At 56.6% G+C, this 41,799-nt stretch carries 35 protein-coding genes and 2 pseudogenes; 19 read left to right on the top strand and 18 right to left on the bottom strand.

Annotation, left to right across the window (positions count from 1 at the left end; all coding sequences use genetic code 11):
• Window positions 1-99 precede the first annotated feature (99 nt).
• Window positions 100-1,242: an MFS transporter gene (locus tag WBR57_RS00930; protein ID WP_424081270.1), complete on the top strand. Its 1,143-nt coding sequence runs from the start codon at window positions 100-102 to the stop codon at window positions 1,240-1,242.
• Between the two features lie 123 nt (window positions 1,243-1,365).
• Here the strand turns inward: WBR57_RS00930 and WBR57_RS00925 are convergent, their stop codons facing one another.
• Entirely contained in the window at window positions 1,366-2,934 is a 1,569-nt protein-coding gene (locus tag WBR57_RS00925; RefSeq protein WP_424081268.1) for a phospholipase D family protein, read from the bottom strand.
• 62 nt (window positions 2,935-2,996) lie between these two features.
• Entirely contained in the window at window positions 2,997-4,421 is a 1,425-nt protein-coding gene (locus WBR57_RS00920) for a PLP-dependent aminotransferase family protein (RefSeq protein ID WP_424081266.1), read from the bottom strand.
• A gap of 166 nt (window positions 4,422-4,587) precedes the next feature.
• On the opposite strand from WBR57_RS00920, the gene WBR57_RS00915 reads away from it, so the two are divergent.
• The gene (locus WBR57_RS00915) at window positions 4,588-4,812 is read left to right on the top strand and encodes a DUF1127 domain-containing protein (RefSeq protein ID WP_424081263.1); all 225 of its coding nucleotides are present in this window, start codon (window positions 4,588-4,590) and stop codon (window positions 4,810-4,812) included.
• On the opposite strand, the gene WBR57_RS00910 is transcribed toward WBR57_RS00915, so the two are convergent.
• Window positions 4,813-6,105: an NAD(P)/FAD-dependent oxidoreductase gene (locus WBR57_RS00910; RefSeq protein ID WP_424081261.1), complete on the bottom strand. Its 1,293-nt coding sequence runs from the start codon at window positions 6,103-6,105 to the stop codon at window positions 4,813-4,815.
• Between the two features lie 115 nt (window positions 6,106-6,220).
• Here WBR57_RS00910 and WBR57_RS00905 point away from each other — a divergent pair, with 115 nt between their 5' ends.
• Window positions 6,221-6,574: a YkgJ family cysteine cluster protein gene (locus WBR57_RS00905; RefSeq protein WP_424081259.1), complete on the top strand. Its 354-nt coding sequence runs from the start codon at window positions 6,221-6,223 to the stop codon at window positions 6,572-6,574.
• A 127-nt stretch (window positions 6,575-6,701) separates the two neighbouring features.
• Here the strand turns inward: WBR57_RS00905 and WBR57_RS00900 are convergent, their stop codons facing one another.
• Window positions 6,702-7,190, bottom strand: a complete 489-nt coding sequence (locus WBR57_RS00900) for an Lrp/AsnC ligand binding domain-containing protein (RefSeq protein ID WP_003206849.1) — start codon at window positions 7,188-7,190, stop codon at window positions 6,702-6,704.
• A 157-nt stretch (window positions 7,191-7,347) separates the two neighbouring features.
• Between WBR57_RS00900 and dadA the strand changes: the two genes are divergently transcribed.
• The 6 genes from dadA to WBR57_RS00870 all read left to right on the top strand — a co-directional run bounded on the left by dadA (window position 7,348) and on the right by WBR57_RS00870 (window position 13,447).
• Window positions 7,348-8,649 carry a D-amino acid dehydrogenase gene (gene dadA, locus WBR57_RS00895; RefSeq protein WP_424081257.1) on the top strand — a complete coding sequence of 434 codons (1,302 nt, stop codon included), beginning with the start codon at window positions 7,348-7,350 and terminating at the stop codon, window positions 8,647-8,649.
• Complete coding sequence (locus WBR57_RS00890) at window positions 8,621-8,974, top strand: RidA family protein (protein ID WP_424081254.1); 354 nt, start codon at window positions 8,621-8,623, stop codon at window positions 8,972-8,974. The genes dadA and WBR57_RS00890 overlap by 29 nt, the downstream gene beginning before the upstream one ends.
• A gap of 80 nt (window positions 8,975-9,054) precedes the next feature.
• Window positions 9,055-10,128, top strand: a complete 1,074-nt coding sequence (gene alr, locus WBR57_RS00885; RefSeq protein WP_424081252.1) for an alanine racemase — start codon at window positions 9,055-9,057, stop codon at window positions 10,126-10,128.
• 116 nt (window positions 10,129-10,244) lie between these two features.
• On the top strand, window positions 10,245-10,793 hold the full coding sequence (locus WBR57_RS00880; RefSeq protein WP_424081251.1) for a cupin domain-containing protein: 549 nt from the start codon (window positions 10,245-10,247) through the stop codon (window positions 10,791-10,793).
• 181 nt (window positions 10,794-10,974) lie between these two features.
• Complete coding sequence (locus tag WBR57_RS00875) at window positions 10,975-11,388, top strand: c-type cytochrome (protein ID WP_424081272.1); 414 nt, start codon at window positions 10,975-10,977, stop codon at window positions 11,386-11,388.
• Window positions 11,389-11,524: 136 nt separating this feature from the next.
• Window positions 11,525-13,447, top strand: a complete 1,923-nt coding sequence (locus tag WBR57_RS00870; protein ID WP_424081249.1) for an acetyl-CoA hydrolase/transferase C-terminal domain-containing protein — start codon at window positions 11,525-11,527, stop codon at window positions 13,445-13,447.
• An 86-nt stretch (window positions 13,448-13,533) separates the two neighbouring features.
• On the opposite strand, the gene WBR57_RS00865 is transcribed toward WBR57_RS00870, so the two are convergent.
• Complete coding sequence (locus tag WBR57_RS00865; RefSeq protein WP_003195447.1) at window positions 13,534-14,106, bottom strand: xanthine phosphoribosyltransferase; 573 nt, start codon at window positions 14,104-14,106, stop codon at window positions 13,534-13,536.
• A gap of 58 nt (window positions 14,107-14,164) precedes the next feature.
• On the bottom strand, window positions 14,165-16,174 hold the full coding sequence (rep, locus tag WBR57_RS00860; protein WP_424081246.1) for a DNA helicase Rep: 2,010 nt from the start codon (window positions 16,172-16,174) through the stop codon (window positions 14,165-14,167).
• A 269-nt stretch (window positions 16,175-16,443) separates the two neighbouring features.
• Between rep and WBR57_RS00855 the strand changes: the two genes are divergently transcribed.
• The gene (locus WBR57_RS00855; RefSeq protein ID WP_424081244.1) at window positions 16,444-18,108 is read left to right on the top strand and encodes a putative bifunctional diguanylate cyclase/phosphodiesterase; all 1,665 of its coding nucleotides are present in this window, start codon (window positions 16,444-16,446) and stop codon (window positions 18,106-18,108) included.
• A gap of 34 nt (window positions 18,109-18,142) precedes the next feature.
• Here the strand turns inward: WBR57_RS00855 and WBR57_RS00850 are convergent, their stop codons facing one another.
• Window positions 18,143-19,546, bottom strand: a complete 1,404-nt coding sequence (locus WBR57_RS00850) for a NorM family multidrug efflux MATE transporter (RefSeq protein ID WP_424081242.1) — start codon at window positions 19,544-19,546, stop codon at window positions 18,143-18,145.
• 153 nt (window positions 19,547-19,699) lie between these two features.
• On the opposite strand from WBR57_RS00850, the gene WBR57_RS00845 reads away from it, so the two are divergent.
• Together WBR57_RS00845 and WBR57_RS00840 are read left to right on the top strand one after the other, a co-directional pair.
• Window positions 19,700-20,620: a LysR substrate-binding domain-containing protein gene (locus WBR57_RS00845; protein ID WP_424081240.1), complete on the top strand. Its 921-nt coding sequence runs from the start codon at window positions 19,700-19,702 to the stop codon at window positions 20,618-20,620.
• A 178-nt stretch (window positions 20,621-20,798) separates the two neighbouring features.
• Window positions 20,799-22,775: a Cache 3/Cache 2 fusion domain-containing protein gene (locus tag WBR57_RS00840; protein WP_424081238.1), complete on the top strand. Its 1,977-nt coding sequence runs from the start codon at window positions 20,799-20,801 to the stop codon at window positions 22,773-22,775.
• 3 nt (window positions 22,776-22,778) lie between these two features.
• On the opposite strand, the pseudogene WBR57_RS00835 reads toward WBR57_RS00840, so the two are convergent.
• Window positions 22,779-23,642, bottom strand: a pseudogene (locus WBR57_RS00835) (YifB family Mg chelatase-like AAA ATPase); the annotation flags it as partial.
• 35 nt (window positions 23,643-23,677) lie between these two features.
• Here WBR57_RS00835 and WBR57_RS00830 point away from each other — a divergent pair.
• Entirely contained in the window at window positions 23,678-25,393 is a 1,716-nt protein-coding gene (locus WBR57_RS00830) for a recombinase family protein (RefSeq protein WP_424081236.1), read from the top strand.
• A 236-nt stretch (window positions 25,394-25,629) separates the two neighbouring features.
• On the opposite strand, the gene WBR57_RS00825 is transcribed toward WBR57_RS00830, so the two are convergent.
• Window positions 25,630-25,854 carry a hypothetical protein gene (locus WBR57_RS00825; RefSeq protein WP_163001018.1) on the bottom strand — a complete coding sequence of 75 codons (225 nt, stop codon included), beginning with the start codon at window positions 25,852-25,854 and terminating at the stop codon, window positions 25,630-25,632.
• Window positions 25,855-26,192: 338 nt separating this feature from the next.
• Here WBR57_RS00825 and WBR57_RS00820 point away from each other — a divergent pair, with 338 nt between their 5' ends.
• Window positions 26,193-26,597 (top strand): hypothetical protein, encoded by a 405-nt coding sequence (locus WBR57_RS00820; protein WP_424081233.1) that lies wholly within the window; start codon window positions 26,193-26,195, stop codon window positions 26,595-26,597.
• A gap of 554 nt (window positions 26,598-27,151) precedes the next feature.
• Here WBR57_RS00820 and WBR57_RS00815 read toward each other — a convergent pair.
• Together WBR57_RS00815 and WBR57_RS00810 are read right to left on the bottom strand one after the other, a co-directional pair.
• Entirely contained in the window at window positions 27,152-27,580 is a 429-nt protein-coding gene (locus WBR57_RS00815) for a hypothetical protein (protein ID WP_424081232.1), read from the bottom strand.
• 16 nt (window positions 27,581-27,596) lie between these two features.
• The gene (locus WBR57_RS00810; protein WP_424081231.1) at window positions 27,597-28,631 is read right to left on the bottom strand and encodes a hypothetical protein; all 1,035 of its coding nucleotides are present in this window, start codon (window positions 28,629-28,631) and stop codon (window positions 27,597-27,599) included.
• Between the two features lie 222 nt (window positions 28,632-28,853).
• Between WBR57_RS00810 and WBR57_RS00805 the strand changes: the two genes are divergently transcribed.
• From WBR57_RS00805 to trfA, 3 genes are all read left to right on the top strand, one after another.
• Window positions 28,854-29,228 carry a hypothetical protein gene (locus WBR57_RS00805; protein ID WP_122459092.1) on the top strand — a complete coding sequence of 125 codons (375 nt, stop codon included), beginning with the start codon at window positions 28,854-28,856 and terminating at the stop codon, window positions 29,226-29,228.
• Window positions 29,221-30,816 (top strand): hypothetical protein, encoded by a 1,596-nt coding sequence (locus WBR57_RS00800; protein ID WP_424081228.1) that lies wholly within the window; start codon window positions 29,221-29,223, stop codon window positions 30,814-30,816. The genes WBR57_RS00805 and WBR57_RS00800 overlap by 8 nt, the downstream gene beginning before the upstream one ends.
• A 326-nt stretch (window positions 30,817-31,142) precedes the next feature.
• The gene (gene trfA, locus WBR57_RS00795) at window positions 31,143-31,994 is read left to right on the top strand and encodes a plasmid replication initiator TrfA (protein ID WP_163001019.1); all 852 of its coding nucleotides are present in this window, start codon (window positions 31,143-31,145) and stop codon (window positions 31,992-31,994) included.
• 639 nt (window positions 31,995-32,633) lie between these two features.
• Here trfA and WBR57_RS00790 read toward each other — a convergent pair.
• The 4 genes from WBR57_RS00790 to WBR57_RS00775 form a co-directional block, all read right to left on the bottom strand.
• The gene (locus WBR57_RS00790) at window positions 32,634-33,695 is read right to left on the bottom strand and encodes a phosphoribosyltransferase (protein ID WP_240994100.1); all 1,062 of its coding nucleotides are present in this window, start codon (window positions 33,693-33,695) and stop codon (window positions 32,634-32,636) included.
• A 90-nt stretch (window positions 33,696-33,785) separates the two neighbouring features.
• Entirely contained in the window at window positions 33,786-34,910 is a 1,125-nt protein-coding gene (locus WBR57_RS00785) for a DNA-processing protein DprA (RefSeq protein WP_240036016.1), read from the bottom strand.
• A 277-nt stretch (window positions 34,911-35,187) separates the two neighbouring features.
• Window positions 35,188-35,952 (bottom strand): hypothetical protein, encoded by a 765-nt coding sequence (locus tag WBR57_RS00780; RefSeq protein ID WP_424081225.1) that lies wholly within the window; start codon window positions 35,950-35,952, stop codon window positions 35,188-35,190.
• Window positions 35,949-36,572, bottom strand: a complete 624-nt coding sequence (locus tag WBR57_RS00775; protein ID WP_163032497.1) for a hypothetical protein — start codon at window positions 36,570-36,572, stop codon at window positions 35,949-35,951. Before WBR57_RS00775 ends, WBR57_RS00780 begins: the two co-directional genes overlap by 4 nt.
• Before the next feature lie 946 nt (window positions 36,573-37,518).
• On the opposite strand from WBR57_RS00775, the gene WBR57_RS00770 reads away from it, so the two are divergent.
• Window positions 37,519-38,235 carry a hypothetical protein gene (locus tag WBR57_RS00770; RefSeq protein ID WP_424081223.1) on the top strand — a complete coding sequence of 239 codons (717 nt, stop codon included), beginning with the start codon at window positions 37,519-37,521 and terminating at the stop codon, window positions 38,233-38,235.
• A gap of 428 nt (window positions 38,236-38,663) precedes the next feature.
• Here the strand turns inward: WBR57_RS00770 and WBR57_RS00765 are convergent, their stop codons facing one another.
• Window positions 38,664-39,971, bottom strand: coding sequence for a type II toxin-antitoxin system HipA family toxin (locus WBR57_RS00765; RefSeq protein WP_424081221.1), 1,308 nt, complete (start codon window positions 39,969-39,971; stop codon window positions 38,664-38,666).
• Window positions 39,968-40,264, bottom strand: a complete 297-nt coding sequence (locus WBR57_RS00760; protein ID WP_122459107.1) for a helix-turn-helix domain-containing protein — start codon at window positions 40,262-40,264, stop codon at window positions 39,968-39,970. The genes WBR57_RS00765 and WBR57_RS00760 overlap by 4 nt, the downstream gene beginning before the upstream one ends.
• 259 nt (window positions 40,265-40,523) lie before the next feature.
• On the opposite strand from WBR57_RS00760, the gene WBR57_RS00755 reads away from it, so the two are divergent.
• Window positions 40,524-40,862: a hypothetical protein gene (locus WBR57_RS00755; RefSeq protein WP_122459109.1), complete on the top strand. Its 339-nt coding sequence runs from the start codon at window positions 40,524-40,526 to the stop codon at window positions 40,860-40,862.
• Window positions 40,863-40,981: 119 nt separating this feature from the next.
• On the opposite strand, the pseudogene WBR57_RS00750 reads toward WBR57_RS00755, so the two are convergent.
• Window positions 40,982-41,629: pseudogene (locus tag WBR57_RS00750) on the bottom strand (magnesium chelatase domain-containing protein); the annotation flags it as partial.
• Window positions 41,630-41,799: the final 170 nt, after the last annotated feature.

Raw genomic sequence — 41,799 nt, 5'->3', positions numbered from 1 at the left:
GTGTCAGGCGCTAACAGTGCTCACTGATCCACCGCAATCGGGGGCAAGCCCCCTCCCACACTGTTTTGTGTGTTCAAAGTTATCCACAGGAGCGTGGACATGCGTTGGGCGACTTATTTCGCCGTCCTGGCCTCGGTACTCAGCGTCGGCCTGGCGCTGGGCGTCAGCATGCCGCTGGTGTCCCTGCGCCTGGAAAGCTGGGGCTATGGCAGTTTCGCGATTGGCGTGATGGCAGCGATGCCGGCCTTCGGCGTACTGCTGGGGGCGAAGGTGTCCAGCCGCTTGGCCTCCTGGCTCGGCACCGCCAACCTGATGCGCCTGTGCCTGTGGGCCGGTGCGGTGTCCATCGGCTTGCTGGCGATCTTGCCCAGCTACCCGGTGTGGCTGGTGCTGCGCCTGATGATCGGAGTGATCCTGACCATCGTGTTTATCCTCGGCGAAAGCTGGATCAACCAACTCGTGGTGGAGCAATGGCGTGGCCGGCTGGTGGCGTTGTATGGCTGCAGCTATGCCCTGAGCCAACTCTCGGGGCCGTTGCTGCTGGGCCTGATCGGCACTGGTCACGACTACGGATTCTGGGTGGGCGTAGGTCTTTTGATGGTCGCGCCGCTGCTGTTGCTGGGCCGTTCCGGCGCGCCGACGGCCGAGTCGTTCAGCGTGACCTTCAGCGACCTGTGGCGTTTCTGCCGGAGCTTGCCGGCGATTGCGTGGGCGGTGGCGCTGTTCGCCGCGTTCGAAGCGATGATTCTGACGCTGCTGCCGGTGTATTGCCTGCAACAGGGGTTCACTGCCGAAATCGCCCTGGCGATGGTCAGCACGGTGGTGGTGGGTGATGCATTGCTGCAATTGCCGATCGGCGCGTTGGCCGACTACCTGCCAAGGCGCACGCTGTTCCTGAGCTGTGCGGTGCTGCTACTGGCCTCGAGCCTGGCGATTCCGCCGTTGCTGCACACGCCGCTGATCTGGCCGGTGTGGGTGCTGTTTGGCGCCAGCGCCGGTGGCTTGTTTACGTTGTCGCTGATCCTGATCGGCGAGCGCTACCGCGACGATGCGCTGGTGCGCGCCAATGCGCACATTGCGCAGCTGTGGGGCATCGGTTGCCTGATCGGCCCGCTGGTGGCCGGCGCGGGCAGCCAATGGATCAGCGGGCATGCTCTGCCGATGCTGATGGCAGCCGGCGCCCTGGGCCTGGTGGCGCTGTTGCTGCGCCAGGGGGCATTCGGCGCTGCACAGCCTGCCTGAATTGGAATGCAAACAACTGTGGGAGCTGGCTTTCCTGCGATAGCGGTGTGTCAGCTGCCAACACATTACCTGACACACCGCCATCGCGGGCAAGCCCGGCTCCCACAGGGATCTTCTGTGTGCTTACAGCATGCGTTCCAGGCCGACTGAGGTGGCAAACCAGGCATTGAACCGCCGCCACCAGCTGCCCGGCTCGCGGGTCAGGGTGTGCAGGTGGCCGTTATCCTCGGTCACCCACACCACCTGGCCGTCCTGCATTTTCGCTTCATAGCTCAAGGCTGGCGCCATGCCTTGCAGCGCCAGGTTGCGCACGTGTTCCGCCAGTTCAGGGCTGTCGACCAGCACGCCGACTTCGGTGTTCCATAGCACCGAACGCGGGTCGAAGTTGAATGAGCCGATAAACGACTTGGTCCGGTCAAAGATCATCGCCTTGCTGTGCAGGCTGGAGTCCGAGCCGCGGAAGCTGCCGCGCCGAAACAGGTGCGGCCCGCTGCCTGCGCTCGGGTCGCCCGGCTGGCGGCGCAATTCATAGAGTTTCACCCCGTGCTCCAGCAGCGCCTTGCGATAGGGCGCGTAGCCGCCGTGCACCGCCGGTACGTCGGTGGCTTCCAGGGAGTTGGTCAGCAGGCTCACCGACACGCCGGCGTCGGCGCGGCCGGTCAGGTACACCAGCCCAGGCTGACCCGGTACAAAGTACGCCGAGATCATCATCAGTTCATGGTTGACGCCTTCCAGCTCCGGCGCCAGTTGCGTGGTGAGCAGCAGGTGCGGGTCTGGGTCGGCCTTGGCCAGCACCTTGCTCGGCGCGTCCCACAGCGCCTGGTTCCAGGCCCAGATCAGCTCGCGGCGCCAAATGTCCATGCGTGGCTGGGTCTGGTAGGTACGCAAGCGGTTGTACAGCGCGTGGTTCTGCTGGCGCGATTCGGCCAGCGATGCTTCGAGGCATACGCGCGCGGCAGCCAGGTCGCCTTTGGAGGGCGTATTGGAGACGAAGTCGTCAATCGGTTTGCTCAGTGCGCTGTTCCAGTACTGATCAAAACTGTGCCCGAGCTGCTCAGCCACCGGGCCGACGCTGAGCATGTCGATATCGGTGAAGTTCAGGTTGGGCTCGGCATCGAAATACTCATCGCCCAGGTTGCGCCCGCCGACGATGGCCACGCTGTTATCCGCCAGCCACAGCTTGTTGTGCATGCGCCGGTGTTGCAGCGACAGGTTGAACAGCCGGCCCATGGCCCGCGTAACGCCGGTGCTGCGCCCCAGGTGCAGCGGGTTGAACAGGCGAATTTCAATTTTTGGGTGGGCGGCGAGGGTGGCGATGATCTGGTCGAGGCCGTCGCTGGTGGTGTCGTCCAGCAGGATGCGCACGCGCACGCCGCGGTCGGCGGCCTTGAGCAGTTCGTCCACGAGCATGCGAGTGCTGATGCCGTCGTGCACGATGTAGTACTGCAGATCGAGGCTGGTCTGGGCGTTGCGGATCAGCTCGGCGCGCGCCATGAAGGCTTCGCTGCTGTTAGGCAGCAGGCGGAAGCCGGAGCGGCCTTGATACGGCGCGGCCTGGGCCTGGATCGAGCGGCCGAATGAGGATTGTGCGGCGGGCAGGGCGTCACTGGGGATGCGCGGTGTAGTCACCGTGGCGCAGCCGCCCAGCGCCAGGGTGCCCAACAGGAAAAACGGTAAAAGCCGTCGAATCATCAAGGGCGCTGCATCCTGGTCAGGGCGGGTGTGGGCATATGACGGCGAATTTACGCGAAAGGTCAGTCGGCAGATTCGGCGAGCATTTTGATCGCGGCTGCGCCGACTTTGCTCACCGCTTCTTCAATCTGCGCGGTTGGCTTGGCAGCGTAGTTCATGCGCAGGCAATTGCGGTATTTGCCCGATGCAGAAAAGATGCTGCCTACGGCAATCTGTACGCCTTGTTCCACCAACACCCGGTTGAGCTTGAGCGTGTCGAAACCCTCCGGCAGCTCGACCCACAGCATGAAGCTGCCTTGCGGCCGGCTGGCGCGGGTGCCGGCCGGGAAATAGCGGCTGACCCAGTCGAGCATCAAGTCGCGATTGCGTTGGTATTGGGTGCGCATCCGCCGCAAATGCGGCTCGAAATGGCCGCCCTTGAGGAATTCGGCAATCGCGATCTGCGGTTGGGTGGCGGTCGAGCCGGTGCTGATGTACTTCATGTGCAGCACCCGCTCCAGGTACCGCCCCGGCGCGACCCAGCCAATCCGCAGGCCTGGGGCCAGGGTTTTCGAGAACGAGCTGCACAGCAGCACGCGGCCGTCTTCGTCGAAGGATTTGATTGTGCGTGGGCGCGGGTAGCTGTAGGCCAGTTCGCCGTACACATCGTCTTCGATGATTGCCACGTCAAAGCGTTGGGCCAGGGTCAGCAGCGCCTTTTTGCGTGCCTCGGGCATGATGTAGCCCAACGGGTTATTGCAGTTGGGGGTCAGCTGAATGACCTTGATCGGCCACTGCTCCAGCGCCAGTTCCAGGGCTTCCAGGCTGATGCCGGTGAGCGGGTCGGTGGGGATTTCCAGGGCTTTCATGCCCAGGCCCTTGAGGGTCTGCATGGCACCATGGAAGCTCGGCGAGTCCACCGCGACGATGTCCCCCGGTTCGCAAATCGCATGGATGCTGGCGGACAGCGCTTCATGGCAACCGGTGGTGATCACCACGTCTTCGGCGGTCAGCTGGCAGCCGGAATCCAATGACAGCCGTGCGATTTGCTCACGCAACTCCATACAGCCAAGGATGTTGTCGTAATACAGGCCGGGCAGGTCCTGGCGCCGACTGACGCGGGCGAGGCTGCGCAGCAGCGGCTTCATGGTCGGCGACAATACATCCGGCATGCCACGGCCCATCTGTATGACATCTTTGCGCGGCACGGCGCGAATGAGCTCGAGTACCTGGTCCCACTGGGAAATTTCCACCGGGCGCTGGGCCGGGCGTCCAATCTCGGGCAGGGCCGGCAACTCACGGCCCACCGGCACAAAGTACCCGGATTTAGGCTTCGGCATCGCCAGGCCGTTGTCTTCCAGCAAACGATAAGCCTGTTGCACGGTACTCAGGCTGACCCCATGTTCCACGCTCAAGGCGCGCACGGAGGGCAAGCGGTCGCCGGGGCGGTAGAAGCCCTGTTCGATGCGCGTGCCCAATAATTCGGCGAGGTTGACGTAAAGCGTCATGGCGGTCGCTCCCGGGAGACCAGTACAGATAGAGGGAAAATACAGGATTCAGCCGCGCATAGGCAGCGTCTGTATGGATTTAATAAAGATAGGTTGAATCTGTAATGGTTTTGCCCGCGCGTTCATTCTTGTCACTCATGGCAACAAGCAAATGAGGGGCAGGAAAATGAACGGCATGAGCGATGTGCGGCTGATGTTACACGGCCAGGAATTGCAGGCAGGGCAGGAGCGGGCGACGGCGCCGCGCGATATCAGCCGCTGGAGCCTGTTCTGGCACCGTCGCCACACGCGCAAGGCCTTGCTGTACTTGACCCGCGAGCAATTGCGCGATGTCGGATTGACCCAGGAGCAGGCGCGCCAGGAAGGTTTGAAACCGTTCTGGCGCGATTGATCAGAGCAGCTCTTTGAGGCGGTGCCAGAGCATCCCCAACGCCAGCAGCGGCGAGCGCAGGTGCTTGCCGCCGGGGAAGGTGAGGTGCGGCACCTGGGCAAACAGATCGAAACGTCCCTGCTGCTGGCCACTGATCGCCTCGGCGAGCAGCTTGCCCGCCAGGTGCGTGGCGTTGAGGCCATGGCCCGCGTAGGCCTGGGCGTAATACACGTTAGGTTGGTCGGGCAACCGGCCGATCTGCGGCAGGCGGTTGGCACCGATGCCGATCATGCCGCCCCATTGGTAATCGATCTTCACGTCGGCCAGTTGTGGGAACACCTTGAGCATCTTCGGGCGCATGTAGGCGCCGATGTCCTTGGGGTCGCGGCCTGAATAGTGGCAGGCACCACCGAACAGCAGGCGGCGGTCAGCCGAGAGGCGGAAATAGTCCACGGTCACGCGCTGATCACACACCGCCATGTTCTGCGGCAGCAGGTTGGCGGCCTGTGCTTGGCTCAAGGGCTCGGTGGCGATGATGTAGCTGCCGGCGGGCAGCACTTTGCCGCTCAGGTGTGGATTGAGGTCGTTCAGATAGGCGTTGCAGGCCAACACCAGGGTCTTGGCGCGCACCTTGCCCTGGGCGGTATGCACCTGGACTTCGGGGCCGTAGTCGATGTGCGTCACTTCGGACTGCTCGAACAGCTTCACCCCCAACTGCTGCGCCGCCGCCGCCTCGCCGAGGGCCAGGTTCAGCGGGTGCAGATGGCCCGAGCCCATGTCGATCATGCCGCCTACGTAACGATCGGAGCCGATCACGCTGCCCATTTCGCTGGCTTGCAGCAGACGCACTTCGTGGCGATAGCCCAGGCTGCGCAGTGCTTCGGCATCTTCGGCCAGGCCTTGCAGGTCGCGGGGTTTGTTGGCGAGGTCGCAGTAGCCCCAGGTCAGGTCGCAGGGGATCTGGTAGCGCTCGACGCGCTCACGCACGATTTCCACGGCTTCCAGGCCCATCAGCTTCATCTGGCGCACACCGTCGGTGCCGATCACATTGGCGAACTGCTCCAGGCCATGGCCAACCCCACGAATCAGCTGACCGCCGTTGCGCCCGCTGGCACCCCAGCCGATCTTGCGGGCTTCCAGCAACACCACGCTGAAACCGCGTTCAGCCAGCTCCAGAGCGGTGTTGAGCCCGGAATAACCACCGCCGACCACGCACACGTCGGCAACGATTTCACCTTGCAGCGTCGGGTGATCAAGGTGCGGCAGGCTACTGGCGGCATAGTAGGAATCTGCGTGCCGGGCGCTGGCAGTCATGGGGAGCATCCCTGTGTGGAAAATTTGACGCAGGATACAGCGGTCGGACGACGCTGTCTGCGCAGGGCGTTTTGCGTCAGAATCCACGCCTATTCGCCGTTAGGTTTGGGTTTCGATGAGTTGCAACAGTCAGAAAATCAGCGCGCTGCGCCGGCAGATTCCTTCGTTCGAGTGCGTCCCGGGTTGCCACGACTGCTGTGGGCCGGTGACCACTTCGCCCGAGGAAATGTCCCGCCTGCCGCGTAAGACGGCTGCCGAGCAGGACGCGGCGATGGATGAGCTGAATTGCGTGCACCTGGGCCCCAACGGTTGCACCGTGTATGACGAGCGCCCGTTGATTTGCAGGCTGTTCGGCACCACCAGGACCTTGCCGTGCCCCAACGGGCGGGGGCCGGTGGAGTTGATTCACCCCAGAGTGGAAAAGCAGATTCACGAGTACATGGCGAGCACCCGGCAGGTACTGGTCTAGCGAAGGTACTTGATCTAAATGTGGGAGCGGGCTTGCTCGCGAATGCGGTGTGTCAACTAGCGAATTTTTTCACTGATCCACCGCATTCGGGAGCAAGCCCCCTCCCACATTGGGCCGAGTTTGTCAGTCAGTCCGGGATCGGCAGGTTCAGGCTCTCCTTCACCTCTTCCATCACGATATAGCTCTTGGATTCGCGCACATGGGGCAACTTGAGCAGGATGTCGCCGAGCAACTTGCGGTACGAGGCCATCTCGGAGATCCGCGCTTTCACCAGGTAGTCGAAATCCCCTGACACCAAGTGGCACTCCAGCACATGGGGCAGTTTCAGCACCGCGCGGCGGAACTCTTCAAAGGTGTCGCCGGACTTGTAATCCAGGCTGATCTCGACAAATACCAGCAAACTTCCCTTCAAATGCTGCGGATTGAGCCGCGCGTTATAGCCCATGATGATCCCCTCGCGCTCCAGTCGGCGGACCCGTTCAGTACATGGCGTGGTCGACAACCCGACCTTCTCCCCCAGCTCCGTGAACGAAATACGCCCGTCGGCTTGCAGGATGCGCAGGATATTGCGGTCGATCTTGTCCAGCTCCCGCTTGGTCTGGGTGTTGGTACGCATAGGGGATACGCCTCTGTAAAAAGAGTTTTTGCCGAGAATTGTCGCCAAATATAGGCATTTATATAGTGAAATGCACTGGCGATTGCTTTTTATACTGCGTCCATCATTGCTCGAATAAACACACGTCAGCGGCTAAGCCCGTGATGAGGATATAAAAATGCGCGTTCTGGTCTTGGGTAGCGGTGTCATTGGGGTCACCAGTGCCTACTATTTGGCGCGGGCCGGCTTTGAAGTGGTGGTGGTCGACCGCCAGCCAGCTGCTGCCATGGAAACCAGTTTCGCCAACGCCGGCCAAGTGTCCCCAGGCTACGCGTCGCCATGGGCTGCGCCGGGCGTGCCGCTCAAGGCCATCAAATGGCTGCTGCAGCGCCACGCGCCGCTGGCAATCAAGGCCACCGCCGATATCGACCAATACCTGTGGATGGCGCAGATGCTGCGCAACTGCACCGCCAGCCGTTACGCGGTGAACAAGGAGCGCATGGTGCGTCTGTCCGAGTACAGCCGCGATTGCCTGGATGAACTGCGCGCCGAGACCGGCATTGCCTACGAAGGCCGCAGCCTCGGTACTACCCAACTGTTCCGCACCCAGGCCCAACTGGATGGCGCCGCCAAAGACATCGCCGTGCTGAAAGAATCCGGCGTGCCGTTCGAGCTGCTCGACCGCGCCGGCATCGCCCGCGTCGAGCCGGCCCTGGCCAGCGTCACCGATATCCTCGCCGGTGCCCTGCGTCTGCCGAATGACCAGACTGGCGACTGCCAGATGTTCACCACGCGCCTGGCCGACATGTGCAAGCAGCTCGGTGTGGAGTTCCGTTTCGAACAGGACATCCAGCGCCTCGACTACGCCGGCGACCGTATCAATGGCGTGTGGATCGACGGCAAGCTGGAAACCGCCGATCGCTATGTGCTGGCCCTCGGCAGCTACTCGCCGAAGCTGCTCAAGCCGCTGGGGATCAAGGCGCCGGTTTACCCGCTCAAGGGGTACTCGTTGACCGTGCCGATCACCAACCCGGCGATGGCCCCGACTTCGACCATCCTGGACGAGACCTACAAAGTCGCGATCACCCGTTTCGACAACCGCATCCGCGTCGGCGGCATGGCTGAAATAGCCGGTTTTGACCTGTCGTTGAACCCGCGTCGGCGTGAAACCCTGGAGATGATCGTCAACGACCTTTATCCTCAGGGCGGCGATTTGGCCGAAGCCAGTTTCTGGACCGGCCTGCGCCCGACCACACCCGACGGCACGCCGATTGTCGGTGCCACGCCGTTCAAGAACCTGTTCCTGAATACCGGCCACGGCACGCTCGGCTGGACCATGGCGTGCGGCTCGGGCCGTTTGCTGGCTGACCTGATGGCCCGCAAAACCCCGCAGATCAGCGCCGAAGGCCTCGATATTTACCGCTACGGCAACCACCAGGAGTCCGCACACCATGTCAATCCAGCGCCAGCTCACCAATGAGCGCATGAGCCAGATCGTTGTCCACAGCGGTACTGTGTATCTGGCCGGGCAAGTCGGCGACGACCTGAACGCCGGCATTGAGCAGCAGACCCGTGAGACCCTTGCCACTATCGAGCGTTTGCTCGACCTGGCCGGCACCGACAAAACCAGGCTGCTGTCGGTGACGATCTACCTGAAAGACATCGACGCCGATTTCGCCGGCATGAACGCGGTGTGGGACAAGTGGTTGCCTAAAGGCGTCGCTCCGGCCCGCGCCACGGTTGAAGCCAAGCTGTGCGAACCGGAAATCCTGGTAGAGCTGTCCGTCGTGGCCGCGCTGCCTTAAACATCGCTCCCTCTGCCGGTGCCGACGCTGTCGGTCGGTGCCGGTTTTTTCTTCACTCTGCCGCCTAGAAGCCTGCCGCCATGCGTCCTGCCCGTGCCCTGATCGACCTCCAAGCCCTGCGCCACAATTACCAACTGGCCCGTGACGTCACGGGGGCCAAGGCCCTCGCCGTGATCAAGGCCGATGCCTATGGGCATGGCGCCGTGCGCGTGGCCCAGGCGCTGGAGGCTGAGGCCGACGGGTTTGCCGTGGCGTGCATCGAGGAAGCATTGGAGCTGCGCGCCGCCGGCATCCGCGCGCCGGTGTTGCTGCTGGAAGGGTTCTTCGAAGCCGACGAGCTGGCGCTGATCATCGAGCATGATTTCTGGTGCGTGGTGCATTCGCTGTGGCAACTGGAAGCCATCGAGCAGGCCAGCCTGAGCACACCGCTGACGATCTGGCTCAAGCTCGATTCGGGCATGCACCGCGTGGGCCTGCATCCCAAGGATTACCACGAGGCGTACCAGCGCCTGTTGGCCAGCGGCAAAGTCGCCAAGATCGTGTTGATGAGCCACTTCGCCCGCGCCGACGAACTCGATTGCGTGCGCAGCAATGAACAAGTGGCGGTGTTTGATGCGGCGCGCCAGGGCTTGTCGGCCGAGGTCAGCCTGCGCAATTCGCCGTCGGTGATGGGCTGGCCAAATGTGTCCAGCGACTGGGTGCGCCCCGGCATCATGCTCTACGGCGCCACGCCGTTTGGTGAAGACCAGGCCATCGCCGCGCGTCTGCAGCCGGTGATGACCCTCGAATCGAAAGTCATCTGCGTACGTGAACTGCCGGCCGGCGAACCGGTAGGGTATGGCGCCAAGTTCATCACCCCCAAGCCGATGCGCATCGGCGTGGTCGCCATGGGCTATGCCGACGGCTACCCGCGCCATGCGCCGACCGGCACGCCGGTATGGGTGGCCGGGCAACGCAGCCAGTTGCTGGGGCGGGTGTCGATGGACATGCTGTGCATCGACCTCACGGATGTGCCGCAAGCCGGCCTCGGTTCCACAGTGGAGCTGTGGGGCAAAAACATTCTGGCGAGTGACATTGCGACCGCCGCTGAAACCATTCCCTACCAGATCTTTTGCAACCTGCGCCGCGTGCCGAGGCTCTATTCCGGGGCTTGAGGCCCAGGCACGAACGTCACTGCCCGGGATTTAGGCCCAAGTGTTGTAAATACTGAACGCTGTCGCCATGATAACGCTCAATTACAACAAAGCCTGAATCCTAGGAGGCTCCTGCATTGGACGTCGGCGAACGACTGCAATCCATCCGTAAACTGAAGGGTCTTTCCCAGCGCGAGCTCGCCAAGCGCGCGGGTGTCACCAACAGCACCATTTCGATGATCGAAAAAAACAGCGTCAGCCCCTCGATCAGCTCCTTGCGCAAGGTGCTGGGCGGCATCCCCATGTCGATGGTCGAGTTCTTTTCCGAGGAGATCCTCCAGGAAATACCGACGCAGATCGTCTATAAAGCCAATGAGCTGATCGACATCTCTGACGGCGCCGTCACCATGAAACTCGTAGGCCGCGCGCACCCCAGCCGGGCGATTGCGTTTCTCAATGAGATCTACCCACCGGGCGCCGACACGGGTGACGAAATGCTCACCCATGAAGGCGAGGAAACCGGGATTGTGGTGGAAGGCCGCTTGGAATTAGTGGTCGGGCTTGAAACTTTTGTGCTCGAAGCCGGCGATAGCTACTACTTTGAAAGCACCAAGCCGCATCGTTTTCGCAACCCGTTCGACGTGCCGGCGCGACTAATCAGCGCAGCCACACCCGCTAACTTTTAACAGAAGAGGCGTCCTGCCAGCGTTGCAGAGACACCCGCAGCAGTAACCGTGAGGCCTAATCTCCCTTTATTTAATAGGGTTGTTTCGGCCGGCCGGGCTAACCGTTATACTTTCGCCGCCTGCGAAACCGTGGCCGCAGGCGTGAATAGCCACCATTGAGGGTGAACGCGTGAACCTAATTATGAAAATGCTGGCTGCACCAGCAACCGTACTGGCCCTATGGGCTGTCAGCGCTCAAGCTGCGACCAACGATGATATTGCCAAGCGCCTGGAGCCTGTCGGCCAAGTCTGCGTCCAGGGCCAGGAATGCAAAGGGATGGACGTTGCGGTGACCGCGGGCGGCGGTGGCGGGGCGAAGACGCCGGACGAAATCATCGCCAAGCACTGCAACGCGTGCCACGGTTCTGGCTTGCTGGGCGCGCCGAAAATCGGTGACACGGCCGCCTGGAAAGAGCGTGCCGACCACCAGGGCGGCCTCGACGGCATCTTGGCCAAGGCCATCACCGGTATCAACGCCATGCCGCCAAAAGGCACTTGTGCGGATTGCTCGGATGACGACCTGAAAGGTGCGATCAAGAAGATGTCTGGCCTGTAACTCGCCGACCTTCGCCAAAAATGCCGCTTACGAGCGGCTTTTTTGTGCCTGCGATTTGGCTTCACTGCTATTCAATGCAGCAAAGACCCGGCAAGCTCGGTCCAACCCCTAATCATGGAATGTTCAGGAGGGTCGGATGGTGCAGTTGTGTTCAATCGAGCAAGCAGTTGACGACGTACTGGCGCGGTTGCCGGCGCATATCCACATGGGCATGCCCCTGGGCCTGGGCAAGCCGAACCTGTTTGCCAACGCGCTGTACCGGCGGATCGCCAAGTTGCCGGAGCGGTCGCTGACGATCTACACCGCGCTGAGCCTGGGCCGGCCCCCATTGGGTGATGGGCTGCAGAAACGCTTTCTCGAACCCTTTATCGAGCGCGTGTTTGGCGACTATCCCGAGCTGGATTTCCTCGCCGACCTGCACAAGGACAGCCTGCCAAAAAATATCCATGTGCAGCAATTCTTCATGCAGCCCGGCAGCCTGCTGCACAGCGCCCAGGCCCAGCAGGATTACGTCAGCAGCAACTACAGCCATGCCGCCCGCGATATCAACGCCGCCGGCCTCAACCTGGTTGCGCAACTGGTGGCCAGCAGCGCGGAACACCCGGATCGCCTGAGCTTGAGCTGCAACCCGGATATCACCCTCGACCTGCTGCCGATGATCGCCAAACGCCGCGCCGCCGGGGAAACCATCCTGGTGGTCGGCCAGGTGCACAGCGATTTGCCCTACATGCCCGGCGATGCCGAGCTGGGCATGGATGAATTCGACTACCTGCTCGACGCAAAGGACAACACCACGTTGTTCTCCACGCCGAACATGCCGGTGGGTTTCCAGGACCACTTTATCGGTTTGCACGCCAGCACCCTGGTACGCGATGGCGGTACTTTGCAGATCGGCATCGGCTCGATGGGTGATGCGCTGACCGCCGCACTGTTGGCGCGCCAGGCCGATAACGAGTCGTATCGCTTGCTGCTGACGGATCTGGATGTGTACCAGTGGGCGCCGTTGATCAGCCATGAAGGCGGGGTCGATCCCTTCGCGCGTGGCCTCTACGGCTGCAGCGAAATGTTCGTTAACGGCTTGCTGGTACTGGCGGACGCCGGGATTATCCGCCGCAAGGTCTACCCGGATGTGGCGACCCAGGAGCAGGCCAACGCCGGCACCCTGGACGACGCAGCGCAGCCCGATGGCGTTTCGATCCACGGCGGTTTCTTTCTCGGGCCGCGCAGTTTTTACCAGCGCCTGCAGGAGATGACTCACGCCAAACGCCTCGAATTCAACATGACCCGCATCAGCTATATCAACGAGCTGTATGGCCAGGAGGAACTCAAACGTTTGCAGCGCCTGGATGCGCGGTTTATCAACAGCGCGATCATGGTGACGTTGCTCGGCGCCGGTGTCGCCGACCAGTTGGAAGGCGGCGGCGTGCTCAGCGGCGTCGGCGGGCAGTACAACTTCGTGGCCCAGGGGCATGCGCTGGAAGGCGCGCGCTCGATCCTGATCCTGCGCAGCTGGCGCGAGTCGGCGGGGGAGGTCAGTTCCAATATCGTCTGGGAATACGGCCACTGCACGATTCCGCGGCACCTGCGGGATATCGTCATTACCGAATACGGGATTGCCGACTTGCGCGGTCAGACGGATGCCAAGGTGATCGAGGCTTTGCTCAACATCACTGACTCCAGGTTCCAGCACGACTTGATCGAGCAGGCGCAAAAAGCCGGCAAGTTGCCCAAGGACTTCAAGCTGGACCCGCGTTTCAGCGACAACACGCCGGAGCGGCTCAAGGGCATCCAGGCACGCCATCGTCGGCTGTTCCCGGAGTATCCGTTGGGCAGTGACTTTAGCGATGAAGAGCGGGATTTGTTGCGCGCGTTGAACTGGCTCAAGAGCAAATTCAAGCTGACGGAGATTCTGGAGTTGGGCAAGGCGGCACTCGACGCACCGGAGCCGGAGGCGTTTCCCGAGCATTTGAAGCGGATGCGCCTGGATCAGCCGGAGGGGCTGAAAGAAGATCTGTACCAGCGCCTGTTGCTCGCCGGCCTACAGGCCACCGCGCACTGAAAACCCACACAAAACCAAATGTAGGAGGGGGCAAGCCCCCTCCCACATTTTGATCTGTATTAATCGGGTATTTGCAGTTGTGCAAATCACTCGATGAACGTAACCACACCACCCGCCAGCGACTTCACGCGCGCCAGCGACTCAACCCGGTAACCCTGCGCATCCAGCTCGGCACGGCCACCCTGGAATGACTTCTCGATCACAATGCCCAAGCCGGCAACGGTTGCGCCCGCCTGCTTGATGATCGAAATCAGCGCCTGGGACGCTTTGCCATTGGCCAGGAAGTCATCGATCACCAGCACGCGGTCGCTGCTGGTCAGGTGGCGCGGGGAGATCGCCACGGTGCTTTCGGTTTTCTTGGTGAACGAATACACCGTGGCCGACAGCAGGTTTTCCGTGAGGGTCAGGGATTGCTGCTTGCGGGCGAAGATCACTGGTACGCCGAGGTTCAGGCCGGTCATGATCGCCGGCGCGATGCCCGAAGCTTCGATGGTGACGATCTTGGTGATGCCCGAATCCTTGAACAGCGCGGCGAATTCGTCGCCGATCAGTTTCATCAGCGCGGGGTCAATCTGGTGGTTCAGGAAGGCGTCGACCTTGAGTACCTGATCGGAAAGCACGATGCCTTCTTCGCGAATTTTCTTGTGCAGTGCTTCCACGGAAAGCTTCCTCTAATGGCGGGTTGTGCGCCGAAAGTAGATTAAAAAGTAGTCGATTCTAGCGCTTTAACATCGCGCGTATATCCGCCAGGGCGGTGTTGCCGCGAACGGCCTTCACCTCGGTCGGGGTGTCGTCATTGCCTTCCCAGGCCAGGTCGTCCGGCGGCAGTTCATCCAGGAACCGGCTGGGGGCACAATCGATGATCTCGCCGTACTGCTTGCGCTTGGCGGCAAAGGTGAAGGCCAGGGTCTGACGCGCGCGGGTAATGCCCACGTAGGCCAGGCGCCGTTCTTCCTCGATGGTGTCGGCTTCGATGCTGGAGCGGTGCGGGAGGATTTCCTCTTCCATGCCCATGATGAACACGTAGGGAAATTCCAGGCCCTTGGACGCATGCAAGGTCATCATCTGCACGCCTTCGGCGCCGTCTTCTTCTTCCTGCTGGCGCTCGAGCATGTCGCGCAGCACCAGCTTGCCGATGGCGTCTTCGACGGTCATTTCGCCGTCTTCATCTTTTTCCAGGGTGTTCTTCAGCGCTTCGATCAGGAACCAGACGTTGCCCATGCGGTAGTCCGCGGCCTTGTCGCTGGAACTGTTGGTGCGCAGCCAGTTCTCGTAGTCGATGTCCATGACCATGCTGCGCAGGGCGCTGATCGGGTCTTCACCGGCGCATTGCTCGCGCACCTTGTCCATGAAGCGCTTGAAGCGCGCCAGGCGGTCGGTGAAGCGCGTGTCCAGGTGTTCGCCCAAGCCGATTTCGTCGGTGGCGGCGTACATCGAGATCTTGCGTTCGGTGGCGTAGTTGCCGAGCTTTTCCAGGGTTGTCGAACCGATTTCCCGGCGTGGGACGTTGATTACCCGCAGGAAGGCGTTGTCGTCGTCCGGGTTCACGATCAGCCGGAAGTAGGCCATCAGGTCTTTCACTTCCTGGCGTCCGAAAAAGCTGTTGCCGCCCGACAGGCGATACGGAATCTGGTGGTGCTGCAGCTTCAGCTCGATCAGTTTGGCCTGGTAGTTGCCGCGGTACAGGATCGCGAAGTCGCTGTAGGGCCGGTCGGTGCGCAGGTGCAAGGTCAGCAGTTCGACGGCCACGCGCTCGGCTTCGGCGTCTTCATTGCGGCAGCGGATCACGCGGATCTCGTCGCCATGGCCCATCTCACTCCACAGCTGTTTTTCAAACTCGTGGGGGTTGTTCGAGATCAGCACGTTGGCGCAGCGCAGGATGCGGCTGGTGGAGCGGTAGTTCTGCTCCAGCATCACCACTTTCAGTGACGGGTAATCGTCCTTGAGCAGCATCAGGTTTTCCGGGCGCGCGCCACGCCAGGCGTAGATCGACTGGTCATCGTCGCCGACCACGGTGAACTGGTTGCGCGTGCCGATCAGCAGCTTCACCAGCAGGTATTGGCTGGCATTGGTGTCCTGGTATTCGTCCACCAGCAGGTAGCGCACCTTGTTCTGCCACTTTTCGAGGATGTCTTTGTGTTCCTGGAAGAGTTTGACCGGCAGCAGGATCAGGTCGTCGAAGTCCACCGCGTTGAACGCCTTGAGCGTGCGCTGGTAGTGGGTGTAGACGATGGCGGCGGTCTGTTCCTTGGGGTTGCGCGCGGCTTCCAGGGCTTCGGCGGGCAGGATCAGGTCGTTTTTCCACGAGCCGATCATGTTCTTGATCTCGTCGACGCCGTCGTCGCCCGCGTATTCCTTTTGCATGATGTCGGTCATCAGGGCTTTGACGTCGGTCTCGTCGAAGATCGAGAAGCCCGGCTTGTAGCCCAGCCGCACATGCTCCTTGCGGATGATGTTCAGCCCCAGGTTGTGGAAGGTACACACGGTGAGGCCACGGCCTTCGCCACCCTTGAGCAGGGTGCCGACACGCTCTTTCATTTCCCGCGCCGCCTTGTTGGTAAAGGTCATGGCGACGATGTACTGGGCACGGATGCCGCAGTTCTGGATCAAGTGCGCGATCTTGCGGGTGATCACGCTGGTCTTGCCGGAGCCTGCGCCGGCGAGCACCAATAGAGGGCCGCCGACGTAGTTCACGGCTTCTTGCTGCCGGGGATTGAGTCGGGACATACAGAGTTCAGGGAGTCATTGTTCAAAAGGGCGGGCATTTTAACAGGCTGGCAGGATTCTGCTCTCTCAGAACGACAGTGTGACGTACCGCTCGATCTAAATTTGCCGGTTTTGCTACTTTGCCGCAGGATGTCCCGGCCTTTTTGTGGTTAAGGCAGTGACTAATGTTTACAGTCAGCGTATTTGATAACCCCTATCATTGGTGATTGTCAGGCCGCGCGTCATAATGCCCGCCGCCAACGAAATTTTGCAGAGTCTAGGGAGCTAGCTTGTCTACGCCTGTCGAACCCTTGCGTTTGCTGCTGCTGGCCGATGAGCCAGCCTGGGCAGCGTTGATGCGCGAGTGCCTGGCGCCGATGGGCGATGGGGCTGTGCTGATCAGCGCACCAAACTGGGACTCCGTGAGTCGTCTGTTCGATGACGACCACAGCGCCGTGCTATTGACCACGCCCAGCTTGCAGCCCGGTCCTGGCCGTTGCAGCCTGCCGTGTGTGTTGCTGCTGGAGCAGGAGCCGCTGGTTTCCCCCCTTGGCGTCAGCGATTGGCTGGTTCGCTCTGTACTCGACGCCGAAACACTGCGCCGCTGCCTGCGCCATGTGCGTGAGCGCGGTGTGCTGGAAAACACCCTGAACCGCCTGGCCGAGCAGGACCCGCTCACCGGTATCGCCAACCGTCAGGGTTTCCAGACCTTGCTGGCGGCGCGGCTGGCCGAGAATGAAGGTCGCGGCCTGGCCCTCGGCCATCTGGACCTCGACAACTTTCGCCATGCCAACGACGCCCTCGGCCACCAGGCCGGCGATCGGTTGATCCTGCAAGTGGTCTCGCGGCTCAAGAGCCAGCTCGAGGCCGGCGACCAGCTGGCACGCCTGGGCAGCGACGAGTTCGCCCTGCTGATCGACACCCGCCGTGCGCCTCAGCGCGCCGAGTGGATGGCCGAGCGCATCACCGAAGTCATGGCTGAACCCTATTGGGTCGATGGCGAAAGCCTGCTGATCGGTTGCAGCCTGGGGGTGGCGCATGCCCGCGCCCGCGCCGGGGCCGACCCGCTGATGTGGCACGCGCACATCGCCATGCAGCAAGCCAAAAGCACCCAGGGCTGCACTTTCCATATCTTCAACGAACGCATCAACCGCAACGCGCGCAGCCTGGCCGACCTGGAAAGCGAGCTGCGCCGCGCCTTGCGCCGGGATGAACTGGAGCTGCACTACCAGCCCCGCCTGGACCTGGGCGACGGGCATATCGTCGGCCTGGAAGCCCTGGTGCGCTGGCGTCATGGCGAGCGTGGGCTGTTGCCGCCCAGCGAGTTCGTGCCCCTGGCCGAGCAGAGTGGCCTGATCGTGCCGCTGGGCTACTGGGTGATTTCCCGCGCCCTGCGCGACATGCAGGACCTGCGCGAGCGTGGCCTGCCGCCGCTGCACATGGCGGTCAACCTGTCGTTCCGCCAGTTCCAGGACAGCCAGTTGCTCTCGACCCTCAGCCGGCTGATTGCCGAGCGTGGGGTGCAAGCGCAATGGCTGGAGTTTGAACTGACTGAAACCGCCGTGATGCGCCGCAGTGACCTGGTCAGGCAGACCATGGATGCGCTGGGCCGCCTGGGCGTGCGGTTTTCGCTGGATGACTTCGGCACCGGTTTCTCATCGTTCGTGCACCTCAACAGCCTGCCGATCGCCTTGTTGAAGATCGACAAGAGCTTTGTCGGCGGCATGGAGGAGCGCGAAGAAAACCGCAAGCTGGTGCACGCCATGATCAACCTGGCCCACAACCTTAACCTGGAAGTGGTGGCCGAAGGTGTGGAAACCCCTGAACAGTTGGCATTGTTGCGGTTGTTTGGCTGCGACCAGGCCCAGGGATACCTGATCAGCAAGCCGCTGCCATTGCCTGAATTGGTCGAGTACCTGACCGTGGGCAAAGACCAGCAGGCCCTGCTGGGTTGAGTTGCGAAGCCCTCCACATTGACGAGTACAGCTGTCAATCCGGCTGAGCAGCTTGCATGGCGCTATAGGCTTGTGGCTCTTGCCGAATCATGCGTTTCATCTTCGCTTCGAACGCCCAGGTCAGGCTCACCGCCGCGCAGGCCAGGCCCAGCGCCAGGCCCCACCACACACCGGTCGGGCCCCAGCCCAGGGTGAACGCCATCAACCAGGCCGAGGGTGCGCCGATCAGCCAATAGCAACCCAGGCCGACCAGGAAAGTGGTCTTGGCATCCTTCAGCCCACGAATGCAGCCCATGGCGATGGTTTGCACGCCATCGAACAGCTCGAACCAGGCCGCCACGGCCAGCAGGCTGACGGCCAGGACGATAACGTCGTGGAACGCCGGATCGTTATGGTCAAGGAACAGTCCGATCAGTGGGTCGGAAAACAGCCACAGCACCACGGCAAATCCCAACATCACCGCGCCACCGAAACCGATCCCGACACGCCCCGCCAGGCGTGCCCGCAACAGTTGCCCGGCGCCGTAGTGCTGGCCGATGCGCATGGTCACGGCGTAGGACATTCCCGCCGGCACCATAAAGGCCACCGAGACGATCTGCAGGGCGATCTGGTGCGCGGCCAACTGCGTGCTGCCCATGGTGCCCATGCACAGCGCCGCAAACGCAAACAGTCCGACTTCCACCGCATAGGTGCCGCCAATCGGCAGGCCCAGGCGCCACAACTCGCGCAGATACCGGGTATTGAGGCGCAGCAGGCCGGTGCTCAGCGGGTAAGCGGCATAGCTGCGGTTGCGGTGGATGTACCACATCAGTGCCAATGCCATGCCATTGGCGACGAGGGCCGTGACCAGGCCAATGCCCATCAGGCCGAGTTTCGGCAGGCCGAACATGCCTTCGATCAGCGCATGGTTGAGCAGGTAGTTGGCCACCGCGCCGCCAAGGCTGATCACCATCACCGGTTTCGCCTTGCCAATCGCACTGGTGAAGCCGCGCAAGGCCATGAAACTCAGGAAGCCGGGCAGGGCGAAGGGCAGGATCGTCAGGAATTGCCCCGCCGACTGCACGTTGGTTTCGGTCTGGCCAAACAGCAGCAGCAGCGGCTTGAGGTTCCACAACAGCAGCGCGGCGACCAGGGCCATCAGCCACGCCAGCCATAGCCCGGCCTGGGTCAGGCGAGTGGCGCCTTCGATATCCCCGGCGCCGTGACGGATGGCCACCAGGGTACCCACGGCGGCAATCACGCCGATGCAGAAAATCGACACGAATGAATAACTCGCCGCGCCCAGGCCGCCACCGGCCAGGGCCTCGGGGCTCAAGCGCGCCATCATCAGGGTGTCAGTCAGCACCATCAGCATGTGCGCCAACTGTGAGGCAATCAACGGCCCTGACAGCCGCAGAATGGCCCAGAGTTCGGTACGCGTCGGATGCTGCATGATCATCACGCTCAAAAAATCAGAGGGTTGGGGGAGGGTTGATTCTCGGCGCTCTCAGCCCATTGCACAAAGGGATAAAAGCGATCGTTGGCATGATTAAAACTCATGCGAGTTTGATTCTGGTAGGGTTTCCAACATTGCGCTGTCGGAGCTTTCCCTATGTCCCGTCGTCTTCCTCCGCTTTATGCCCTGCGTGCCTTTGAAGCCGCATCCCGGCACAACTCCTTCACCCGTGCGGCGGAGGAGCTGTCGATTACCCAAAGTGCGGTCAGCCGACATATCCGCACTCTGGAGGAGCATTTCGCCTGCCGCCTGTTCCAGCGCAACGGGCGCAACCTGCAACTCACCGAAGCCGCACGCCTGCTGCTACCCGGCGTGCGCGAAGGCTTTGCCGCACTGGAGCGCGCCTGCCACACCCTGAACGCCGAAGATGACATCCTGCGCATGAAGGCGCCGTCGACCCTGACCATGCGCTGGCTGCTCGCGCGGCTCAGCCGCTTCCGGCATTTGCAGCCGGGCAATGAGGTACAACTGACCAGCGCCTGGATGAGCGTGGATGAGGTCGACTTCAACCAGGAGCCTTTCGACTGCGCGGTGCTGCTGAGTTACGGGCACTTTCCGGCAGATTGGGAGGCGAGTTATCTGTTCCCCGAGCTGCTGATCCCGGTCGGGGCACCGAATCTGTTGGCGGACGGGCCATGGGATGTGACGCGCCTGGCCACCGCAGAACTGCTGCATCCCACCCCGGACCGGCGCGACTGGCGCAATTGGCTGGAGCGCATGGGGCTCTCATCCCAGGTATCGCTCAAGGGCGGGCAGGTGTTCGATACCCTCGAGCTGGGCATGATCGCCGCCGCGCGGGGGTACGGCGTCTCCATGGGCGACTTGCTGATAGTGGCCGAGGACGTGGCCCAGGGACGGCTGAGCCTGCCTTGGCCAACCGCCGTGGCCAGCGGGGAAAACTATTACCTGGTGTGGCCGAAAACCCGACCCGGTGGCGAGCGCTTGCGGCGGCTGGCGGAGTTTCTGCAGGGTGAGGTGCAAGCCATGGTTTTGCCCGCCGTAAAGCGCCTCGATTGAGTCGCTTCAAACGCTGCTACGCAACCGTTTGCGTGATACCCCTATAAATCGCTCAAGTATTGCTTTTGCCCGCCGAAGAAGGTGTGTTGGAACCATCGTGCACCCACGTTTCCCACTAGATAATTTGCCGAGCAGTGCTATGAGATCAGGATGATCCTGGCCTCGGCCAGGAGCCTTCATGTCTCAACCTCGCGCCCGGATAGCTTCACAGCTAGGCCTCGCACTCGCCGTGATACTGGCTGTCGTCATCAGCGGCAGCACTGTGTTTGCCTTGCGTTCACTCGACTCCGCCAACCTCGACACCCGCGAGGAACACTTGGCCAGCGAGGCGCGCCTGCTCGCCGACCAACTCAACACCTTTCACAGCACCCTGCGCGAGAGCACTCAGCGTTTGAGCGGGCTGTTTGAAAAGCGCTTCGGCGCCGGGCTGAGTCTGCGTGCGGACCAACCGGTAGCCGTCGCTGGCGTGCAAACGCCGAGCCTGTCCCTGGGCAGCGCAGTGTTGAACAACGACTTCGCTGAAGTCGACGAGTTCAAGGACACCTCCGGCGGCGTGGCCACGGTGTTTGTGCGCAGCGGCGAAGACTTTATCCGCATCAGCACGTCCCTGACCAAACAGGATGGCAGCCGCGCCATCGGCACGGCCCTGGACCATCAGCACCCGGCCTATCAGCGCCTGCTCGCCGGGCAGAGTTACGTGGGCCGCGCAGTATTGTTCGACCGCTCCTACATGACCCAATACACCCCGGTGCGTGATGCCGCCGGCAAGGTGATTGCGGTGCTGTTTGTCGGCTTCGACTACACCGACGCGCAGAACGCCCAGTTTGAAAACCTCAAGCGCTTCCGTATCGGCAAGACCGGTTCCCTGGCCTTGCTGGATGAGCAGAAACGCTGGCTGGTGCCGCCTGCGGGCGTGCAGGCGCTGGACCAGGCGGTTCCGGTGATGCTCGACCTGGCGAAAAAGCCGGGTGTGGGCCGCTTCTGGAGCGACAAAAACGAAGATTTCTACAGCGTCTCCGTGCCGTTTGAAGGCGGCCCGTGGGCGGTAGTGGCAAGCATGCCGAAGGCTGAAATCCGCGAAGTCACCTGGGCGGTGGGTATTCGCCTGGTGATTGGCAGTGTGCTGGCGATGCTGTTTGCCGTGGGCGCGGCGGTCTGGTTGCTGCGCAGCAAATTGCAGCCACTCAGTGACCTGGTGCGCCAGGCCGAGGCCTTGGGCGCGGGCGACTTGAGCGCACGCTTGAATGTGTCCAGCCATGACGAAATCGGCCAACTGGCGCGCAGCTTCAACCAGATGGGTGAAGCGCTGTCGACCATGGTCTCGCACATCCGTAGCGCGGCTGAAGAGGTCAACAGCCGTGCCCAGGCGTTGTCCGGTTTGTCCGGTGGTGCCTATGAAGGCATGGAGCAGCAGTCCGGCGAGATCACCAGCATGGCCGGCGCGGTGGAGGAGTTCAGCGCCACCTCGCTGAACATCGCCGACAACATGGGCAGTACCGAACGCCTGGCCCAGGAAAACGCCCAGCAAACCCGTATTGGCCGCACCTCGATGCAAGAGGCGTCGTCGTCCCTGGAACACATCGCCACCGCGCTGAACAGCACGGCCACGGTGATCAATACCCTTGGCCAGCGCTCCCAGGAAATCGGCGGGATCGTCGGCGTGATCACTTCGATTGCCGAACAGACCAACCTGCTGGCGCTCAACGCGGCCATTGAAGCGGCGCGGGCCGGCGAGCAAGGCCGTGGTTTCGCGGTGGTTGCCGACGAGGTGCGCAACCTGGCTTCGCGCACTCGCCAAGCTACCGACGAAATTTCCGGGATGATCCAGAGCATCCAGCAGGAAACCGGCAACGCCATCAGCACCATGGAGCACGGTAACGCGCTGATGCAGGAAGGCCTGTCGCGCAACGCCGACGTGGCTTCGGCCCTGGCGCGTATCGACGAACAAAGCCGCTCGGCGGGTCAGCAGTTCGCAGCGATCACCACCGCGACGCAAGAGCAGAGCAGCACCGCGACCCTGCTCAGCAGTAACCTGCAGAGCATTGCGCTGGCCAACAGCGAACAGCGCGAAGTGGTGTCCAATCTGGCGATTACCGCCAAGGAATTGGAGACGCTGGCGGCGGGCTTGCGGCATGAGGTTGATCGCTTCCGCTGAGGTTCAGGTGATGGAGGCCGGGCGGTATTGCAGGGCCTCCTTCAGATGGTCACGGGTGATCGCCTCCACCTGGTCCAGGTCGGCCAGGGTGCGCGCCACTTTGAGCAACCGATGGGCTGCGCGAAGCGACAGTGTCAGCCGTTCGCAGGCGGTTTCCAGCCAGCCTTCATCGACCTTCGGCAGCTTGCAGTGCTTGCGCAGGCCCGGCAGATCCAGAAACGCATTTGCACAACCCTGGCGCCGTTGCTGGCACTCCCGGGCCTGGGCCACTTCTGCCGAGGCCTTCGCCGTGTTATCCCCAGCCAGCTCGGCGGGGCTCAGTGCCGTGGTCTCACGAGCGACCGTTACGTGCAGGTCGATGCGGTCCAGCAAGGGCCCGGAGAGCTTGTTGCGATAGCGCTGGATCTGCTCTGGTGTACACCGACAGCGCCCGCTGGGGTCGCCCAGGTAGCCGCAAGGGCAGGGGTTCATCGCCGCCACCAGTTGGAAGCGCGCCGGGAAGCTGACCCGGTCGCGCGCGCGGGAAATCACGATACACCCTGACTCCAGGGGTTCGCGCAGCACCTCCAGCACCTTGCGATCAAACTCCGGCAACTCATCCAGAAACAACACCCCGTGGTGCGCGAGGGTGATTTCCCCAGGCTGCGGTTTCGACCCGCCGCCCACCAGCGCGGGGCCTGACGCGGAATGGTGTGGCTGGCGAAACGGGCGGTGCGGCCAATGGCTCAGAGGCGCCAGGCTGACCACGGATTGAATCGCCGCGACTTCAAGTGCTTCCTGCTCGCTCAATGGCGGCAGCAACCCCGGCAGGCGGCTGGCGAGCAAGGTCTTGCCAGTGCCAGGCGGCCCGCTGAACAACAGGTTGTGATACATTACACCTATATCACTTCTCCGAGACTACCGTGATCACTCCAGGCACCAAGGCGTATAGCTACATCCGCTTTTCCACACCTGAACAAGCAAAGGGTGATAGCTATCGCCGACAGCGGGCCGCAGCTGAAAATTACTGCCTGCAAAACGGCCTAGAGCTAGTTAAAAATGAAGACTATTTGTTTTTTGATCGGGGTAGGTCAGCATTTAAAGGTAGGCATTTGGACGATACGGGCCAACTTGCCCGCTTCCTAAAATATGTACAAGATGGAACTATCGAGCCAGGGTCAGTGCTGATAATTGAAAGCCTCGACAGATTGAGTCGGGAACATGTAAGTGAAGCGCTACCTCGATTTTTGGATATTTTGAGGTGCGATATCCAGATATATTCGGTGGCTGATAATAAGCTTTATACGAAAGATTATGATGCCATCGATATCATGGTTGGCATCTTTCAGATGAGTCGTGCTCATAGCGAATCAAGCTTAAAGGGTGAACGAGTAAGTAAGGCCTGGAAGCAGAAACAAAAAGCTGCTCGCGAGACTAAAACGCCACTGGGTCGTGCGTGTCCATACTGGCTTAAACTTGAGGGTGGTAAATACGTTGAAATTCCTGAGCGAGTTGAAGTTATTAAAGCGATCTTCAAGCTTGCAGTTTCAGGGCACGGTCATCGTGCAATTGCTAAGATACTTAACGCGGATAACGTACCAATTTTTGGCTCAAACAAAAGAAATGCGTCAGGCGCTTGGGGGAGTAGTTCGACGGGAAAAATCCTTTCAAATCGAGCCGTTTTAGGTGAGTACCAGCCTACAGGGTTGATTGACGGTAAACGCGGAACGTTGGGTGAGCCTGTACCCGGTTTTTTTCCTATAGTGATACACGAGGATTTATTCTTTGAGGCTCAATCTGCACGCACCACGCGTAGTGTTTCTAAAGCTACGAAGTCAGCCGCGAACTTTAATTTATGGCAGGGTCTTGCTAAGTGTTCGCTGTGTGGCGAGTCCATGCATTTGGTAAACAAAGGACAACCGCCCAAGGGTGGAAAATATCTAAGGTGTTACGGAAGCGCCAAGGGCCGATGCACCAATAAGATTGTGCAGTTGGCCCGATCTGAACGTGCATATATGGAAATCTTAGCCAAGGTTGATAGCTTGAGCCTCGTGCAGGACTCTCAGGCTAAAATTCGAAAAGAAATTACAAAAGTTGATTTGCGGCTAGATATGATTAAAAAGCGCCAAGCCGAAATCGAAAGTCAGCTATTGGACGTCAGTGGTGATCTACCTGATTTTGTCATGCAAGCGGCTCTACGCTTTGAGCAAGAGTTGAAAGAACTAAAACATACAAGGAATGAGCTGAAGCGCGATTCTCAGCGAGAAAAAATCATAAACAAGGAAGACTTTTTCTCGAAACTTGATCTTTTGAGTTTTGAAGGGCGAGCCAGGGCAAACTATTTGCTAAAAGCGCTGAAGGTGAAAGTTCGAATCGAGCGTCAGGAAAATACGGTGTTTTACGCAATTGAGGTGGACGGAGTTCTCACTTTTTTAATGAAGCAGGTTTCCGACCTGATTGAGTATTATCCGTACACCGGAGAACTGACTGAGGTATTACGCAGTCAAGGTGACGATGGTGCCTTTGCAACGATGCATTCAGGCATGGTTGCAAGGGCATTTGAGCTGCTTGAGCTTGTCAGAGAGCAAAGCAGAATAGACTCCATGCTTGCTAATAAAGCAGTGCCGAAAAAAATATAACTTACAAATACGCTTCTTCGCATTACAGCTCGACAAGCAATTGCTTTACACCTGCTGTCTTACAGAACCGCTCTACGGCGGTCAGAGAGCGCCATAAGCGCTTCTCTTCTCTACGACTGCGCACAGGTAGCCAAATAGTACCTATTCGCCCTTCTAGAGCCCAGCACGGGCCTTCCCGAACGGCCCGTAACTCTCTTAGCGCGTTGTTTTCGACAAGCGTGCTCAAGGTCTCTTGATCAATCGTCTTCTTCGTCGTCGTCATCTGGGTTAATCCAGTCCTCATAAGCGATATCGAGCGACGTTCCGGCTTCGGGGCCAATGTGTTCGGCGCTGGCTAATTGGAGCGACAGCCAGCTTTCCAAAACGTCGCGGGAATAAGGGCAGGGAATATACGCCTCCAGGTCATCCGCAAGATACTCTAAGCGCTCCTGTGCGCTCATTTCCGCGTGACGCTTATACATAACGATTTCCGTGTGCATCCTGAGGCCTCCGGCCATTGGTGAGGGCGTGCATCGTATACCAGATTGGTGGGTTCTGGTAGGCCATATACCTATATTCTGGTGCCACTCTATTTTGAAAAACGCTCTAGCACGGGGTGGCAATGGCAAGGTTGCCTGCCGGCGGCTGGCAGCTATCAGCCAGCAGCCTTCGGCTCCTGACTTCCAGCCGCCCCAGCTAAAAATCAGGCTGTCTACGAAAATATATGGATAGTCGTACATGAAAAAAGACTGACGTCAGTCATTGACATTGACTGACTATCACAATACTATATATTCATACAGTATGTGGAGAGGTTGAAATGCGTCTGAAAAAGGTGGGTAAAAAGCTTCAGCTCCTGCGCCCGGTTTACGTTTCGGAAGATCGCCGCACGCGGGAAAAAATGATTGCTAGCGTTAACGTAGACACCTTCAAAGTTCCGTCGGCAGTTCTTCCGCTGCTCACGCATGAGGAAATCATCCAGGTGAACTACCTCCTGATGGAGCGGCATTTGACAGAGAAGAAAATAGCTTCCAAAAAGGTGCTTGAGACAGGTTTTGTCGAGTCTGGGAATCTGGCTATTTGGGCGTTGACCCACCGCGATATTGTTGATGCCCTGAACCCTGAAGAGGTAATCAGAATCTGGTCTGTACTTGAGGGGGTGCAGTGCGCAATGGAAAAGGCGAACCTCCCAAGGCCAAAAAAAGAGTTCATTCAAGGTCTTTGAACGCTGCGTTAGATCAGGCGAGGGAGGATTAGGCTGAAAAGTAGCCGACTACATGCCAGGAAAAAAACCAGCATTACCGGGCTGGGGGAGTCGTCTGTTTGCTGACCGCCGAAGGTGGTCGGCGGCTAGCTGTCACCACTCATATGCATTCCCTGCGCTTGCCACATCCTTGTGGTCGTTCCTAATCAACGAAAATGGGACGCGTGGCAATTCGTGTAGCAGTTGCTGTAACACTCCGCAAATTTACGATTGTCAGTTGTCTTTGAGCCTGCGTCTTCGCAAGCTGCCATGAGCAAACCCACGTCGATTCTCAGCGTCTTGTCGTCGCGCTTCATTGCTGACAATACCTTTAAATTTGAATCAATCCAGTGCACACCATCCGGACTTCTAAGGATCGCATCTGTCGTATTTTTAGCCGCAACTGACTTTGCTGAAGAGACAGTGTTAATGCTCGCATTTGCATGCCCTGCTGCTACAGCAGCTGCAAAAATGGCTAACGATATCGTTAAGCTAGATCTCATAGCCGTGCTGCTCCAGGGCGAAAGGAGAGGGGGCTATCGGCACTCATACGCATCCTCTGCGTCACGCTTCCTGCGAGGCTTCCCAGGCGCCCTGTCGTCGTCCGCTTCATTCCCTTTGCCACCCGTAAAACCTCCAAATATCTTTTGAAGAATTTCTGCAATGAACTGCATGAATGCTTCAAGCAGATTTTTTTCTACAACAATTCCTTTGCGATATTCTTCCTCGGAGTCGCCATTTTCAAAATCAATAACTTTACCAATTCTTGATTTAACAAGTGAGTTCCAGACCCTGTCTGTAACTTCGGGTTTTGAAATCAAAATAAACTCCCGGCTACTTGGCAAACCATCAAACTTTTCAACACCTTCATTAAATTTGTCAGTTAATTCATCTTCCTTGATGTTTTCGTGCGCTTGTATAAACGTAACTTTGTCTTGTTGTGACAATCTTTTGAAATCGCTCATTGTGTAGCCTCTCTTATTATTTTGATGCTTCTTTATTTACGGCCTGGAGCAAAGCACTTTGCAATAGTGCTTCCTTTCTTAAATCTGATTTGTACTGATCCAGCGCTAGTGATATAGCTACTGCCTGTAGTTCTGCTGATCTTCGCTGGGCCTCTGCTGGCGGCATGTAAATATCAGTGCATGAATTAGTTACTTGACACAGCCAGGTCTCACTGCCTAGGCGTGACTCGCTATATTTTTTGTACTGCTCAACTCTCCCAGGTTCCCGCTTGCCGTCAATGAGCGTGCCATGACTAAGAACTTGCAGAGTATTCAGCGAACCCCTAGATTGTTCTCGCGCATTCTCGCGTCTTATATCTTCTAATACAGCTCTGTCATGCTCGGGGCTCCCAGGCTTGAGCTGTGCCACCTTTGGCGTGCGTATGTTTATATTTGCAGCCAGGTCGTTCTGTAGCTGCAAAGCTTTGTACTCATCTACAGTCAGCGGCGAATCAGTAAACCAGAGCTTGGGGTCTATGCACTTTCCGCCCAGGGCATCGCATTTGTCCATTACTTCAATTGCGGCTTTGTAGTTTTCTGCGTTGACTTCCTGGACGTCGGTGGTCTTGCTCGCAAATATGCCGCCGCCTGTTGCCGTCGAGTATCTGCGTGCTCGATCCCTTGATAGCCGTTCTGTCTGATCTATCTCAGAGCATGTGGCATCATTTAGGCCAGCAGACACGGCTAGAGTGCTGCAAGCGTCCTGCGCCGGTTGTAAGCGTTCAAGTTGTTCTAGGTTCTGCCGTTCTTCTTTGCCCTTGTCTATGCGTGCCACGGTATTTGCAAAGCCATTGTTGATTGCTTCAACCTGTTGTTCTGCTGATACACCAATTGCCACAAGCCGCGCATTTTCAACAGTAAATTGCTTGATTGCTTCAAATGATCTGTTGATATTGGCGTAGATATTTTGCATCAGTCCAGCAGGGTCTTTGACAATCATCCCTTCTGCAGCAAATGAATTCGATGAAATGGCCAGTAAAATCAATGCAATTTTAAGCTTTGAGTAATGCATGATCGGCCCCTTTTATTGTTATTTCCCATCATCATATAAAAAACGCACTCAACAAAACAACTTGAAATATGCTTTTCTCAAGTGTCGTAATAGAGCAAACAAGGCTCCTCCTGCGGTTGTCTACGACATCCTCCGGCCTTGTAAAGGGCTTTGCCCTTTAATCCCACTGGGGTTCCCCCAGACCCCAGGTCAAGATCAAACACACAGAGAAGGTGTAGATATATGTCAGACGCAACAGAACGGCCCTGGGTGCAATTGCATACGCTGATTCCCTCCAGGGTAGGGGCAAAGGCCAAGCGCGACGCTAAGGCCGCAGGGCTAAGCCTTAGCGGTTATGTTGGTGCCCTGATCGAGCATGGCCAGGTCGTGACCGCAAAAGACGATCTGCGGCCTGAACTGCGCGACCTAAATGCCTGTCTGGGCAGGTGGAACTCAAATATCAACATGCTTTCAAGGCATGCAAATATCTATAAACATGGTGCAAGTACAGACTTGCTATTGATGCGATTAAACGAGATTCACGAGGAGTTGCGGCTTATATCGCATAGGGCAAACAGCCTACAGCCGAAACCAGGAAGGAAGCGCACGCATGATTAACGGCCTGGCAATGCAAACCACGCACGCGCAGAAAGCCGTGGACTATCTGACCGGCGATGGGTATTACGACAAGGAGTTGCTAGAGTGGAAACAAAGAGATCCTGCGCCAGTAGTCTTGGAGGGCGACCCTAAGTCGTTTGTTCAGGCGTGTGAAAGCCTTACATTTAAAAACCAGTACACGTCTGGCGTGCTTAGTTTTAGTCCGGAAGAAACAGCATTGATAAATGCTAATCCAGGGCTCAAAGATGAAATATTGCAAGACTTCAAGAACTTCGCCTTTGCTGGCATTCCAGAAGATTGCAGAAATATGCTTGCAGTTGAGCACACGCATACCGGGCGTTTGGAAATACATTACACAATTCCCAGGGCTCACCTTGGCAGCGGCAAGTATTGGAATCCTTTTGAGCCAAATTATGTGGGCAAGCGTGGTAAGGGTAGTGACTACAAGTTTAGAGAACAGAACGACGCCTATGTAGACTATGCGTGCAATAAGTTTGGCTTGCAAAACCCCAGGGATTTGTCAGTTGCGAGAGATATAAAGATAAATCCTTTTGATAAAAATGCACAAAGCAAAAGAGAGATACATAAGGCTGTCGCCGATTTAGTAAATAGCGGACATATTACTTGCAGGGAAGATATAGAGAAGTTTTTTGTACAGGCTGGTGGGGAAATAACAAGAAACTCTGATGAACATATATCTGTAAAGTTTGGCGATCAAAAGGCCATGAGATTTAGAGGTGGAATTTATGACAAGAGTGAATTTAGCGGGGCTGCAATTAGCGAAAGAGAACTACAAGAAGCAAAAAGACCGACAGCGGAATCTATTGGACGAGAATTCGAGAGAGTCATGGAGGAAAGAACGGATAGAGTCGAAAAACGTCATGGCGAAGCAGAAAAGTATGTTGATTCAGACAAAACAGCAGATAAAGAGCTTGAATCAGAACTTAGCGCAGACGCAGACGCTATTAACGAAATCGACAAAGCAGCTGAAGATATTCCAGATCTTAAGTCTGGTATTGATGATTTCGTTAGCAGTAATAGCAGCGCTATAGAAGATTACAAGCAAGCAACTATCGGGTCGGGCGTTGAAGCGTCAGACGTTGCAATTGCGCAAACGGATGATCCAGTTGTCAGGTTTTTCCAACAACAATTCAAAGCCCAGGCGCAGCGCTTGGAGCAACAAGCAATTGCAGCAGCTAAGCAACGCTGGGCAAATCATCAGTTACCGCCAGGGCACGACACGTTACTAGCTGATAGTGTTGGTTCCATTTTTAAAGCAATGCTTGGCACACGTAGTGGCATTGATATTGATCGTCCTGGGCGCGCTTATACGCGCACACAGCTGCACCAGGATGCTGCGAAAGTCTCAGAATCAACACAGGAACGCGCTGTACTGCTTGAAGTTGATCGGAAAAAGATGATTCAAGACGCTTTGACGAGTGCGCAACAGAAGCACCAGGTCGAGCAGATCGAGCAGGACGATCAGGCGGCTCGACAAAAACAGGATGCCGGATATGTTCCGACATGGAAGCGCAACGGCCATGACCTTGATGATCAAGATAACGGCCTCAGGCCCGGTGGGCGCTAAAAAAACCGATTAACTCAGAAGTGACAAAAATATTTTTCTTTCTAAAACCCCAGTAATTTCAACTAAAAAAGCAGGTCTGTTTAATTGACCTCGAAATACCATTTGCGTCACTACTGACTGAATCGTAATCTGTCAGCAGTGACCAATTATTGGGTATTTTATGAAACAAATTGTTGTACACAAAACGAGATCTGGAGCAACCAGGCAAGCCGAATACTCTTCACGCATGCGTGCTGAAGGATATAAGCAAAGAACACTTTGGCTTACAGTAGAAGAGTCTCGTCAGGTTGGCCAGTTATTGAAAGAACTCAGAAGTGGTGATGCTAATGAGTGATTCATTTTTTATTAGTGAAGATCAAAAACTTCGTAACTTGCAACGGGCCATGACGTTTGATATGGGTGCTGGTAGGGATGGCAACCTTGGAGACTGGCCGGAAGATACTCGCGGGGTGCCAAACTCGATTCTGCGTAGCGCACTTTTCGGTGCGATTGGAAGAGGAAAGCGCGCTTACAACTCTGGTTGGATAACCAGTGTAGGTGGAGTAGATATCAAACACACTGGGCCGCAGCTCGATCAAGCAGACTTGGATGTTTGGGAGCAGTGTTTACATATTTCGCGTGGTTCAAAGCTTGGCGATAGCGTTGAATTTTCAGCTCACAGGTTTCTTAAAGATATTGGTCGGCAAACTGGAAAATCTCAGAGAGACTGGCTTAAAGAATCATTCATGCGACTTATGACTTCTGTTATTGAAGTCTCTGACGGTGATAGATCGTATGCGGGTCAACTTATACATCACCATATGCGTGATGATACGACAGGTCTGCAAAGAATTACGATTAATCCTAAAATTGTGAAGTTATACTCACCCGATGGTTGGACGATGCTTGATTGGAAAGGGCGGTTAGCACTTAGGAATCACCCGCTCGCGCTGTGGCTTCATGGATTTTATTCAACTCATGCTAAGCCGTTTAAGTACAAGGTTGAAACTATTCATAAGTTATGCGGTAGCCAATCAAAAAATATTACTGATTTCAGGAAAGATCTAAGAAAAGCGTTTGAAGTTATGAATAGAGAAATCCGCTGGGCAGGTGTTATTGGTGATACGGGTCTCATCATCATCACGAAGCCACCGTCGCGGAGTCAGCAGCTTCATCTAAATCGTATGCTTAACAGCTAGCAACCGTAGAAACCGCATACAACCTCTGTCAATCTATTCGATCCCCCCCTGTACCGGGGGGATTGTCATTACGGTGGCTCAATTTCCAAAAATCCCAATGTTGAATGCGCATTGGACGGGGCATAGCACCCCTGCAAGGGGCATAGCACCCCTGAAAATTTGGGGGCATAGCACCCCTTTTTTGGGGCACAGAACCCCTGGAATAGGGCATAGAACCCCCGTGGAGGGGGCATAGCACCCCTAGCCGGTCAGCTCGTAATGCGTCTGGAACCCTTGAAATTACAGGCCAAGATACAGATAGGCGAAAAGCCAATAATCTGTCTTTAATCTTGCAAATCAAAAACAAAGAAAAGCCTGTAATCGTAAAGCACATCAAAATCTCAGTTAGGTTGCCCAGATAACAGCAGAACTGTGTGAGAGTCTGCTTTTGTGGGTGTGCAGTCCAGAGCCTTGCCCCGGCCCCTGCGGGCCTAAGGCTTTGGCTCTTGTAATGTCGCTATTGTTTGAAGATCAAGGGCTAAGCAACCGCCTCCGGCGAATGCTCGCTGCGCTGCGCACGATCAACGGACGAGGCCACGGCAGAGCAGAAGCAGGGCCTCAATGCCCCTGGGGGGCGTTTATCGCGACTCCCAAGGTTAATCAGGGTATCAACGCTTGAAGCACCTGTTGTGCTGTACTGTCGGTTGCACCAGGGAAGCGGCCTAGATTTGCGCTGGTAAATCCGTCCGCAGCTATTGGACTGAACGGGTCACTGTTGATACTGATATCGTAATACGAAAGCTGGTTACCGAATTTGCCAAGGGCAATCCCATGGACAGAGTTTGCGCCAGCCTTAAGCAGAAAGGCAGCTGCTACACCGAACGACACGCCGTATGTGGTGCAATCATCAATAACGATGACGTTGCGCCCACCTATTTTCCCTTTGTAGAAAGGATTCAGGTGAAGGGTCGTTATCTGTCCAGCGGGGTTCGTGCGGTCGCCACCACGATTGGCCGAGCGTTTCTCTGATGCTGTGTGGCGGATAAAAAGGGGTTCTCCCAGCTTCGCAAATCGAACCCTAGAAGTGGTTGTGCGCAACCGGTGCGTAAAGTCCGTCAATACCTCATCTGCGCTACAGGTATTCCCGGATGAAGGATATACGCCCCACAATAGTTCTGGCGTTTGATCGATGTTGTTAATCAGCATAGAACGGGCTGTGACTGCCAATAGCGCCGCGAGACTCGATCCTCCTTTCTTCACCGTCGAAGTCAGCTTCTGAGCAAAAACCTGCTGCGTTACCCCTTTATGAAGGGTCGACAAATCCACCAGCGCATGGATGGTGTATGTGTTTGCCTTTCCTTCAAACCACCATTTTCCGTTCCAGCCGTTTGTCAAAACGGTCAGTTCTTCAAGCTCTTGTACCGAATTGATTTTTAGTCCAAGTCCCTTAATTTGCGGGTCAGTAGACCAACCAGCCGCCACAAGTACGGCTCTCCCATTTTTAGCCATCTGCAAGTCTTCTGCTTTGACGGCTAGTACCAAAATATCGTGCGTTTTGACATTGCAGTTTTTGGCTATGGTTTTGATTATCTCACCATTTTGCCGAGCATCCGTTGGGATAAATGCCACCTTAGATCCGGCGAACTCCTGGTCGAACCATGCAGGTTTCTCATGATTAGATATCACACCAACCAGGTTGCCGTTAGAGGCGATGCGGATCATTGCTTGGACGATATCTTTCGCTGGTTGGCCATTCCGTATTATGGCTGACGGGGAAGTAGTTAAAATTAGCATCCTTTCTACGCTTCCTGATTAAATTAGGGGGAGTTGGCCTGGCCCGTTTGGGCTGTCGGGATCGCTCTCTGGCTCGGGCGAGGATGGAGTCCTTTGCTCTGGCTGAGACGGCTTCTTCGGCGCTGCATGTAGCGTCAAATCCTGCTCTGAGAGCGACTCTAGAGTGGTCTTTTCTGTCTCTATTTCAGAGATGTGTTCCGTCTGACTATCAGGTGAGCTACCGGAGATGCCCAGCAATACTGATTTCAGAAATAGAATCAGGTTTTCTGTTTTTGTAGGTACTTCGTACCATGAGGCACCATATTCTGCGGCTGAAAATGGTATCTCCGGGCGAGAACTTTGAGTCCCTGGAAGAAACAGATTTATTATTCGTTTCTGATACTTACTTGCATATTTAACTGTGTGGGCCGTGCCGCTTTTAATGCTCCACTCAGCGGGAATAAGGACGTCACACAGAGCCGCTTGTATTCTGTTACGGCGGACGAAGTTCTCAGCACTGTAGGATTGATTCGGCAGGTATTCGGAAACGATACTCCCACCGGCTTTCAGAATCTCCTCCCGAAGCTCATTGGAGCCCTTCGGATAGTTTTGGAGAATTCCTGTTCCGAGAACCGCTACGGTGGGTAGGGAATACCTGATAGACGAAATGTGCGCTGTTTGGTCGATCCCTAACGCCAGGCCACTTACGGTGACGCAACCTATCCCGGCCAATACGCCTAGCACGTACTTGGTCAGAAACAGGCCATCGTCGGACGGCTTTCTTGTTCCCACGACGGCCACTGACGGTTTGCCGAGATTTTCGGGTAGGCCCTGGATAAAAATCCATTCTGGAGCGTCAGGGATGGCTCTTAACTTCTCGGGGAACTCTGCTTCGCCTTTGAACACCAGCCGAATGCCTAGGCCCGTAAGAGTTCGCGCTAGCGCAATCCCCTCTGCCCACAGCGATTCCTGGCCAGATTCTCCGTCATAACCCGCAGCAGCAAGGGGCTTCTCCACTCCCACCGCCCCTGGCGTCCTCAGCGTTTCTTTGAAACCGAAGTTCGCTTGCGCAATTTTATGAAGCGACCAAAAGCCGATGCCACTTACTGTAGTGAGCGCGAGGAATGCTACACGCTCGTTTCTCCAAAATGCCTTGTCTTCCATACCTTGCCTTCGGCTTCCCTTGTTGGCCTGATCTGCCCGCAGGCAAATTGCTGTGGGTGTGTATGCCATGAAGAAGAACCGCTTCCTTCCGACTGGCTATCAGCTCAGGTGAATGCTGGCATCTGATCATTCTACCTAGTCAGGCCGAGCCCCTACCAGCGTCATCCAGACCTATCTGATCAATCCACCAGAAAGGCAACGTTGTGGGTGGACAACGATGGGCGCCTACAAGACATAAGCTGCGTTAAGGCAGCCTGATTTCATATCGAGCCATTTATCAGCTTCTTGGATACTTAATAATAATGTTTTCAACAAGATCAATGATGAAGTCTGTTGCCTTTACTTCCGAAACTGTAATTGCTGCCGGGTGAGCTGCGCTGTTTCGTATGCCGAGTTTAGTTTCTAATATTTTCCGAACGTCATTAGTTATTATCCCGCTTTGCCTCAAGAACTCGATCAGCTTCCCTTCGGGAATTTCTGAAAAGTCATCATCTTTAGTTACTGCGGTTAGCTTGACTCTTTTGTCCGTGTTTGAAGCAAGTACAGCATTAAAGTCAGCTAACTTTGTTTCGAAAACATATTTGCATATGTGGTCGACTGTTAGTAACCATGTCATCACTATAGCAGAGCGGCGTGCGCCTATCTCATAGCAATCAATCGCTTCCTGAAGGAAATTTTGCTCATGTAGGTTATGGACGTTCGGCAACAAATTTCTCAACAATACGCTGGTTTCTATTCTTGCAGGGCCGGTGTGGATAGTTTTTTGAATATCTAACTGAGAGTTCCTGGTTAAAACGTAACCAGTTTTTCCCTTAATGAATTTATTTCCCTTTTTTGCATTGGAATTTTTTGTGAGGTAAGCGCTAACGTTGCTATATGGCGTTATTCGCAGTTCTGTGAAGCAGTTTGCAATGTCAGCAGGTCGTGCTGATGCAGCTCCGTCTATAACGGTTACGTAATAGACGAAGTAATCGATTAGCTCAGACGCGGCGCGCGTGGCTAGATCTGGTATGCCAAGCGCAAACGTTTCGAGTCTACTCATACGGCATCAGCATTCTTAGCGATATCATGCTCAATATAATTACGGCCAACAGTAGTAAGTCTAATCAACCCAGTCGCGTCTGTATCGACCCAACCCTTAGTTTGAGCCGTGTCTAGCACACTCTGGCGCAGCGCTTTAGGTATTTTGATTCCTACCGTGCGATAGCATGTAAAAAGGTGATCTTCCGAGACTTCGTCTAGTCCAAGCCCATCCTTCAGAAAGTAGGTGAAAATTAAATTCTGCTCCATGTTTGTCTTTGGAGCATATTTGCCGTGGAACTCTTTTAGCCTGCCTAGTTGTCCCTGGTTCAAATCAAGATCAGTCAGGAGTTTTGGTTCTTCCTTGCGGGAGCGTTTTGGCTTACGTGCGCCGTTCGTTGCTGCTGTTTTAGCAACTGGGATAGTCTTTGCTGAGGCTGGCGCGTTGTATGTCTTCAAGGGCTCAGGCTCGTCTAACTCTGAAGACTCGGCGATTACAGGTTTGGATGATTGAATTGCGAGGGGGGCTGGATGAGATATCCGCTCCTTAAAATCGCCATACAGCTCCAGAATAAAGGCTTCCGAGCCCTCAACCTCGATCAATCCCAATGAAAGGTCAATTCGCAACTTTGCTGCCGTCATAGCTAACCCCTGCGCGTTGGTTTCCTGCTGGAGGTATATCACATCGCCATGATGCCCGGAATAGAACATGCCTTTTGTGAGTGTATTGTTTTACAACATAAGCAGCTTGAAGACCCCGGCTTTCACCCGCGCAAAGTGCGATCACTTAGCTCCGACAAGGGAGGCTCAGCATGTCGGGGGCCACCTGTTCATGAACGTTCTTCCTGCGGGTGCCTGCTTCCCTGCTGCGCGCTTCGCTCTCAGACAGCGTTTGCTGGTGTGTGTGCTGGCAGGCCGGCTCTGCGTTGCCTGCAAATCGCCCTTTCGTCGCAGTCGGCAGGACGCGAGAAATAGGAGAAGCGGCATGCGACCGCAGCAATCCCTTTAATCCCCTCCGTTTACGAGTTGTAAGGGCTTCAAGCGCTCGATAAGCCAAATTGCTAACTGCCATGACAATCATTTCTTCCGTGGCTTAGAGAGGTTCTCAGGGGCCCAAGCCCTGACTGCCATGCAATAGCTGCTGGCTGACTGCAGGCCCACGCGTCGAATCAGCTCTCTATCGATGCTTTTCAAGCTCAACGTCCGAACCGCCGCAAATCCGCCTCCACTTAAGTAACGCCCTAATGCCCAAAAAAAGATGACTGGTTTTTAGGTTTACTGGGGCCCTGTGGGCCCCTCTCTTTGGAATCACACCCATAGCACGGGAGTACACGAGAACGTGAGTACCGGAGCACGGGAGTACACAAAAATTAGTTTTAGCCCAGCGATTGCTGGGCATTTAAAAGTATAAGTGCGCTGAATAGCCGTAATTCAATCATCTTAAGCGGTCTAAATAGGCATGCTAGGCATGCGTGAAAGCGCAGTCTTAATGGCATGAAATTGCGCTAAAAGGTGCCAAAAGACGGTTGGTTTTTTGTCTCGGCGTGGGGGATATTGGTTCCACCAATCACTTAACACCGAGACCGACATGACAAACGTCAAACAGACCAAAGCAAGGGCCATGAAAATGGCTGAGAAGGCTGCGGCCATTATGGATGTGCATTTTCCAGGCTTCCCGGAAGAGTGGGTATGGCGCCGGAAAAGGAACCATGGTTACAGCACCATTCCGCGTACCTTGCCGATTGCGATGCAGGCATTGAACGAAATCAAAGGCCACCCTGCGGGGCATACCCTTTTTTGCCTCTGGGCGCGCTCCCCCGATCACCCTTTTTTAATCGTTGAGAACCAGGCCGCCTTCGCAGCTGAGGCAGGCTTTACAGGTGCGCGTGCGGTAGACACTTGGCGCCGGCGAATGAAGATCCTCAAAAAGTACGATTTCATCACCACGAAAAAGGGTTCGTCCGGTGAGTTTCACTATGTGCTTTTGTTGAATCCGAACGCGGCAGTGGAAAAATTGCACAGTTTGAATCTGCTTACTGATGATCTCTACTCGAGGTTTCTTGAGCGGTTGGCAGATATCGGTGGGAGCAACGACATCGCTGAAATCAGGGCGTTTTGGGCCCTTCAAGAGGCGGTTGCGAACGAAAAAGCAAATGCAGAAGAGGCCGACGCAAAAGCTAAAGCTAAAGCTAAAACAGAGGCTGAAGGGGCGCCGAAACCAAAGCCACCAAAGGCCGCTAGGAAAAAACCTTCCGTTGCGCCCGCATCCGCCTTGGATGAAATGCAATCACAGCCTGGGGGCTAACATGTTAAAAATCATCGCAGAGCTGTTTTTGGATATTTTGGTGCAGGTGGCAGCAACGGTGCTACTGCAGTTGATGGATAAGATCGCGCCAGGGCCATGGCTTTAAGGTCACCGGAGTGTATCAATGATGGCGGGCTTAAACATCGAGGTCATAAGGTGTGTGAGCCTCAAGCTTATTAATCGTCTCGCGTTAGCGGCTTATCGAAATCGACCTCGATGAGCCGAAGCGGCGATCAGTTTTCCGTCGGATAGCCAGAAGTCAAAATCCAACGAGGTATGGAAACTAGCGCCCCCGTCATTCCTGATGACGACCCTCTGGTGGGGGCGGTGGGCTACACTGATCTTCTAATGCCTTGGTGGCTGCTATCACAGTCATACGGCCTTACTACCAGCCAGGTGCTCATAAGCCAGTAGCCCAAGCACCCGCGTTATCGGCGGGTGGGTCTGATCAGGTTGAAGTAGGTATGGTCTTTTTCCAGCACGGCTTTATAAGCTGCGCCTGCTTTCAGGGGAATCTTTACCTCCCTGAAAACCTCATCCCATTTGGCAAATGCTGCTAACGTTTGCTCAATGTAGTCGAGCGGCTTGAGGTATTTGTAGTCCGCGCAGAGCTCCATAATCAGCTGCCTGGTGGCTTTACCCCGACCGCTGTATGCAGTGGTGTGCTCACCCCGAGCCTCAGAGAAAGTCAGGTCGTATGCAGGCGCAAGCGTCCAATTAGCTTCCTCGCCAGGCTTCTCTGGCTCACGACCGATGAAGGCGAAGTTTTTAGTGTGATCGTCGTAGTTGTGAAACAAGGCATTGAAAACCATCACCCTAGCCATTTTTTCGACTTCTGCAGCACTTCGGGTCAGCCCATTTGTGAGCTTCAATAGCCCGCTGTAGTCCATCGACGGAGCTTTATGAGTCGCATACATAAGCGCGGAAACCGTGATCATATGAAGCTTCTGATCACCCTCCCTGTCAAAGCGCTTTGTTGCGAAGAATCCCTCCCGGCTACCATCTGGCATGCTCATATTGAGGATGCTCGACTCGGCCATCTCAACACCAGCTTCCCGAGCCATCAGGTAGTATGCAAACTCAATTGCACCGGTTTCAACAGGTTCACCTGGTGCTCTAAATTTGACGATCCAGTGATCGTATCCATGCGGGATCTGCCCGAATGCAGACGTCGCATGTGTACCGTCAGCGGACATCGCGACAATCGCCTTGGGGCGAGCACCACCTGGCGATCCCCCTGCAAGCCGGAGCTTGGTAAGCACTTCCGAAGTTTCGCCAGACAGGACTTCCACAGACGCCTCAAAGAGCTCCGCAAGATCGACTGTACCCCGCAGCTCCTCTCTTTCGGCTCTGGGGTGATACTCAAATGCTCCCATGGCCCTGTCGCTCATATAAGCGAGTCGATCCAGGGCAGTAACTGTATAGGCCGTCCCGTCACCGAATGTGGAATTAAGGAATCTGTCCATCAGCAGCATGCCCCAGCCGTCAGGGAGAGAGTCCGCAAATGGGCCATGCAATCCCTCGAACAGCCCACGATCAAGAGCAAGCTGGGGTTTGTCGTCAAATTTCATCGTGAATGGCGACAGGTTGAAGCCTGTAGCGAGCCATGTCGGATCGTAGGTGAAAAAAATCCCACTCCCCTCCTCCTTGTACAGATCACCGACTTTCACACCGCTTTTGGTGACCTCAAGGGATTCGAAATGCTTCAGCTTCGGATAATCCTGTCGCGATTTCATTTAGTACCCCGTTTGCGCTTTGAGTTTTTCAGCTCTGTGAAGGAGTTCGGCTGCGAAGGCTTGAACAGAGTCGTTACCGGAGTCAGCTCATCGAGCGCGGTGGCCAGCAAAATCATCGATTCGAGAGTAATAGAACCGGCAGTCTCGAACCGCTGGATCGACGACTCAGATACCCCTGAAAGCTCTGCCAAGGTCTTTCTCGTGAGGTTTTTTGATAGCCGTAGCTTTTTAGCGTTTTTCCCCACGTCACGAGCGATCTCTGCGGGAGAGTTGAGCAGATGCATGAACGACATGGCAGGCCTCTTTTTAATTTTTCCTAATGCCTAAATCTGACTTGTTATCGGCAGAAAATTAGCGCTATCAGTCAGTTCTGACCATTATAGAGCAACTGGCGCGCGCGGTGAAAATTATTTTACTCACTAATGGTCAGATATGACTGATTTAAAGGAAAAATTGGCCTTTAACAGTCTATTCTGACTAATAAATTTTTCCTCGGCGCACAGCTGAAAATTTGAAGTCCCGTCAGGCCCCGTATTCATTGGGGTTTAGGGCATGCGCCGAACTGCGCGCTGCAAGCGTGGCGCACAGGGTAGGAAAAAGGAGGTCGATAATGTCGACCTGCTCGCGCCCGAGGCAGGAGCATTTGCAAACTTCACGCGCATCTATCCAGATCAGTATTCTTCCATGCCTACCGTTTTCGACCCAGCCAAACTTGGGTTTGACGAAGACCAGGAGGTAAGTGCGAAAGAGCTTACGAACGCCTATTACGAGCAATTGCCGTACAGGAGGTTGCTCGTGGTAGCTCTGAATTCTGGGGCCTTGAAGAAGCCCTATCAGACTATGGACGTAATGGTTTGTCGCCAAAGCGGCGATCAATTTTCCGCCGGATAGCCAGTAGTCAAAATCCAATGAGGTATGGAAATTGGCGCTCCCTTCATTCCTCATTGCCAACCTTTGCTGGGCAGCGGTGGCCTATGGTTATCGCCACTTAGGGGTGTATTGTTATACAACATAAACAGGTTATGCGCCCCCGCCGCGGCAATCAGCAACGCGCGCTTGGCGCCTGATTGCCCCTGCACTTCACTCAGGTCCGGGTACGGCTTGTTCAAGTACAGCAAGCCGTCGGACGTGTAAGGCTCGATCGGCACTTGCCCATTCAGGTGCGCTACCACTTGCAGCAAGTGATCCACTGCGATCACCTTCAACCCCGACGCCAGGCACGCTTCCTCCGCATTCGCGCTGGGCACTATCAAGGTGCGCCCGGCCTTGCGCGCCGCCAGCGCTGCGGGCAGCACACCTTTCACCGCCCGCACCTCGCCGGACAGCGCCAATTCCCCGAGGCATTCGACGTTATCGAGCATCAGTGCGGGCACCTGCACGCTGGCGGCCAGGATCCCCAGGGCTATCGCCAAGTCAAAACGCCCGCCGTCCTTGGGCAGGTCGGCGGGCGCGAGGTTGAGGGTGATCCGGCGCGCGGGGTATTGCAGGGCCGAGTTGAGAATCGCACTGCGTACGCGGTCCTTGCTCTCCTTGACAGCAGTTTCCGGCAAACCCACCAGCGTCAGGGACGGCAGACCATTGGCCATGTGCACTTCAACGGTGACGGCAGGGGCTTCGACGCCGATTTGGGCACGGCTGTGGACAATCGCGAGGGACATGCTCGTTCCTTGAAAGAGAGGGCCGCTTCCTGCGGTTTTTCAAGGGTAGACGAGGTGAGGAAGAGAGAGGCGGGGGAGGTTTTACAGAACGTATCCGGAGGGTTACGCAGGATAGATGTGGGAGCGGGCTTGCTCGCGAAAGCAGTGTGTCATTCACCGCATTTGTTGGC

This window comes from Pseudomonas sp. (genome assembly GCF_049590575.1).
Taxonomy (GTDB): Bacteria; Pseudomonadota; Gammaproteobacteria; order Pseudomonadales; family Pseudomonadaceae; genus Aquipseudomonas.
This window is presented reverse-complemented; position numbering and strand designations above follow the sequence as displayed.

Excerpts from the sequence above, each read along its gene's own strand:
- WBR57_RS00815 (WP_424081232.1), bottom strand. The coding sequence starts at position 27,580 with ATGAGCGATTTCAAAAGATTGTCACAACAAGACAAAGTTACGTTTATA.
- WBR57_RS00770 (WP_424081223.1), top strand. The coding sequence starts at position 37,519 with ATGACAAACGTCAAACAGACCAAAGCAAGGGCCATGAAAATGGCTGAG.
- WBR57_RS00900 (WP_003206849.1), bottom strand. The coding sequence starts at position 7,190 with ATGCGTACCAACACCCAGACCAAGCGGGAGCTGGACAAGATCGACCGC.
- WBR57_RS00905 (WP_424081259.1), top strand. The coding sequence starts at position 6,221 with ATGAGTTGCAACAGTCAGAAAATCAGCGCGCTGCGCCGGCAGATTCCT.
- WBR57_RS00825 (WP_163001018.1), bottom strand. The coding sequence starts at position 25,854 with ATGTATAAGCGTCACGCGGAAATGAGCGCACAGGAGCGCTTAGAGTAT.
- WBR57_RS00760 (WP_122459107.1), bottom strand. The coding sequence starts at position 40,264 with ATGTCGTTCATGCATCTGCTCAACTCTCCCGCAGAGATCGCTCGTGAC.
- WBR57_RS00840 (WP_424081238.1), top strand. The coding sequence starts at position 20,799 with ATGTCTCAACCTCGCGCCCGGATAGCTTCACAGCTAGGCCTCGCACTC.
- WBR57_RS00925 (WP_424081268.1), bottom strand. The coding sequence starts at position 2,934 with ATGATTCGACGGCTTTTACCGTTTTTCCTGTTGGGCACCCTGGCGCTG.
- WBR57_RS00845 (WP_424081240.1), top strand. The coding sequence starts at position 19,700 with ATGTCCCGTCGTCTTCCTCCGCTTTATGCCCTGCGTGCCTTTGAAGCC.
- WBR57_RS00800 (WP_424081228.1), top strand. The coding sequence starts at position 29,221 with ATGATTAACGGCCTGGCAATGCAAACCACGCACGCGCAGAAAGCCGTG.
- WBR57_RS00910 (WP_424081261.1), bottom strand. The coding sequence starts at position 6,105 with ATGACTGCCAGCGCCCGGCACGCAGATTCCTACTATGCCGCCAGTAGC.
- dadA (WP_424081257.1), top strand. The coding sequence starts at position 7,348 with ATGCGCGTTCTGGTCTTGGGTAGCGGTGTCATTGGGGTCACCAGTGCC.
- WBR57_RS00780 (WP_424081225.1), bottom strand. The coding sequence starts at position 35,952 with ATGAGTAGACTCGAAACGTTTGCGCTTGGCATACCAGATCTAGCCACG.
- trfA (WP_163001019.1), top strand. The coding sequence starts at position 31,143 with ATGAGTGATTCATTTTTTATTAGTGAAGATCAAAAACTTCGTAACTTG.
- alr (WP_424081252.1), top strand. The coding sequence starts at position 9,055 with ATGCGTCCTGCCCGTGCCCTGATCGACCTCCAAGCCCTGCGCCACAAT.
- WBR57_RS00915 (WP_424081263.1), top strand. The coding sequence starts at position 4,588 with ATGAACGGCATGAGCGATGTGCGGCTGATGTTACACGGCCAGGAATTG.
- WBR57_RS00805 (WP_122459092.1), top strand. The coding sequence starts at position 28,854 with ATGTCAGACGCAACAGAACGGCCCTGGGTGCAATTGCATACGCTGATT.
- WBR57_RS00850 (WP_424081242.1), bottom strand. The coding sequence starts at position 19,546 with ATGATCATGCAGCATCCGACGCGTACCGAACTCTGGGCCATTCTGCGG.
- WBR57_RS00875 (WP_424081272.1), top strand. The coding sequence starts at position 10,975 with ATGAAAATGCTGGCTGCACCAGCAACCGTACTGGCCCTATGGGCTGTC.
- WBR57_RS00765 (WP_424081221.1), bottom strand. The coding sequence starts at position 39,971 with ATGAAATCGCGACAGGATTATCCGAAGCTGAAGCATTTCGAATCCCTT.
- WBR57_RS00870 (WP_424081249.1), top strand. The coding sequence starts at position 11,525 with ATGGTGCAGTTGTGTTCAATCGAGCAAGCAGTTGACGACGTACTGGCG.
- WBR57_RS00890 (WP_424081254.1), top strand. The coding sequence starts at position 8,621 with ATGTCAATCCAGCGCCAGCTCACCAATGAGCGCATGAGCCAGATCGTT.
- WBR57_RS00820 (WP_424081233.1), top strand. The coding sequence starts at position 26,193 with ATGCGTCTGAAAAAGGTGGGTAAAAAGCTTCAGCTCCTGCGCCCGGTT.
- WBR57_RS00790 (WP_240994100.1), bottom strand. The coding sequence starts at position 33,695 with ATGATCCGCATCGCCTCTAACGGCAACCTGGTTGGTGTGATATCTAAT.
- WBR57_RS00920 (WP_424081266.1), bottom strand. The coding sequence starts at position 4,421 with ATGACGCTTTACGTCAACCTCGCCGAATTATTGGGCACGCGCATCGAA.
- WBR57_RS00755 (WP_122459109.1), top strand. The coding sequence starts at position 40,524 with ATGCGCCGAACTGCGCGCTGCAAGCGTGGCGCACAGGGTAGGAAAAAG.
- WBR57_RS00930 (WP_424081270.1), top strand. The coding sequence starts at position 100 with ATGCGTTGGGCGACTTATTTCGCCGTCCTGGCCTCGGTACTCAGCGTC.
- WBR57_RS00785 (WP_240036016.1), bottom strand. The coding sequence starts at position 34,910 with ATGGAAGACAAGGCATTTTGGAGAAACGAGCGTGTAGCATTCCTCGCG.
- WBR57_RS00775 (WP_163032497.1), bottom strand. The coding sequence starts at position 36,572 with ATGACGGCAGCAAAGTTGCGAATTGACCTTTCATTGGGATTGATCGAG.
- rep (WP_424081246.1), bottom strand. The coding sequence starts at position 16,174 with ATGTCCCGACTCAATCCCCGGCAGCAAGAAGCCGTGAACTACGTCGGC.
- WBR57_RS00810 (WP_424081231.1), bottom strand. The coding sequence starts at position 28,631 with ATGCATTACTCAAAGCTTAAAATTGCATTGATTTTACTGGCCATTTCA.